Source organism: Curtobacterium sp. MCLR17_039, from assembly GCF_003234745.1.
GTDB lineage: Bacteria > Actinomycetota > Actinomycetes > Actinomycetales > Microbacteriaceae > Curtobacterium > Curtobacterium flaccumfaciens.
The window spans coordinates 1-55,474 of sequence record NZ_QKTF01000006.1; the positions used below are offsets into that span (position 1 = coordinate 1).

General features: G+C 70.2%; 57 protein-coding genes (1 of these 57 cut by a window edge). 24 read left to right on the forward strand and 33 right to left on the reverse strand.

Going from position 1 to position 55,474, the window contains the following annotated elements; translation table 11 throughout:
* Window positions 1–24: 24 nt before the first annotated feature.
* On the reverse strand, window positions 25–378 hold the full coding sequence (locus DEJ00_RS08860; RefSeq protein WP_111057091.1) for a metalloregulator ArsR/SmtB family transcription factor: 354 nt from the start codon (window positions 376–378) through the stop codon (window positions 25–27).
* A 116-nt stretch (window positions 379–494) separates the two neighbouring features.
* Here DEJ00_RS08860 and DEJ00_RS08865 point away from each other — a divergent pair, with 116 nt between their 5' ends.
* From DEJ00_RS08865 to DEJ00_RS08890, 6 genes are all read left to right on the forward strand, one after another.
* Window positions 495–1,883 carry an FAD-dependent oxidoreductase gene (locus DEJ00_RS08865; protein WP_111057092.1) on the forward strand — a complete coding sequence of 463 codons (1,389 nt, stop codon included), beginning with the start codon at window positions 495–497 and terminating at the stop codon, window positions 1,881–1,883.
* A 5-nt stretch (window positions 1,884–1,888) separates the two neighbouring features.
* Window positions 1,889–3,286, forward strand: a complete 1,398-nt coding sequence (locus DEJ00_RS08870) for an arsenic transporter (RefSeq protein WP_111057093.1) — start codon at window positions 1,889–1,891, stop codon at window positions 3,284–3,286.
* 20 nt (window positions 3,287–3,306) lie between these two features.
* Window positions 3,307–3,723, forward strand: a complete 417-nt coding sequence (locus tag DEJ00_RS08875) for an arsenate reductase ArsC (protein WP_111057094.1) — start codon at window positions 3,307–3,309, stop codon at window positions 3,721–3,723.
* Between the two features lie 20 nt (window positions 3,724–3,743).
* Window positions 3,744–5,141 (forward strand): FAD-dependent oxidoreductase, encoded by a 1,398-nt coding sequence (locus tag DEJ00_RS08880; RefSeq protein ID WP_111057241.1) that lies wholly within the window; start codon window positions 3,744–3,746, stop codon window positions 5,139–5,141.
* Between the two features lie 14 nt (window positions 5,142–5,155).
* Window positions 5,156–5,551 carry a low molecular weight phosphatase family protein gene (locus tag DEJ00_RS08885; protein WP_111057095.1) on the forward strand — a complete coding sequence of 132 codons (396 nt, stop codon included), beginning with the start codon at window positions 5,156–5,158 and terminating at the stop codon, window positions 5,549–5,551.
* A gap of 63 nt (window positions 5,552–5,614) precedes the next feature.
* Complete coding sequence (locus tag DEJ00_RS08890; protein WP_123937936.1) at window positions 5,615–6,070, forward strand: hypothetical protein; 456 nt, start codon at window positions 5,615–5,617, stop codon at window positions 6,068–6,070.
* Between the two features lie 126 nt (window positions 6,071–6,196).
* Here DEJ00_RS08890 and DEJ00_RS18255 read toward each other — a convergent pair whose 3' ends face one another.
* From DEJ00_RS18255 to DEJ00_RS08905, 3 genes are all read right to left on the reverse strand, one after another.
* A complete protein-coding gene (locus tag DEJ00_RS18255) occupies window positions 6,197–6,940 on the reverse strand; it encodes a hypothetical protein (RefSeq protein ID WP_146247922.1) in 744 nt (247 codons plus the stop codon).
* Window positions 6,941–7,055: 115 nt separating this feature from the next.
* Window positions 7,056–7,643 carry a hypothetical protein gene (locus tag DEJ00_RS08900; RefSeq protein ID WP_111057098.1) on the reverse strand — a complete coding sequence of 196 codons (588 nt, stop codon included), beginning with the start codon at window positions 7,641–7,643 and terminating at the stop codon, window positions 7,056–7,058.
* Window positions 7,644–7,697: 54 nt separating this feature from the next.
* Window positions 7,698–8,396, reverse strand: coding sequence for a hypothetical protein (locus DEJ00_RS08905; RefSeq protein ID WP_146247923.1), 699 nt, complete (start codon window positions 8,394–8,396; stop codon window positions 7,698–7,700).
* Window positions 8,397–8,462: 66 nt separating this feature from the next.
* Here DEJ00_RS08905 and DEJ00_RS08910 point away from each other — a divergent pair, with 66 nt between their 5' ends.
* The gene (locus tag DEJ00_RS08910) at window positions 8,463–8,867 is read left to right on the forward strand and encodes a hypothetical protein (protein WP_146247924.1); all 405 of its coding nucleotides are present in this window, start codon (window positions 8,463–8,465) and stop codon (window positions 8,865–8,867) included.
* A 466-nt stretch (window positions 8,868–9,333) separates the two neighbouring features.
* Window positions 9,334–9,969, forward strand: coding sequence for a copper resistance protein CopC (locus DEJ00_RS08920; RefSeq protein WP_111057101.1), 636 nt, complete (start codon window positions 9,334–9,336; stop codon window positions 9,967–9,969).
* 16 nt (window positions 9,970–9,985) lie between these two features.
* Here DEJ00_RS08920 and DEJ00_RS08925 read toward each other — a convergent pair whose 3' ends face one another.
* On the reverse strand, window positions 9,986–11,017 hold the full coding sequence (locus DEJ00_RS08925) for an alcohol dehydrogenase catalytic domain-containing protein (protein ID WP_111057102.1): 1,032 nt from the start codon (window positions 11,015–11,017) through the stop codon (window positions 9,986–9,988).
* Window positions 11,018–11,214: 197 nt separating this feature from the next.
* On the opposite strand from DEJ00_RS08925, the gene DEJ00_RS08930 reads away from it, so the two are divergent.
* The gene (locus DEJ00_RS08930) at window positions 11,215–11,655 is read left to right on the forward strand and encodes a GNAT family N-acetyltransferase (protein WP_111057103.1); all 441 of its coding nucleotides are present in this window, start codon (window positions 11,215–11,217) and stop codon (window positions 11,653–11,655) included.
* Window positions 11,656–11,669: 14 nt separating this feature from the next.
* Here the strand turns inward: DEJ00_RS08930 and DEJ00_RS08935 are convergent, their stop codons facing one another.
* Entirely contained in the window at window positions 11,670–12,350 is a 681-nt protein-coding gene (locus DEJ00_RS08935; RefSeq protein ID WP_111057104.1) for an SDR family NAD(P)-dependent oxidoreductase, read from the reverse strand.
* A 102-nt stretch (window positions 12,351–12,452) separates the two neighbouring features.
* Between DEJ00_RS08935 and DEJ00_RS08940 the strand changes: the two genes are divergently transcribed.
* Window positions 12,453–13,286, forward strand: a complete 834-nt coding sequence (locus DEJ00_RS08940; RefSeq protein ID WP_181440136.1) for a helix-turn-helix domain-containing protein — start codon at window positions 12,453–12,455, stop codon at window positions 13,284–13,286.
* On the opposite strand, the gene DEJ00_RS08945 is transcribed toward DEJ00_RS08940, so the two are convergent.
* Complete coding sequence (locus DEJ00_RS08945; protein WP_111057106.1) at window positions 13,273–14,493, reverse strand: beta-ketoacyl synthase; 1,221 nt, start codon at window positions 14,491–14,493, stop codon at window positions 13,273–13,275. The two genes, DEJ00_RS08940 and DEJ00_RS08945, sit on opposite strands and share 14 nt — an antisense overlap.
* A gap of 54 nt (window positions 14,494–14,547) precedes the next feature.
* Between DEJ00_RS08945 and DEJ00_RS08950 the strand changes: the two genes are divergently transcribed.
* Window positions 14,548–15,126 (forward strand): TetR/AcrR family transcriptional regulator C-terminal domain-containing protein, encoded by a 579-nt coding sequence (locus DEJ00_RS08950; protein ID WP_027465623.1) that lies wholly within the window; start codon window positions 14,548–14,550, stop codon window positions 15,124–15,126.
* Between the two features lie 62 nt (window positions 15,127–15,188).
* On the opposite strand, the gene dhaM is transcribed toward DEJ00_RS08950, so the two are convergent.
* The 3 genes from dhaM to dhaK form a co-directional block, all read right to left on the reverse strand.
* Window positions 15,189–15,923, reverse strand: coding sequence for a dihydroxyacetone kinase phosphoryl donor subunit DhaM (gene dhaM, locus DEJ00_RS08955; RefSeq protein ID WP_111057107.1), 735 nt, complete (start codon window positions 15,921–15,923; stop codon window positions 15,189–15,191).
* Window positions 15,920–16,546: a dihydroxyacetone kinase subunit DhaL gene (gene dhaL, locus DEJ00_RS08960; RefSeq protein ID WP_111057108.1), complete on the reverse strand. Its 627-nt coding sequence runs from the start codon at window positions 16,544–16,546 to the stop codon at window positions 15,920–15,922. The genes dhaM and dhaL overlap by 4 nt, the downstream gene beginning before the upstream one ends.
* A 153-nt stretch (window positions 16,547–16,699) precedes the next feature.
* Window positions 16,700–17,701, reverse strand: coding sequence for a dihydroxyacetone kinase subunit DhaK (dhaK, locus tag DEJ00_RS08965; protein ID WP_111057109.1), 1,002 nt, complete (start codon window positions 17,699–17,701; stop codon window positions 16,700–16,702).
* 316 nt (window positions 17,702–18,017) lie between these two features.
* On the opposite strand from dhaK, the gene DEJ00_RS08970 reads away from it, so the two are divergent.
* Both DEJ00_RS08970 and glpK read left to right on the forward strand, forming a co-directional pair.
* On the forward strand, window positions 18,018–18,743 hold the full coding sequence (locus DEJ00_RS08970) for an MIP/aquaporin family protein (RefSeq protein WP_071244695.1): 726 nt from the start codon (window positions 18,018–18,020) through the stop codon (window positions 18,741–18,743).
* Window positions 18,744–18,826: 83 nt separating this feature from the next.
* On the forward strand, window positions 18,827–20,338 hold the full coding sequence (glpK, locus tag DEJ00_RS08975; RefSeq protein ID WP_111057110.1) for a glycerol kinase GlpK: 1,512 nt from the start codon (window positions 18,827–18,829) through the stop codon (window positions 20,336–20,338).
* Between the two features lie 185 nt (window positions 20,339–20,523).
* Here glpK and trpD read toward each other — a convergent pair whose 3' ends face one another.
* Entirely contained in the window at window positions 20,524–21,579 is a 1,056-nt protein-coding gene (trpD, locus tag DEJ00_RS08980; RefSeq protein ID WP_111057111.1) for an anthranilate phosphoribosyltransferase, read from the reverse strand.
* Between the two features lie 70 nt (window positions 21,580–21,649).
* On the opposite strand from trpD, the gene DEJ00_RS08985 reads away from it, so the two are divergent.
* The 5 genes from DEJ00_RS08985 (at window position 21,650) to DEJ00_RS09005 (ending at window position 27,030) form a co-directional block, all read left to right on the forward strand.
* A complete protein-coding gene (locus tag DEJ00_RS08985; protein ID WP_027465617.1) occupies window positions 21,650–22,288 on the forward strand; it encodes a heme-copper oxidase subunit III in 639 nt (212 codons plus the stop codon).
* A 21-nt stretch (window positions 22,289–22,309) separates the two neighbouring features.
* Window positions 22,310–23,119 (forward strand): cytochrome c, encoded by an 810-nt coding sequence (locus DEJ00_RS08990; protein ID WP_027465616.1) that lies wholly within the window; start codon window positions 22,310–22,312, stop codon window positions 23,117–23,119.
* Between the two features lie 33 nt (window positions 23,120–23,152).
* Window positions 23,153–24,217, forward strand: coding sequence for a ubiquinol-cytochrome c reductase iron-sulfur subunit (locus DEJ00_RS08995; RefSeq protein WP_027465615.1), 1,065 nt, complete (start codon window positions 23,153–23,155; stop codon window positions 24,215–24,217).
* Complete coding sequence (locus tag DEJ00_RS09000) at window positions 24,217–25,905, forward strand: ubiquinol-cytochrome c reductase cytochrome b subunit (RefSeq protein WP_111057112.1); 1,689 nt, start codon at window positions 24,217–24,219, stop codon at window positions 25,903–25,905. The genes DEJ00_RS08995 and DEJ00_RS09000 overlap by 1 nt, the downstream gene beginning before the upstream one ends.
* Before the next feature lie 165 nt (window positions 25,906–26,070).
* The gene (locus tag DEJ00_RS09005) at window positions 26,071–27,030 is read left to right on the forward strand and encodes a phosphodiesterase (protein WP_111057113.1); all 960 of its coding nucleotides are present in this window, start codon (window positions 26,071–26,073) and stop codon (window positions 27,028–27,030) included.
* A gap of 544 nt (window positions 27,031–27,574) precedes the next feature.
* On the opposite strand, the gene DEJ00_RS09010 is transcribed toward DEJ00_RS09005, so the two are convergent.
* The 4 genes from DEJ00_RS09010 to DEJ00_RS09025 are packed head-to-tail and all read right to left on the reverse strand — an operon-like array spanning window position 27,575 to window position 31,722.
* Window positions 27,575–29,128: a stealth conserved region 3 domain-containing protein gene (locus DEJ00_RS09010; protein WP_111057114.1), complete on the reverse strand. Its 1,554-nt coding sequence runs from the start codon at window positions 29,126–29,128 to the stop codon at window positions 27,575–27,577.
* A 49-nt stretch (window positions 29,129–29,177) separates the two neighbouring features.
* The gene (locus DEJ00_RS09015) at window positions 29,178–29,609 is read right to left on the reverse strand and encodes a DUF6804 family protein (RefSeq protein WP_111057115.1); all 432 of its coding nucleotides are present in this window, start codon (window positions 29,607–29,609) and stop codon (window positions 29,178–29,180) included.
* Window positions 29,609–30,193, reverse strand: a complete 585-nt coding sequence (locus tag DEJ00_RS09020; RefSeq protein WP_071244688.1) for a GDSL-type esterase/lipase family protein — start codon at window positions 30,191–30,193, stop codon at window positions 29,609–29,611. The genes DEJ00_RS09015 and DEJ00_RS09020 overlap by 1 nt, the downstream gene beginning before the upstream one ends.
* The gene (locus tag DEJ00_RS09025; protein WP_258373610.1) at window positions 30,190–31,722 is read right to left on the reverse strand and encodes an SDR family oxidoreductase; all 1,533 of its coding nucleotides are present in this window, start codon (window positions 31,720–31,722) and stop codon (window positions 30,190–30,192) included. Before DEJ00_RS09025 ends, DEJ00_RS09020 begins: the two co-directional genes overlap by 4 nt.
* A gap of 43 nt (window positions 31,723–31,765) precedes the next feature.
* On the opposite strand from DEJ00_RS09025, the gene deoC reads away from it, so the two are divergent.
* From deoC to DEJ00_RS09045, 3 genes are all read left to right on the forward strand, one after another.
* Complete coding sequence (gene deoC, locus DEJ00_RS09030) at window positions 31,766–32,497, forward strand: deoxyribose-phosphate aldolase (RefSeq protein ID WP_111057117.1); 732 nt, start codon at window positions 31,766–31,768, stop codon at window positions 32,495–32,497.
* Between the two features lie 147 nt (window positions 32,498–32,644).
* Window positions 32,645–33,598 (forward strand): ROK family protein, encoded by a 954-nt coding sequence (locus DEJ00_RS09035; RefSeq protein ID WP_110860105.1) that lies wholly within the window; start codon window positions 32,645–32,647, stop codon window positions 33,596–33,598.
* 195 nt (window positions 33,599–33,793) lie between these two features.
* Window positions 33,794–34,402, forward strand: coding sequence for a type IV toxin-antitoxin system AbiEi family antitoxin (locus DEJ00_RS09045; protein ID WP_111057119.1), 609 nt, complete (start codon window positions 33,794–33,796; stop codon window positions 34,400–34,402).
* Window positions 34,403–34,718: 316 nt separating this feature from the next.
* Here the strand turns inward: DEJ00_RS09045 and DEJ00_RS09050 are convergent, their stop codons facing one another.
* The 17 genes from DEJ00_RS09050 to ybaK form a co-directional block, all read right to left on the reverse strand.
* On the reverse strand, window positions 34,719–37,043 hold the full coding sequence (locus DEJ00_RS09050) for a bifunctional (p)ppGpp synthetase/guanosine-3',5'-bis(diphosphate) 3'-pyrophosphohydrolase (RefSeq protein WP_231495664.1): 2,325 nt from the start codon (window positions 37,041–37,043) through the stop codon (window positions 34,719–34,721).
* A gap of 69 nt (window positions 37,044–37,112) precedes the next feature.
* Window positions 37,113–37,460 (reverse strand): rhodanese-like domain-containing protein, encoded by a 348-nt coding sequence (locus DEJ00_RS09055; RefSeq protein ID WP_027465606.1) that lies wholly within the window; start codon window positions 37,458–37,460, stop codon window positions 37,113–37,115.
* Window positions 37,460–38,464, reverse strand: a complete 1,005-nt coding sequence (gene secF / locus DEJ00_RS09060; RefSeq protein ID WP_111057120.1) for a protein translocase subunit SecF — start codon at window positions 38,462–38,464, stop codon at window positions 37,460–37,462. The genes DEJ00_RS09055 and secF overlap by 1 nt, the downstream gene beginning before the upstream one ends.
* The gene (gene secD / locus DEJ00_RS09065) at window positions 38,464–40,215 is read right to left on the reverse strand and encodes a protein translocase subunit SecD (protein WP_110860016.1); all 1,752 of its coding nucleotides are present in this window, start codon (window positions 40,213–40,215) and stop codon (window positions 38,464–38,466) included. The genes secF and secD overlap by 1 nt, the downstream gene beginning before the upstream one ends.
* A gap of 91 nt (window positions 40,216–40,306) precedes the next feature.
* The gene (yajC, locus tag DEJ00_RS09070) at window positions 40,307–40,708 is read right to left on the reverse strand and encodes a preprotein translocase subunit YajC (protein ID WP_111057121.1); all 402 of its coding nucleotides are present in this window, start codon (window positions 40,706–40,708) and stop codon (window positions 40,307–40,309) included.
* A 90-nt stretch (window positions 40,709–40,798) separates the two neighbouring features.
* The gene (ruvB, locus tag DEJ00_RS09075) at window positions 40,799–41,842 is read right to left on the reverse strand and encodes a Holliday junction branch migration DNA helicase RuvB (protein ID WP_027465603.1); all 1,044 of its coding nucleotides are present in this window, start codon (window positions 41,840–41,842) and stop codon (window positions 40,799–40,801) included.
* The gene (gene ruvA, locus DEJ00_RS09080; RefSeq protein WP_111057122.1) at window positions 41,839–42,459 is read right to left on the reverse strand and encodes a Holliday junction branch migration protein RuvA; all 621 of its coding nucleotides are present in this window, start codon (window positions 42,457–42,459) and stop codon (window positions 41,839–41,841) included. The genes ruvB and ruvA overlap by 4 nt, the downstream gene beginning before the upstream one ends.
* On the reverse strand, window positions 42,456–43,103 hold the full coding sequence (gene ruvC, locus DEJ00_RS09085) for a crossover junction endodeoxyribonuclease RuvC (RefSeq protein WP_035808297.1): 648 nt from the start codon (window positions 43,101–43,103) through the stop codon (window positions 42,456–42,458). The genes ruvA and ruvC overlap by 4 nt, the downstream gene beginning before the upstream one ends.
* 2 nt (window positions 43,104–43,105) lie before the next feature.
* Window positions 43,106–43,873 carry a YebC/PmpR family DNA-binding transcriptional regulator gene (locus tag DEJ00_RS09090; protein WP_017887357.1) on the reverse strand — a complete coding sequence of 256 codons (768 nt, stop codon included), beginning with the start codon at window positions 43,871–43,873 and terminating at the stop codon, window positions 43,106–43,108.
* A 119-nt stretch (window positions 43,874–43,992) separates the two neighbouring features.
* Window positions 43,993–44,604, reverse strand: coding sequence for a pyridoxal 5'-phosphate synthase glutaminase subunit PdxT (gene pdxT / locus DEJ00_RS09095; protein WP_111057123.1), 612 nt, complete (start codon window positions 44,602–44,604; stop codon window positions 43,993–43,995).
* Window positions 44,594–45,514: a pyridoxal 5'-phosphate synthase lyase subunit PdxS gene (pdxS, locus tag DEJ00_RS09100; protein ID WP_027465600.1), complete on the reverse strand. Its 921-nt coding sequence runs from the start codon at window positions 45,512–45,514 to the stop codon at window positions 44,594–44,596. The genes pdxT and pdxS overlap by 11 nt, the downstream gene beginning before the upstream one ends.
* A gap of 13 nt (window positions 45,515–45,527) precedes the next feature.
* Window positions 45,528–46,211, reverse strand: coding sequence for an HIT domain-containing protein (locus DEJ00_RS09105; protein WP_258373612.1), 684 nt, complete (start codon window positions 46,209–46,211; stop codon window positions 45,528–45,530).
* Window positions 46,211–48,232 carry a threonine--tRNA ligase gene (gene thrS, locus DEJ00_RS09110; RefSeq protein ID WP_083404117.1) on the reverse strand — a complete coding sequence of 674 codons (2,022 nt, stop codon included), beginning with the start codon at window positions 48,230–48,232 and terminating at the stop codon, window positions 46,211–46,213. Before thrS ends, DEJ00_RS09105 begins: the two co-directional genes overlap by 1 nt.
* 124 nt (window positions 48,233–48,356) lie before the next feature.
* Window positions 48,357–48,899, reverse strand: coding sequence for an adenine phosphoribosyltransferase (locus tag DEJ00_RS09115; protein WP_017887364.1), 543 nt, complete (start codon window positions 48,897–48,899; stop codon window positions 48,357–48,359).
* 183 nt (window positions 48,900–49,082) lie between these two features.
* Window positions 49,083–49,316 (reverse strand): hypothetical protein, encoded by a 234-nt coding sequence (locus tag DEJ00_RS09120; RefSeq protein WP_146238520.1) that lies wholly within the window; start codon window positions 49,314–49,316, stop codon window positions 49,083–49,085.
* A gap of 616 nt (window positions 49,317–49,932) precedes the next feature.
* Window positions 49,933–52,539: an ATP-dependent Clp protease ATP-binding subunit gene (locus DEJ00_RS09125; protein WP_111057125.1), complete on the reverse strand. Its 2,607-nt coding sequence runs from the start codon at window positions 52,537–52,539 to the stop codon at window positions 49,933–49,935.
* A 96-nt stretch (window positions 52,540–52,635) separates the two neighbouring features.
* Window positions 52,636–53,121 carry a Cys-tRNA(Pro) deacylase gene (gene ybaK, locus DEJ00_RS09130; protein WP_071244681.1) on the reverse strand — a complete coding sequence of 162 codons (486 nt, stop codon included), beginning with the start codon at window positions 53,119–53,121 and terminating at the stop codon, window positions 52,636–52,638.
* A 66-nt stretch (window positions 53,122–53,187) separates the two neighbouring features.
* On the opposite strand from ybaK, the gene DEJ00_RS09135 reads away from it, so the two are divergent.
* Complete coding sequence (locus tag DEJ00_RS09135) at window positions 53,188–53,481, forward strand: hypothetical protein (protein ID WP_146247925.1); 294 nt, start codon at window positions 53,188–53,190, stop codon at window positions 53,479–53,481.
* Between the two features lie 61 nt (window positions 53,482–53,542).
* A complete protein-coding gene (locus DEJ00_RS09140) occupies window positions 53,543–54,280 on the forward strand; it encodes a membrane protein insertase YidC (RefSeq protein ID WP_111057127.1) in 738 nt (245 codons plus the stop codon).
* Here the strand turns inward: DEJ00_RS09140 and DEJ00_RS09145 are convergent.
* The gene (locus DEJ00_RS09145; protein ID WP_027465592.1) at window positions 54,277–54,492 is read right to left on the reverse strand and encodes a hypothetical protein; all 216 of its coding nucleotides are present in this window, start codon (window positions 54,490–54,492) and stop codon (window positions 54,277–54,279) included. The genes DEJ00_RS09140 and DEJ00_RS09145 overlap by 4 nt on opposite strands.
* Before the next feature lie 360 nt (window positions 54,493–54,852).
* Here DEJ00_RS09145 and DEJ00_RS09150 point away from each other — a divergent pair, with 360 nt between their 5' ends.
* Window positions 54,853–55,474, forward strand: partial view of a hypothetical protein gene (locus DEJ00_RS09150; RefSeq protein ID WP_146247926.1) — the 5' portion only. The gene runs 29 nt beyond the window's last position; the window shows 622 of its 651 coding nt (coding positions 1–622); the start codon lies at window positions 54,853–54,855; its stop codon lies beyond the right edge, outside the window.

The window sequence follows — 55,474 nt, forward strand, 5'->3', positions numbered from 1 at the left end:
TTTCGGGGCCCGTGGAAATCGTGACTATCGGGCTGGCGTGGTGATGAGGCTGGCGAGGGTGTCGAGCGCGCCGGGAACGAGGGAGAAGTACGCCCAGGTGCCGCGCTTCTCGCGGTGCAGGATCCCGGCGTCGACGAGGACCTTGAGGTGGTGCGAGACGGTCGGCTGGGACAGGCCGAGCGGTTCCTGCAGGTCACACACGCATGCCTCGGCGCCGTCGTGCGCGGCGACCATCGAGATGAGCCGGAGCCGTGCCGGGTCGGCTATCGCTTTGAGTGACTTCGCCAGCACCTCCGCGGATGCCTGGTCCATCGCCTCGGTCGTGACGGGTGAGCAGCACGCGGTGACGTCCTGAATGGGGAGCAGCTCGATCGTCATGGGCTCATCCTCCCACGGACTTCGACACGCGTCTATATTTGCGCTCATCGATATCGACGTGCTTCGATGTACTCGCCGGGTTCCGGCTCCCGCTCGATCCGTGAAGGACCAGCCTGATGACTCACCTCCTCGCCGTTGGCGGCAGTGACGCCGGCATCGCTGCAGCGCTCCGCGCCCGTGAACTCGACCCGTCGACGGATGTGACGGTGGTGCTCGCGGACGAGTTCCCGAACTTCTCCATCTGTGGCATCCCGTACTGGGTGTCCGGCGACGTCGCCACGGAAGCGTCGCTCGCGCACCGCACCCGCGCGGACCTCGAAGCCGCCGGCATGACCGTCCGCTCCTCCACCTGGGCCTCCGCCGTCGACGTCCACCGCCGCCGCCTCACCGTCACGGGCCCCGCCGGGGAAGAGGAGATCTCCTACGACGAGCTGCTGGTCGGCACCGGCGCCGAGCCGGTGCGCCCGGCTGGGGTCCCGTTCGGTGAACCGGGCATCCACCTACTGCACTCCATGACCGATGCGGAACAGGTCGTCGCTGCCCTCGAGCTACTGCCGGCAGGGAGCCTGGTCGCGGTCGTCGGTGCCGGCTACATCGGCCTGGAGATGACTGAGGGCCTCGTCGCCCGTGGGTTCGACACGACGCTGATTCAGCGCGGCCCGGAAGTGCTCTCCACCCTCGACTCGGAACTCGGTTCCCTCGTCACCGCGGAAGTCCGCCGCCACGGCGCGACCGTGCTGACCGGTTCCACCGTCACCGGGATCACCCTGGCAGGCGGTGGGCAGTGGCGCGTCGCCACCAGCTCCACGTCCGGCGACGCGGAGGGCACGTTCGCGCTCGTGGTCGTCTGTGTCGGTGTCCGCCCGGTCACGGGCCTTGCCGTCGCTGCCGGCGTGCAGCTGGGCCAGGCCGGTGCGATCGGCGTCGACGCGTCCATGCGGACCGGTGTGCCGCATGTGTGGGCTGCGGGTGACTGCGTCGTGACGCACCACCGCCTCCTCGGCACGACGTGGTTGCCGCTCGGGACGACGGCGCACAAGCAGGGCCGTGTCGCTGGGGAGAACATGCTCGGTGGCAGCAAGGTCTTCGCAGGTTCGGTGGGGACGCAGGTGGTGAAGGTGTTCGACCTCGTCGCCGCCCGCACCGGCCTCCGCCAGCACGAGACCGGCCCACTGGACGTGTCCGCGCTGACGCGGGTGACGGTGGCGGATGACCACAAGCGGTACTACCCGGGCGCGGTCCCGCTGACGATCAGCGTCACCGGCGACCAGAGCACCGGTCGCCTCCTCGGGGCGCAGATCGTCGGGCAGCGGACGGCGGAGATCAGCAAGCGCATCGACACGTTCGCCACCGCCCTCCACACCGAGCTCACCGTGGACGACGTCATCGACCTCGACCTCAGCTACACGCCGCCGCTCGGGTCCCCGTGGGACGCCGTGCAGGTCGCCGCGCAGGGCTGGGAGCGCGCCGCCGCAGCGGCGAACCAGGCCGGGGTGATCGCCTGATGGTGATGGCTGTGGTCGCTGCGGCGATCTTCGTCGCGACGCTCGTGGTGGTGATCTGGCAGCCCAAGGGGTTCCCGATCGGCTACACCGCGCTCATCGGCGCCGTCATCGCCCTCGCCACCACCGTCGTCGGCCTCGGAGATGTCCCGACCGTCGTCGGGATCGTGTGGAACGCGACGCTGACGTTCGTCGCGGTGGTGCTGATCTCGTTGATCCTCGACGAGGCCGGGTTCTTCGAGTGGGCAGCGCTTCACGTCGCGCGCTGGGGTCGCGGTAACGGGCGGCTGCTGTTCGTCCTGATCGTCGGCCTTGGTGCCGTCATCGCGGCGGTGTTCGCCAACGACGGGGCCGCGTTGATCCTCACCCCGATCGTCGTCGGGATGCTCCGGGCACTGAATATGCCGCAGAAGGCGGCGCTGGGGTTCATCCTCGCCACTGGGTTCATCGCGGACACCGGCAGCCTGCCGCTGGTGGTGTCGAACCTGGTCAACATCGTCTCCGCTGACTACTTCCACCTCGGGTTCGCCGAGTACGCCGCCGTCATGATCCCCGTCGGCATCGTTTCCGTCCTGGCCTCCCTCGGCATGCTGCTGGCCTACTTCGGTAGGAGCATCCCGAAGCGGTACGACGTCCTCGCCCTCACCAGCCCCGCCGCCGCGGTCACGGACCGGGCGACGTTCCGCGCCGGCTGGGTCGTCCTGGCGCTGCTGCTCGTCGGCTACTTCGCCGCCGACCCACTCGGCGTCCCCCTCGCGGCCGTCGCCGGCGTCGGTGCCGTCGTGATCGTGCTCGTTGCCGCCCGGCAGCCCGCGTTCCTCTTCGCCCGTGCGGAGGCTGCGCCGGTCCTCGTCACCACCGGCGGCACCGCCACCGTCCGTGCCGCCGGTGGCGGAGCAGGTGCGCCGTCGGGGCGGGTGATTCCGGTGTGGAGGACGATCCGGGAGGCGCCGTGGCAGATCGTGCTGTTCTCCATCGGCATGTACCTCGTCGTCTACGGCCTGCAGAACCAGGGCCTCACCGACCACCTCGCGACGCTGTTCGACGTGTTCGGTGACCACGGGGTCCTCGTCACCGCGCTCGGCGTCGGGTTCACCATCGCGATCCTTGCGTCCCTGATGAACAACATGCCCACCGTCCTCATCGCCGCTCTCGCCATCGGCGGTGCCGGAGCGACCGGGCTCACGCACGAGGTGATGGTCTACGCCAACGTCATCGGCTCCGACCTCGGCCCGAAGATCACCCCCATCGGCTCCCTCGCGACGCTGCTGTGGTTGCACGTGCTGGAGAAGAAGGGCATCCACATCGGGTGGGGGCAGTACTTCCGCACCGGCATCGTCCTCACCATCCCCGTCCTCGCCGTCACACTCGCCGCCCTCGCCGGCTGGCTCACCCTCATCCACTGAACCCGGAAAGACACACACCCATGAGTGACAAGACCACGATCCTGTTCGTCTGCGTCCACAACGCCGGACGCTCCCAGATGGCCGCCGGCTACGCCCAGGCACTCGGCGGCGACCGCGTCGAGGTCCTCTCCGCCGGCTCCGAGCCGAAGGACCAGATCAACCCGATCGCGATCCAGGCGATGGCCGAAGACGGCATCGACATCGCCGGCAACCAGCCGAAGATCCTCACCACCGACGCCGTCCGCGACTCCGACGCCGTCATCACCATGGGCTGCGGCGACGCGTGCCCGATCTTCCCCGGCAAGCGCTACGAGGACTGGGAACTCACCGACCCCGCCGGCCGCGGCATCGAGGACGTCCGCCCCATCCGCGACGACATCAAGCACCGCGTCCAGACGCTCCTCAACGAGCTGCTGCCCACCGACGCAACCGCGTGACGACCAAGAAGCAGCAGATCATGACGCTCACCCTCACCGTCCCACCACGGACTGACGCGGACCGCCTCACCGGACTTCCCGTTGCCGTCATCGGCGCAGGCCCCGTCGGCCTCGCTGCCGCCGCGCACCTCCTTGAGCGCGGCCTCGATGTCGTCGTCTACGAAGCTGGGCCGATCGTGGGGACGAGCGTTCGCGCTTGGGGGCACACGCGGCTGTTCTCCCCGTGGCAGTACGTCATCGACCCTGCCGCCCAGCGGCTCCTGGAAGCCACCGGCTGGGAAGCACCTCGAGCGGCGTCGTTGCCCACTGGCCACGACCTCGTCGACACGTACCTGGCACCCCTCGCCGCGACCCCGCAGCTCGCACCGGTGATCCAGTACGGCACCCGGGTAGAGGCGGTGTCACGGCAGGGCATGGACCGCACCCGCTCCACCGGCCGAGCCGACACCCCCTTCCTGCTCCGCCTCCACACCGCCGACGGCGTCACTGACGTGATCGCCCGCGCCGTCATCGACACCTCCGGCACCTACACGACCCCGAACCCCCTTACTGCCGCTGGCCTCGCACCGGCCGCGGATCTCGGCGACCACCTCTTGCACGCCCTGCCCGACGTCCTCGGCGCCGACCGGGCCCGGTTCGCCGGGAAGCGGGTCCTCGTGGTCGGTGCCGGGCACTCCGCCGCGAACACGATCATCAAGCTCGCCGCCCTGGCGAAGGACGTTCCCGGTACGGAGGTGCTGTGGGCTGTCCGGAACGCCGACACCGCCCGGCTCGGCGCCGACGCCGCCGACGGGCTCGCCGCCCGCGGGCAGCTCGGCTCCACCGTCCACGGTCTCGTCGAATCCGGTCGGGTGCAGCAGATCGCCTCGTACGAGATCGACGACGTCCGCCCCGACGGCGACCAGGTCACCGTCACCGGCCGGCGCGCGGGAGAGCCGTTCGCGGTGACGGTCGACGTCATCGTGAACGCCACCGGGTTCCGACCCGACCTCGACATGCTCCGCGAGATCCGCCTCGGCCTCGACGACATCGTCGAAGCACCCCGAGCCCTCGCACCACTGATCGACCCGAATCTGCACTCCTGCGGTTCCGTGCCCCCGCACGGCGTCGCCGAGCTTGCACACCCGGAGCCGAACTTCTTCATCGCCGGCATGAAGTCCTACGGCCGAGCCCCCACGTTCCTGCTCCTCACCGGCTACGAGCAAGTCCGCTCCATCGCCGCCGAACTCGCCGGCGACCACACCGCAGCGCGCCTGGTCGAACTCGTCCTCCCCGAAACCGGCGTCTGCTCCACCGACATCGGCGGCAGCTCCTGCTGCACCACCCCCACCGCCACCGCCACTCCTGCCGCTGAGGACGCTGCCTGCTGCACTACGCCTGCGCCGTCTACTGACAGCACCTCGTGCTGCACTAACTGACCGGACTCGCACCCATGACCACGAAGCCCACTGTCCTATTCATCTGCAAGCACAACGCCGGCCGCTCACAGCTCGGCGCCGCCCTGCTCGAAATCGCAGCCGCCGACCGGTACGCAGCCACCTCCGCCGGCATCAGCCCTGCCGACGAGGTGAACCCCTCGATCGCCGCGACCGTGGGCGAGCTCGGCCTCGACATCACCGGACGCGTGCCCCGGCAAGTGACGCCCGACCTGCTCGAACAGGCGGACATCGTCGTGCTCATGAAGCCCGGCCTCGAGCTCCCCGCAGAACCACGCGGCACGGTCCTCGAGTGGGCCTTCCCCGACCCCACCTCCTGGTCACCAGACGACGTGCGACCAATGCGGGACGCCGTCGCAGAACGCATCGAACGAGAACTCCTGCAGCCGTAGTGACCAGGCCGCCCGGATAGGGAGCGAAGTCAGAAGCGCGACTCAGAGAGAAGCTGCCTACTGTTGTACATCGCCAATGGCCCACGCATCGTGCTGTGGCAGGAGGGGGAAATCATGCCAGAGGATCCAGAACGGCAGGCGTTCGAGGACGCGCGGGCGCAGGTGCGCTCGATGGCAGAGCAGCAGAACCGTCAGCCCAAGGTTTTCATAGAGGTCAAAGATCGGGATCTGATCACGCTGATGGATCGGTTCGCGGGATCGCTTGAGTTCCACTCGATGTTGGTCGCCGGGCAGCTGATGGCCGAGGTGAGCCGTCGCCAGCTGTGGGACGCGGTCCTGGAGCGACGGACCGCGATGCTGTCTCGTATGCACCCCGCAGAGGATGTTTCTGCGCTGCGGGACAAGGCTCGGGCGTCGCTCGATCACTTCCAGAACGAGCACTTCCCCGTTGATCCTGACGTTTTCGGGGAGGACGGGTTAGATGCGGAGCGGGGCTGGAACGGGTACATCCAGTTCTGACGTCGACATTCGTGAGGTCCGGCCTCCCCCTCCAGCGTGCTGTCTCGGGGCTTGGCCAGGTGCTCCTGCCGCCCCATCAGGTCGGGTATATCGCGAGTGAGGCTGAGCAGGTCTTCGGTGCAGGATCTATCTCAAGCGCCGGGTCTCGAGTAGTTCCAGCAACGGCTGCACCCGGCGGCCCTCGGTAAGCCATTCGATGGGCGTCGCCGGTTCACCGTGGATGCGCGTGTACGGGTGTGGTGTCGTCATGAAGCCGAGGATCGACGTCGGGTGCATGTCGTTGTCGAACGCTCCGGCCAACGTCGAGAGGTGATCCAGCACCGGGTGGTTCGGGTCGTCGGTGAATTGCCATGCCGGGAAGCGCAGCTCGTCGTCGCACACGAACGCGAACAGGTTGCCGGACACGAGGTGGGTGAGGACCCGTGCCGTTCCGGTATCCAGCCAGTCGGCCGCTTCCTCAAGGGTGAGGGAGGCACTCATTCCGCGCTGCCAAGAACGGCGTTCGGCTGCGTCGAGCTCGCCGCGCGCGACGGCGGACTTTGCAGCTTCGTACCGCTGCCGAGTACCGAACGCCGACTCGATGAGTGCGTCTTCCTCGTCAGGTGTGAGATCTCGGCCGGTTCGAGGACGCGGCGGGTTGTGGCGTGGCCCGAAATCTCGACCGCCGGCGTGAACACCGATTAGTCGTGGGAAGGCGCGGTCTTGCCGCGGCGGGTCAAGATCGCGGTCCCGGGTGACCAACAAAGCGTCGTCGGCATCCGCGAAGTCCATGGTGGCGTTGCTGCGGACGCTGTCCGGCAGGTCGTCACCCGTCAGGGCGGCGAGAGCAACACGTGCGCGTGCCCGCGCGATCTGTACCCGTGACGTCATCAGGCACTCCCCTCTTGTTTGACTTCTAGGTCCCCCACAGTTGCCGCCTGGAGGGGTGGTGGGTTGAGGTCGATTGCGAGACACGAAGGGCGGAACTGTGTGCATCCGAGGCGTCCTACCGCCAATTCGCGGCTTCGAGATGGTCGAGCACGACCTGGACGTCGCCGCCGATCGTCAACCAGTCGACGGGCGTGAAGGACTCATTGGTCCCCTCGATCTCGAGGTCCGCGTTGTACATGTAGCCGAGGATCGTGGATGGATGTTTCTGATCACCCCACGCCGGCGTGAGTCGTGCAAGGCCGGGAAGGACAGGTATCGCTGGGTCATCGGTGAATTGCCACGCCGGGTACCGCAACTCCCCGGCGCACACGAAGGCTGTCACTTGCCCCGTAGCGAGGAGCGCGTGCAGCTCAGCGTCGTTGATGCGCAACCAGTCCGCGGCTTCCTCGGCGGTCAACGCAGAGACGAGCCCCTCAAGTTCCGTGCGACGTTCCACGTTCTCCAGCTCGCCGCGGGCGACTTCGGCCTTCGAGTCCTCGTACTCTTCCCGGGTCCAGCCGCCGAACCGGATGAGGAACTCCTGCTCCTCGAGTGTCCCTTGTCGGCCACGCGGAACTGTGGGTGGCTCAGCGACTCGGCCATAGTCGCGGCCGTGCGCGATGACACCGGCGAGGGAGTTGAAGCTCGATAGGGGGACGTTCACAGTGGTCGCTTCCGCTGCTTCAGCCGGAGTGTGGATGCCGTTTCCCAGCCAACCTCACCGGTCACCCCGTCCTCCGAGTACGAGATCTTGGAGGCGCGAAGCAGACCCCTCGAGCACAAGCAGCAAGGTCCGCACCACGGGCCAAGGCGATCCGCCCGCGATCAGATGTTCTCTTGGACTGCACCGCGCGCCGCCCCGCTGCAAGTGCGGGTCTTCGGAGCACATCAGGCGAGCAACTAGTGCTGGCGGCGCGTCAGGCGGTACGCACTGCAGCACCGTCGGTAGAACATCGGAGATGAGCTCCAAAGTCTTGGCACCGGCGTCGATGAACTGCCACGAGGGGAACAGCAAGGCTCCAGCCCGCTCGAACCCCCAGAGCTGTCGAGAAGCCACGTCAGCCCGAAGCTCATGGAGAGTACTCCCCCGTCGTCGGGCCACGTCCTCGGCCTGCAACAGCGCCGCGTGTTCGATCGATATGGCTCGGACCAGCACGGTCATGAGATTTCGGTCGCTCAGCTCCGCTTCCCATTGGAACTCGTCACCGACCGCGCCGATCCACTGAAGGATGAGAGCTCGCTTCGCCGTTCCCAGCGGACTCGGCCGGTTGAGTGCCGTTAGCGATTCGGCGATCTGCTCAACCGTTGCGTAGAACTCGAGTCCAAGCGATTCGATGGCCGCCTCCAGCGCGGCGAGCGACATCTGACGCGAGGCGGCAGACCTCACCGGCGAAGGGGCCGCCTCTGATGCTTCCAACGCCACTTCCTCACCTGCCAGCCGCTCGCAACACGTCTCATGCCGCGTGCTGATTATAATCAGCACATGGGAAAAGGCGAGCGAGGCGCGGGTTCTGGTTCACCCCGCCTCACGATCGAAGCCACAACCGGTGCCAGAGTGGAAGTCTCTTGGCTGGACGCGGTCGTGGTCCCCGAGGCCGCGCGTATCGACTACCGAACAGTCGGACGCCGCGGCGACTTCGTCGTGACCGTCGGAGCTGCCGAACTCGCTGCCGTCTGTGACCTCGACTCCGGCGAGTACGTCGTCAGCGGACAGCTTGGAGGGGACGAAACGGCTGCGGCGCTGATGCGCGACCTACTGAGGCGCCGCCTGCAACACCTTCATGAGGCTCCCGTCCAGTCACGGCAACGCTTCGAGGGACGCCTCCGTTCCCTCGCTGAAATGTCAGGCGGAACGTGGTTTGCCTTCGAAACGGTGATCGACCTCTAACGTGCGGGCCGTCGCCACAGCTCGGCGTCCAGGGCAAGCTCGAGCCGAGCGAGCGTGGCGAGATCCGGCCAGGAACGACCGGCCAGAACACCCAGCAACGTCGTGTGGTGCACACCAGCAGCCGTCGCGACTGCGCGCGTGCTCTGAGTTCCCATTGCTTCCCTCAGTCGCACCACGAATGTACGAGCCGCTTCCGCGATCGCGTCGTCGGCGGGAATCTCCGGCCAGGGCGCCGGCGCGAGCTCGAACGGTCGCTGTCGGGGAGTTCTGCTCACGCGTCCCAGCGTAGAGCGCGAACCGTCCTCGTTGAGGATGGTCAACGGCGTCTGCGCCCTCGGTGCCCCGAACAGCCACGTCTCACGCGTCGATTACTACCAAAACGAATATTGACCTCCACCAGCAAGAGGTTGCGACTGGCCCCGCTCGGCTGACGGGACGCTCGACATCGCTTCCCTAGCGTGGACGTGTGCACGATCACCGAGATGCCCAACGCCGCTCCCGAACCGTGACGCCCCGGGTCCTGTTCGCCGTCGCCCTGTCCGCGTTCCTCGTGCTGATCGGCACGACACCCGCATCGGCGCACGCGGCACTGACCTCGAGTGATCCGGCGGACGGCGCCACGGTGGCTGCCGACCTTGAGCGAGTGAACCTCACCTTCAGCGAGGCGCCGCTGGCCGGGCTCGAAGCCGGTCTGCGCGTCGAGGTCCGCGACGACGGCGGCACCGACGAGTCCTCGGGAGCGGTGACCGTCGAGGGCACCACGATGTCGAAGGCGGTGTCGCTCACCTCCGGCCCGCACACCGTCGTCTGGCGGTACGTCTCCCCCGACGGCCATCCGATCGAGGGGCAGCTCGCGTTTACGGTGGAACCGGCCGCATCGCAGTCCGTTCCCGCGCCCACGACGAACCCGACGGCCGCGACCACGGCGTCCGCGGATCCCACGGCAGCGGCAGCCGCATCGAACACCGGTGCAGGCACGCACGCGCACGGGCACGGCGGCCAGACGCTCCTGTTCGGGATCGTCGGGATCCTGGCGGTTCTGGTCATCGGCGCGGTCGTGCTGCGCATCCGCCGAGGCGCGGACGCGCGGACCGAGGGCTGACGGGAACGCCCGAGCCTCAGAACACCGCGACGGTCATGCCCGACGACGTCGCGGGTCGGTCCATCGCGACGAGCGCCTCGGGCAGGTCGTCGAAACCGATGGTGCGGCCGATCGTCTGCTCCGGACGCAGTCGCCCCGCCACGACGGCGTCGAGCATCGCGCCGTACTCCCCGACCGCTGCGCCGTGGCTGCCGAGCAGTTCGAGTTCGTCCGCGATGACCCGGCCCATCGGGATCACCGGAGCGGCTTCGTCGTCGAGGAGCAGCCCGACCTGCACGTGCCGACCGCGCGGACGCAGGGACGCCACGGCGGCGACGGAGGTGGCACGGCTGCCGTAGGCGTCGAGCGAGACGTGCGCCCCGCCACCCGTGCGGGATCGGACCGTCATAACGGCATCGGCGTCCATCAGCACGGTGTCGGCGCCCAGGGCGGCGGCGCGCTCGAGTGCGGCCGTGGAGACGTCGACGGCGACGACGTGCGCGCCGGCGGACACGGCAACCATGACCGCGGAGAGCCCGACTCCGCCGCAGCCGTAGACCACGACCCACTCCCCTGCTGCGACGCGCCCTCGTGCGTGCAGGGCGTGGAACGCGGTGCCGAACCGGCAGCCGAGCGCTGCCGCCACCGAGAAGTCCACGGCGTCGGGCAGTGCGACGAGGTTGAGGTCGGCGTGCGGGACGACCAGGGAGTCCGCGTACGAGCCCTGCAGGTCGAACCCGGGCTGCTGCTGGGCGGTGCACACCTGGGTGGCGCCGTCGAGGCATTCGGCGCAGGTCCCGCAGGCGAACACGAACGGGGCCGTGACCCGGTCGCCGACGGCGAAGCGCTGGACGCCCGCCCCGATCGCCGCGACGACACCGGCGAACTCGTGGCCGGGCACGTGCGGCAGCCGGACGGAGTCGTCGTGCCCCTTCCACGCGTGCCAGTCGCTGCGACAGACACCGGTGGCAGCCACCCGGACGACGACGCCGTGCTCGGGCGCGACCGGTTCCGGCAGGTCGACGATCGAGGGGACGGAACCGAACTGGGAGTACTGGACGGCGCGCATGCGGCCATCCTGACAGACGCCGGACGCCGGACGCCGGACCAGCGCGACCAACCGTCCGACGCGACCCGCGCGTCGGGGTCCCCACGGGCCTCCAGGCCGACGGGCACCCGGCCACCCGACCACCCGACCACCCGAGCGGTCCACCCCGACCCGATCGGCCGTTGCGCCGCAGGCGCGTCCGCCGGTTGACTCGTCACGTGACCGATCTGCGCTTCTCCGCCGACCCCGCCGACCTCGACGTCGACCGCGTGCACCGCTGGCTGAGCGAGGAGTCGTACTGGGCCCGCGGGCGTGACCGGGCGACGCAGGAGGCGATCATCGCCGGCTCCCGGAACTTCGGCGTGTACGACTCGACGACCGGCGCGCAGCTCGGCTACGCGCGGGTGATCACCGACGGCGTGACGTTCGGGTGGCTCGCCGACGTGTTCGTGGACCCCGACGCCCGGGGCCGCGGCGTCGGGGTCGCACTCGTGCGCGGCGTGACCGAGGCGGTCGAGCCGCTCGGCCTGAAGCGCTTCGCCCTGTTCACCGCGGATGCCCACGGGCTGTACGAGCGGTTCGGGTTCCGCCCGCTGCCCGACCCGGACGGCTGGATGATGCGCCCCGGGCCGGGGTTCGGTGCCGACGTGCACGACTGACGGAGCGCTGCCCCTCAGTACTCGATGCGTCCCTCGCGGTTGTGGAACTCCCCCGTCGGCCCGTCGGTGCCGATCGTCGCGAGCATGACCGTGGCGTCGGTGCCCTCGGTGATGGTCTGGTGTCCGCCGAACCCGTTGAACTCCGTCGCGGTGTAGCCCGGGTCGCTCGCGTTCACCCGGAACCCCGGCAGGTTCTTCGCGTACTGCACGGTCAACGCGATCACGGCCGCCTTCGACGCCGCGTACGGCACCGCCGGCACCCCGTACTCGTCGTGCCCCGGCGTCGTCAGCCAGCGCGGGAAGCCCACCCCCGACGAGACGTTCACGATGACGGGTGCTGCCGAGCGTCGCAGCAGGGGCAGCGCGGCCTGGGTCACCCGGACGATGCCGGTGACGTTGGTGTCGAGCACGGTCGCCATCGCGCTCGCGTCGAGGTCGTCGACCCCGAACGAGGTGCCGAGGATCCCGGCGTTGTTCACGAGGACGTCGAGCTCGGGGATCGTCGCGATCGCCGCGTCGATGCTGGCCTGGTCGGTGACGTCCAGCCGCACGACGTGGGCGCCGAGTGCGCGGGCGTCGTCGCCGCTGGCCGGGTCGCGCATGCCGGCGTGGACGGTGTGGCCGGCCTCGATCAGTCGGCGTGCGGTCTCGAGTCCGAGGCTGCGGTTGGCCCCGGTGATCAGTGTCGTTGTCATGTGCCCAGCCTGCCCCCGCCGGCCCGGCTCCCCCAGGCACGGTGCGACGGTGGGACCCGCAGTACCAGGACGGACAGGAGGCGCGGGGCGATGATGGTGGACATGAGCGAGTTCGCGAACGTGTTGCGTTCCTGGCGCGACCGGGTGCGTCCCGAGGCGGTCGGCCTGCCGGCCGGCCCCGGCAGACGGACCCCGGGCCTCCGCCGCGAGGAGCTCGCCGCGCTGGCGGGCGTGAGCGTCGACTACGTCGTCCGCCTGGAGCAGGGCCGGGCGACGAACCCGTCGCCGCAGCTGCTCGCGGCCCTCGCGACGGCGCTCCGGCTGTCGTCCGAGGAGCGGGACCACCTGTGCCGGGTGGCCGGCGTCGCCCCGCCGTCGCGTCAGGTGGTGCCGCGGCACATCACGCCCGGCGTGCAGCGGCTGGTCGACCGGCTCGGCGACGTGCCGCTCGCGGTGTTCACGGCGACTCACGACATCGTGCTCTGGAACGAACTGTGGGCCGCGGTGAACGGCGACCCCTCGCGCTACGTCGGGCTCGATCGCAACCTGGTCTGGCGGCACTTCACGCAGGAGCGCGACGGGGTGGACTGGGACGACGAGCACCAGGAGGAGTTCTCGAGCGACCTCGCCGCCGACCTGCGGCAGGCCTACGGACGCTACCCGGCGGACCGTGACCTGGCGGACCTGGTCGAACGGCTGCTGCGGGAGTCCCCCGAGTTCGCCCGCCGCTGGGAGACCGGCCGGATCGCCGAGCACCGTGCGAGCCGCAAGGTCGTGCACACGCCCGTCGGGCCGGTGGAGATCGACTGTGACGTGCTGAGCGTCCCCGGCGGTGACCTGCGGATCGTCGTCTACACGGTCGTGCCGGGCTCCGCGGACGCCGCGAAGCTCGACCTGCTCCGGGTCACCGGCCTGCAGGAGCTCACGCCGCGGTGAACACGAGCGACGCGTTCTGACCGCCGAACCCGAACGAGTTGTTCAACGCGGCACGGAGCGGCGCGGTCCGGGCGGTGCCGGAGACGACGTCGAGGTCCACCGCGGGGTCGAGCCGGTCGAGGTTCAGGGTCGGTGGCACGGTCCCGGTCTCCAGCGCCCGCAGGGTCAGGATCGCCTCGACCGCGCCGGCAGCGCCGAACATGTGCCCGATGGCACTCTTCGGAGCGGTGACCAGCGCCCCGGTCCCCACCGCACGGCTGATGGCGGCTGCCTCGCCGACGTCGCCGACCGGCGTTCCCGTCGCGTGCGCGTTCACGTGGTCGACGTCCGCACCGGTGAGGCCCGCCATCCGGATCGCGGCGCGCATCGCCCGTTCCTGCTCGCTGCCGTCCGCCAGCGGTGCGGTGATGTGGTGCGCGTCCGAGGTGATCCCCCACCCGGCGAGCGTGCCGTGCGACCGCTGCCCTCGGGCGGCGGCGTGGTCGGCACGCTCGAGTACGACGATGCCGGCGCCCTCACCGAGGACGAAGCCGAGGCGGTCGGCGTCGAACGGACGGGACAGGGTCGTCGGGTCGTCGCCGTCGGGCTTCGCGAGGGCCTGCGACTGGGCGAACGACGCCATCGTCACCGGGGTGACCGCGGCCTCGGTCCCGCCGGTGATGACGACGTCGGCCTCACCGGTGGCGATGAGCCGCGCGGCGGTGGCGATGGCCTCGGCGCCCGAGGCGCAGGCCGACACCGTCGTGTAGGCGCCTCCCCGCGCCCCGTACGCGATGCTGATCTGCGCGGCGGCACCGTTCGCCATGAGCATCGGCACCGTGCGCGGTGAGACCCGTCGAGCACCGGACGCACCGAGCACGTCGTGGGCGTCGAGGAGCGTCTCCACTCCCCCGATCCCGGTGCCGATCACCACGGCGAGGCGGTCGCCGTCCACCGCGGGGGCACCGGCGTCGGCCCAGGCCTCGTCCGCGGCGACGAGTGCCAGCTGCTGACTGCGGTCGAGACGGTTCGCACGGACCCGCCCGAGCGCACCCTCGGCGTCGAGTGCGGCATCGGCCCCGACCCGGATCGGCACCTGTTCCCAGAGCGCTCCGTCGCGGTGCAGGGTCCGGACGCCGGAGCGACCGGCGACCAGGGCGTCCCAGAGCGGCGTGACGCCGTGGCCGAAGGGTGAGACCGCGCCGTAGCCGGTGATGACGATGTCCACGGGAACTCCTCTTGTACGTTGAACAAGTTGAGTTGTACCACGTACAATTCCGACATGGCAACCACGGTGGACGGCTCCGGCACGGCTCGCGGCGCGGCGACACGGGCGAAGATCCTCGCCGCGACGGCCGGACTGCTCAGCGCGGGCGCTCGGAGCGTCACCGTCAGCGAGGTCGCCCGGGCCGCGGGTGTCTACCCGAACCAGATCACGCACCACTACGGCTCGAAGGACCGCCTGGTGCTCGACGCCGCGTTCGCGCTGTTCCTCCGCGACACCACGCGACTGCAGGCGGCCGGCCGGCGCGCCCGCTCGCCGGAGTCGTTCCGACAGGTCCTCGCCCGCACCGCCCTCGCGATGCCGTCGACCCCGCTCGTGGTCCGCGCGCTCGGGGCAGCCGGGGACGACCCGGCGCAGCGTGAGCGCGTGCGGCTGCTGCTCGCCGTGCTGTTCCGGCAGTCCGAGCGCTACCTGGAGCGCGTCGTCGGCGACCAGGGCTGGACGAGCCCCAGCGGTGTCGCCCGGGACGCCCGCACGTTCTGGAGCGCCGTGTTCGGTGCCACCCTGCTCGCGGACGCCGGGGTCACCGGAGGCCCCTCGGACCTCGACCTGGCGGGTACGATCTCGATCCGTTGACCGGAGCGGGCACCGCCGCCGGGGGCTCCCCCGGCGGCGGTGTCACTCGCCCGGCGGCGGGGTCACTCGCCGAAGCCGGACCGGACCAGTTCCACCAGGGCGTCGACTGCGGCCTGCGCGTCCTGCCCGGTCGCGTCGATCGACACCGTCGCACCCTTCGGCAGCGCCAGGGCCATGATCGCCAGCAGGCTCTTCGCGTCCACGCCGTTGACGTGCACGCTCGCGTCGTACTTCGCCGCCGTCTTCACGAACTCCGCGGCGGGCCGGGCGTGCAGCCCGGTCTCGTTGACCAGCTCGACCGACGCGCTGACGCGGTCGGACCCGGCCGCGTCGTCGACGGGGGCAGCCCCGTCGGCCGGCCCCGTGCCTCCAGGCTGGTCACCGGACGGACGGGAGGCGCTGCTCGCGTCCGCCTCGGAACCCGCGGCCGATGCCGCGGCAGCCAGGACCGCGTCGGCGTCACCGCCCGTCTGGGCGGCGACCGCTGCTGCCACCGTGCCCTCGACCAACGGGGCCTGCGACACGTGGACGCGGGCTCGGACGTCGTCGTCCAGGAAGTCGAGTGCGGTGTCGGTCGTCAGGTAGGCGGAGCCGAGGTCGCACAGGACCACGACGGCATCCGCCTGGGCGAGTTCCTCGATGCCGGCGGTGATCGCCTCGAACGACGTGCCGATGCCGCCGTCGTCCGTGCCGCCCGCGGCGACGAGCGGCACGTCCGCAGCCATCTGCCGTGCCAGCTCGACGGTGCCCGTCGCGATCGCCGCGCTGTGCGAGACGACCAGGATGCCGACGGTCACGCTGCGTCCACCGCTGCGCGCAGGATGTACGCGGTCGACTGCGCACCGGGGTCGCGGTAGCCGATCGCGCGGTCGCCGAGGTAGCTCGCGCGGCCCTTGTGGGCGACGAGCGGCTCGGTGTCCGCCGCACCCTGCGCGGCGGCGTCGGCTGCTGCGGTGAGCACGGCCTTCGGGTCCTCCCCGGCACCGGCAGCCGCTGCTGCGGCGTCGACCGCGGGGCTCCACGCGTCGACCATCGTCTTGTCGCCGACCGCCGCCTTGCCGCGGGACACGACCCCGTCGCGAGCGGCGGTGAGGACGGCGACGAGGGTGTCCGCGTCGAGTTCGGCCACATCGCCGGCAGCCTGCGCCGCCTTCAGGTAGGCGGTGCCGAAGAGCGGGCCGGCAGCTCCGCCCACGGTCGAGATGAGCTTCGTCGCAACGGTCTTGAGGACGGCACCCGGGGTGTCGAAGGACCCGGAGTCGACGGCCTCGAGCACGGCCCGGAACCCGCGGTCGAGGTTCTCGCCGTGGTCGCCGTCCCCGATCTCACGGTCGAGCGTGACGAGCTCGGCGCGGTGTTCGTCGATCGTCGCGGCGGTGCGACGGACCCAGTCGATGGCCCATGCGGTGTCGAGCGCCAATGCGGTTCCCTTCGTGTGTCCGGCCCGGTGGGCCCGGTGTCGTGGTCCGGTGGTCGAGCGGTCGTGGTCGGTCGCGGTCGCGGTTGCAGCCGCGGTTGCGGTCGCGGTTGCAGCCGCGGTTGCGGTCGCGGTTGCAGCCGCGGTTGCGGTCGCTCAGCGTCCCCAGCGCAGGGCCGGGGTCTCCACCGGGGCGTCCCAGAGGGCAGTGAGTTCGTCGTCGAGCACCGTGACGGTGAGCGAGAACCCCTGCATCTCGAGGGACGTGACGTAGTCGCCGACCAAACTACGCGTGACCTGGTAGCCGCGGTCGGAGAGGACCTCGGCGGCGCGTCGGTACGCGATGTAGAGCTCGGAAAGCGGGGTGCCGCCCATGCCGTTCACCAGGAGCAGCAGCGACGAACCGGCCGGGGCGTCGAGGTCGGTCAGGATCGGCTCGAGCACGCGGTCGACCAGCTCGTCCGCCGGTGCCATCGCGATCCGCTCACGGCCCGGCTCGCCGTGGATGCCGATGCCGAGCTCGACCTCGTCGTCGGCCAGCACGAACGACGGCTCCCCGGCGTGCGGGACGGTGCCCGACGCCAGCGCGAGCCCCATCGACCGCGTGACGTCGTTGACGTGCCGGGCCACGGCGGCGACCGCTTCCAGGTCGTCCCCGCGCTCGGCGGCGGCGCCGGCGCACTTCTCCACCACGACGGTCCCGGCGACACCGCGACGGCCGGCGGTGAACAGGGAGTCCTGCACCGCGACGTCGTCGTCCACCACGACGGACTCGACGCGGACGTCGTCCATCGCCGCGAGCTCGGCCGCCGTCTCGAAGTTGAGCACGTCGCCGGTGTAGTTCTTCACGATGTGCAGCACGCCCGCACCGCCGTCGACGGCCTTCGTCGCGGCGACGATCGGGTCGGGCGTCGGGCTCGTGAACACCGGGCCGGGCACCGCGGCGTCGAGCATGCCGTACCCGACGAAGCCGGCGTGCAGCGGCTCGTGGCCGCTGCCACCGCCGCTGACGATCCCGACCTTGCCGGCGACGGGTGCGTCAGCGCGGTGCAGGTGGATCGGGTCCTCGACCAGGACGACGTGTCCGGCGTGTGCCCGGGCGAAGCCCCGGACGGTCTCCTCGACCACGGCCTGCGGGTCGTTGATGAGCTTCTTCATGCGGTGCCTCCACGGGTACGGGGTCGAACCGTGGCGGTCACACCGCGCGTCGTCGACCGGAGTGCGCCCAATCTACATCGACGGCACGGGCAGCCGTCCGCTCCCGATGCACGTTCGTGCAGTGCGCCGAGGACGCGTCACCGCCTCGGGATCGTGCGGGGGACACTCGTCCTGCACGTTCGTGCACGATGCCGCACTTCGCTCACGAATTCATCGCCGGGCCGTGAACCGCATCACTATGGTTGGCCTCAATCACTCAACGGGGAGTGCGGCGCAGCACGGCCGGACCCCCACCCTCACGCACTGGAGGTCACCGATGGACGGCATCGGCGTCAATTTCCTGTCCGAGCTCGTCGGTACGGCGATGCTCATCATCCTGGGTGGCGGCGTCGTCGCCGCTGTCTCGCTCGCGAAGTCCAAGGGCTTCGGAGCCGGGTTCCTGATGGTCACCATCGGCTGGGGCTTCGCGGTCTTCGCCGGTGTCACCGTCTCGTACAGCTCGGGCGGTCAGCTCAACCCCGCGGTCAGCCTCGGGCTCGCCCTGCTCGGCAAGATCACCGTCGGCGAGATGTTCCTCTACTGGCTCGCCCAGCTGATCGGCGCGATCATCGGCGCGGTCATCGTCTGGCTCGCCTACAAGCAGCACTTCGACGAGGAGCCCGACGCGGCCGCCAAGCTCGGCGTCTTCTCGACCGGCCCCGCGATCCGGTCGTACGGCTGGAACCTCGTCACGGAGATCATCGGCACCTTCGTGCTGGTCTTCGTCGTCATCGCGTTCTCGAACGGTCAGACGCCGGCATCGCTCGGCGCGATCCCCGTCGCCTTCCTCGTGATCGCGATCGGTGTCAGCCTCGGTGGCCCCACCGGCTACGCCATCAACCCCGCCCGTGACCTCGGCCCCCGCATCGCGCACGCCATCCTGCCCATCAAGGGCAAGGGCTCGAGCGACTGGGCCTACGCCTGGGTGCCGGTCGTCGGACCGCTGATCGGTGGCGCCCTCGCCGCCGGCCTGTCCGTCGCCCTGCTGCCCATCGTCAGCTGACCCACCCCCACCCCGAAGGCGTGGACGGCCGTTCCGCAGGACCGAACACGCACCCGCACCGAACACACCCGTAAGGAGCACCAATGGCCGACTACATCGTCGCCATCGACCAGGGCACGACCTCGACCCGAGCAATCGTGTTCGACCACTCCGGTTCGATCATCTCGACCGGGCAGAAGGAACACGAGCAGATCTTCCCGCGCGCCGGGTGGGTCGAGCACGACCCCGCCGAGATCTGGGACAACACCCGCGAGGTGATCGGTCAGGCACTGTCGCGTGCCGACATCACGCGCCACGACGTCGCAGCCGTCGGCATCACCAACCAGCGCGAGACCGCCGTCGTCTGGGACAAGACCACCGGCAAGCCGGTCTACAACGCCATCGTCTGGCAGGACACCCGCACGCAGGCACTCGTCGACAAGCTCGCCGACGGTAACACCGACAAGTACAAGGCCATCGTCGGCCTGCCGCTCGCGACGTACTTCGCCGGGACCAAGATCATGTGGATCCTCGAGAACGTCGAGGGTGCTCGTGAGAAGGCCGAGGCGGGCGACCTGCTCTTCGGCACCACCGACACCTGGGTCCTCTGGAACCTGACCGGTGGCGTCGACGGCGGCGTCCACAAGACCGACGTCACGAACGCGTCCCGCACGCTGTTCATGGACCTCGAGACGCTGCAGTGGCGCGACGACATCCTCGCCGACTTCGGCGTGCCGAAGTCGATGCTCCCCGAGATCGTCAGCTCCTCCGAGGTCTACGGCCACGTCGAGTCTTCGAGCCTGCTGCGCGAGGTCCCGATCGCCGGCATCCTCGGTGACCAACAGGCCGCGACCTTCGGTCAGGCCGCGTTCGACCAGGGCGAGTCGAAGAACACCTACGGCACCGGCAACTTCCTGATCTTCAACACCGGTACCGAGATCGTCCGCTCCGAGAACGGCCTGCTCACCACCGTCGGCTACAAGCTCGGCGACCAGGAGACGCACTACGCCCTCGAGGGTTCGATCGCCGTCACGGGCTCGCTCATCCAGTGGCTCCGCGACAACCTCGGTCTGATCGGCAGCGCCCCGGAGGTCGAGGCCCTGGCCAAGACCGTCGAGGACAACGGTGGCGTGTACTTCGTGCCGGCGTTCTCCGGGCTCTTCGCGCCGTACTGGCGTCCGGACGCCCGCGGTGCGATCGTCGGCCTCACCCGCTTCGTCAACAAGGGGCACATCGCGCGTGCCGCCCTCGAGGCGACGGCGCTGCAGACCCGCGAGGTCCTCGACGCGGTCAACGCCGACTCCGGCGTGGACCTGACCGAGCTCAAGGTCGACGGTGGCATGACCGCGAACAGCGAGCTCATGCAGTTCCAGGCCGACATGCTCAACGTGCCGGTCGTCCGGCCGGTCGTCGCGGAGACGACGGCGCTCGGTGCGGCCTACGCCGCTGGTCTCGCGGTCGGCTTCTGGGCCAACCTCGACGAGCTCCGTGCCAACTGGCAGGAGGACAAGCGCTGGGAGCCCCAGCTCGACGCCGCCGAGCGCGAGCGCACGCTCCGCCTGTGGAAGAAGGCCGTCACGAAGACCTTCGACTGGGTCGACGAGGACGTGCAGTAACGAAGCACGCGCCCGCTGACCGCGTGCACTGAACGCACCGACGGGAGGCCCGGTGCCGGTTCCAGGAACCGGCACCGGGCCTCCCGTGCGTTGCGTCTCCTGCGCGTCGGGCGCGGCCAGTCGTCGGGTCGTCGGGTGGTCGGCTGGTTGCCGGCACGGTGCGGCCCGGGCGGAAGCGGTGTGGACTACACAGCGGGAGCTGCGCCGACCCAATCAGCCAGTTTGCGCGCACCGGCGCTGGAGTCGATCGCCTCGGCAGCGACGACGAGCTGCTCGCGGAACCGCTGCAGGATCGGCCGGTCGGATTCGTTCGGGTCCTGCGCCAGGCGGAACGAGACGAGGCCGGCCGCGGCGTTCAGCAGGACGATGTCGCGGACGGGTCCGGTCTCCCCCGCGAGCACCCGGTGGACGACGCCGGCGTTGTGCTCGGGGTCGCCGCCGAGCAGGTCGTCCGTGCGTGCCCGGGCGATGCCGAGGTCCCGCGGGTCGAGGTCGTGCTCGGTCACGCGGCCGCCGGTGACCTCCCAGATGTGACTGTGCCCGGTGGTGGTCAGCTCGTCGAGTCCGTCGTCGCCGCGGAACACGAGCGCCGTCGCGCCGCGCGTCTGGAACACACCCGTGATGATCGGCACGAGGTCGAGCTGGGCGACACCCACGGCGTTGGCCTCGCACCGCGCGGGGTTGACGAGCGGGCCGAGGAAGTTGAACACCGTCGGCACGCCGATCTCGCGCCGGACCGGGCCTGCGTGGGCGAAACCGGGGTGGAACGCGTTGGCGAAGGCGAAGGTCAGCCCGACACGCCGGAAGGTGTCCGCGACACGCGCGGCGTCCATCGTGAGATCGAGTCCGAGGGCGGCGAGCACGTCGCTCGACCCGGACTTCGACGAGCTGGCCTTGTTGCCGTGCTTGACGACGGGGACCCCGGCGGCCGCGATCACGATGGCCGCCATGGTCGAGATGTTCACGGTGCCGACCACGTCGCCGCCGGTCCCGACGATGTCGAGCGCCATCGGGTCGACGTCGAGCGGAACCGCGGCGTCCAGGATCGCGTCGCGGAACCCGACGACCTCGTCGACGGTCTCGCCTTTCGCGCGGAGCGTCACGGCGAAGGCTGCGATCTGTGCCTGGGTGGCGCGCCCGTGCACGATCTCCTCCATGGCCCATGTGGATTGCCTGATCGTCAGGTCCTCGCGCGCCATGAGCGCGCTGATCACCGCTGGCCAAGAAAGTGCGTCAGGCATGGCTCGATCGTAGTGAATTCGAGAGACCCGCCAGTCTCCTGCGAAAACACTGTCGGGGGTTTCGGCCATAATGGAGGACGTGACTAGCACCTCTCTCTCCAGATCAGCCAGCGGTCCGGCCCTCAACAGGCCGAACGCCGTGGCCGTGGGGACGATCGTGTGGCTGGGCAGCGAGGTCATGTTCTTCGCCGGCCTGTTCGCGATCTACTTCACGCTCCGCAGCACGTCCCCTGAGCTCTGGGCGACCGAGACCGCGAAGCTCGAGGTGCCCTTCGCCTCCGTGAACACGATCATCCTGGTGCTGTCCAGCTTCGCCTGCCAGTTCGCCGTGTTCGCTGCGGAGCGCTTCCAGGTGCACCGGACGAGCTGGAACCCGCGCCACTGGGGCATGACGGAGTGGTTCTTCGTCACCTACGCGATGGGTGCGATCTTCGTCTGCGGCCAGATCTTCGAGTACGCCAACCTCTGGCACGAGGGCGTGACGCTCTCCTCCAGCGCCTACGGCTCGGCGTTCTACATGACCACCGGCTTCCACGGGCTCCACGTGACCGGTGGCCTCATCGCCTTCCTGCTGACGCTCGGCCGCGGTTTCGCCGCCAAGAACTTCGGCCACAAGGAAGCGACCACCGCCATCGTCGTGTCGTACTACTGGCACTTCGTCGACGTCGTGTGGATCTTCCTCTTCGCCGTCATCTACCTTCTCAAGTAGGAACTGGACACCCCCCAGCACATGTTCAACAGAACCAAGTCCAAGAAGGGCCGCCGTTCACCGATGGCGACCGTGTCGCTCATCGTCGTGGGTCTCATGACCACCGGTGGCGCGTACGCACTGTTCAGCTCCACGGCGAACGCCGACGACAGCACGAACACCGTCGCCGCCTCGAGCCAGTCGCAGGTGAACGAGGGCGAGAAGCTCTTCGCCTCGAACTGCGCCACCTGCCACGGTCTCTCCGCGCAGGGCACGAGCGAGGGCCCGTCCCTCATCGGTGTCGGTGCCGCGTCGGTCGACTTCCAGGTCGGCACCGGCCGCATGCCGATGGCTGCCCAGGGCCCCCAGGCCGAAGAGAAGCCCGCGCAGTTCACGGACGAGCAGGTCGACGCACTCGCGCAGTACGTCGCCTCCCTCGGCCCCGGCCCGTCGGTCCCGTCCACCGAGCTCACCAACGGTGAGGACGGCGACGCTGCCGAAGGCGCCGAGCTGTTCCGCATCAACTGCGCCATGTGCCACAACGTGGCCGGCGCCGGTGGTGCACTGACCGAGGGCAAGTACGCCCCGAGCCTCGAGACGGTCTCCGGCAAGCACATCTACGAGGCCATGCTCACCGGCCCGCAGAACATGCCGGTCTTCAACGACCTGAACCTGACGCCGGAGCAGAAGGCCGACATCATCACGTACCTCAAGTACGTGCAGGACAACAAGTCCCCCGGTGGCTTCGCACTCGGCTCCCTGGGGCCGGTCGCCGAGGGTCTGTTCATCTGGATCTTCGGACTCGGCGCGGTCGTCGCGATGACCGTATGGCTGACCGCGAAGTCCAACTGATCGTCCGTGTCGAACGACACTGAAGGGAACACCATGGCAGAGCACGACGACGAGACGCTGAACTCGTCCTCGGCTGTCGAGAAGCACGGCACGACCACCTCCCCCGGGATCGCGGTCCTCCCCGTCGACCCGTTCGAGAACCCGGGCGAGCCGCCGCACCGCCCGCGTCGCACCGATGTCGACCCGAAGAAGCAGCGTCTGGCCGAGCGCCAGGTCGCCGCCTACTTCTACCTGTCGATCGTCGGCAGCGTCCTGTCGATCGCGGCGTACGTCGCCTTCCCGATCGACCCGAGCGACTTCGGGACGGTCCGCACCGCGAACCTCTTCCTGGGCCTGTCGATCGCCCTCGCGCTCCTCGCCCTCGGCCTCGGTGCCGTCTACTGGTCGAAGTCGCTCGTCGTCGACCGCGAGATCACCGAGCTCCGCCACGGCACCCGCGGCACCGACGCGACCCGCGCCAAGGCGGTCGAGGCGTTCCAGCTCGCCGACAAGGAGTCCGGCTTCAGCCGTCGCAAGCTGATCCGCAACTCGATGATCGGTGCCCTGGCCGCGTTCCCGCTCCCCGGCATCGTCCTGGTCCGTGACCTCGCTCCGGCCGAGGACCCGAACGAGCTGCTCCGCCACACCTTCTGGAAGCAGGGCCTGCGCCTGACGAAGGACCCGACGGGTCTGCCGATCAAGGCCTCCGACGTCACCATCGGTTCGGTGTTCCACGTCATCCCCGAGGGCATGCTCGAGTCCGAGCACATGCTGGAGGAGAAGGCGAAGGCCTCCGTCCTCCTGATGCGTCTGGACCCGAAGGACCTCAACCCGTCCAAGGGCCACGAGAACTGGGGCTACGACGGCATCGTCGCGTACTCCAAGATCTGCACCCACGTCGGTTGCCCCGTCGCGCTCTACGAACAGCAGACGCACCACCTGCTGTGCCCGTGCCACCAGTCCACCTTCGATGTCTCGAACAACTGCGAGGTCATCTTCGGTCCGGCAGCACGCCCCCTCCCCCAACTTCCGATCGCGATCGACGACGACGGCTACCTGGTTGCCCAGAGCGACTTCCACGAGCCGGTCGGACCGTCCTTCTGGGAGCGTGAACGCTGATGACCACCACCACCACCACCGCACCGAACACGTCGACGAACAAGCCGGCGCCGGAGCGCGGATCCCGCATCATCGGCGGGGTCGCCAACTACATCGACGAGCGCACCAGCATCTCGGGCCTCGTCAAGGAAGTCGGCCGGAAGATCTTCCCGGACCACTGGAGCTTCATGCTCGGCGAGGTGGCGCTGTACAGCTTCGTCGTCGTGCTGCTCTCCGGGACCTTCCTGACGTTCTTCTTCCAGGCGTCCATGACCGAGGTCGTCTACAACGGCTCGTACGTCCCGCTCAAGGGCGTGGCGATGTCGACGGCCCTGCAGTCCACGCTCGACATCTCGTTCGACATCCGCGGCGGGCTCTTCGTCCGTCAGGTCCACCACTGGGCGGCGCTGCTGTTCGTGGCGTCGATCATGCTGCACATGGCCCGCGTGTTCTTCACCGGTGCCTTCCGCAAGCCGCGTGAGCTCAACTGGGTCTTCGGCTTCCTGCTCTGGGTCCTCGCCATGGCCGAGGGCTTCACCGGCTACTCGCTCCCCGACGACCTGCTCTCCGGAAACGGTCTGCGGATCATCGTCGGCATGATCGAGGGTGTCCCGGTCATCGGTGTCTGGATCGCCTACCTGCTGTTCGGTGGCGAGTTCCCGGGGACCGACATCGTCGGCCGCCTGTACACGCTGCACATCCTGCTGCTGCCGGCGATCCTCGTCGCGGTGCTCGGTGTCCACCTCGTGCTCGTCGTGATCAACAAGCACACGCAGTTCGCCGGTCCGGGCAAGACCAACGAGAACGTCGTCGGTGTCCCGATCCTCCCGGCGTTCGCCGCGAAGGCCGGTGGGTTCTTCTTCATCGTCGCCGGCATCCTGGCCCTCATCGCGTCGCTGTTCACGATCAACCCGATCTGGAACTACGGCCCGTACGACCCCTCCCCGGTGTCCGCCGGTACCCAGCCCGACTGGTACATCGGCTTCGCCGACGGCGCGCTCCGACTGGTCCCGCCGCACTGGGAGGTCGTGTGGTTCGGCTACACGGTGTCGTTCAACATCCTGGCGCCGATCGCGGTCCTGGTGCTCCTCATCCTGGCGATCCTGCTCTACCCCTTCATCGAGGCGTGGGTCACGGGCGACAAGCGTGAGCACCACATCCTCGACCGCCCGCGCAACGCCCCGACGCGCACGGCGTTCGGTGCCGCTGGCATCACGCTCTACGCCAGCCTCTGGGCAGCAGCCTCGTCGGACATCATCGCGACGCACTTCCTGGTGTCGATCGAACACGTGATCCACGTGATCCAGGCAACGACGGTCCTCGGCCCGTTCATCGCCTTCTGGATCACGAAGCGTGTCTGCCTCGCCCTCCAGAAGAAGGACCGTGAGATCGTCCTGCACGGCTACGAGTCGGGCCGCATCGTCCGACTCCCCCACGGCGAGTACATCGAGGTGCACGAGCAGCTCGACGAGTACGAGCGGTGGAAGCTCCTGCAGTTCAACGAGTACAAGCCGCTGATGATCCGCCCGAACGCCAAGGGCAAGATCACGGGTCTGCAGAAGGTCCGCGCCGGCGTCTCCCGCTTCTTCTTCGAGGACCGCATCGAGCCGGTTTCGAAGGCAGAGCTCGAGGCAGCGCACGCCGCGCACCACGGCCCGAACCTCGAGGGTGGCCACCAGGCTCCCCAGGTCGGCCCCGGCGATCACTGATCGGTAGCACGAAGCAACCCCCGTCACGATGTGGCGGGGGTTTCTTCGTGTGAGGGGCAACACGCCGCCCCCAGTTCACGGCTGGTTCACTCCCGCGTGCTGGACTCGTCCAGGACGGTGTGGCAACGTGTTGCACCACGCATCCGCCAACGGAATGAGACCCCGATGGACAGCCGGACGGCCGAACACCCCAGGCCGAACCACTTCCTCCTCCACCTCAGCGACACGCACCTCGTCTCCGGGGACCGCGACCTGTACGGCGATGTCGACTCCGCCGCTCGGCTCTCGCAGATCGTCGCTGACATCGAAGCCTCGGGCACCCGTCCCGAAGCGATCGTCGTCACCGGCGACGTGGCCGACAAGGGCGAGCCGGGCGCGTACGCCCGTGTCCGCGAGATCCTCGAGCCGGCCGCCCAGCGCATCGGTGCGCAGGTCATCTGGGCCATGGGCAACCACGACGAGCGCGGCGCCTTCCGCCAGGAGCTCTTCGGCCTGCAGCCCACCGATCGCCCGGTCGACTTCGTTTACGACGTCAACGGTCTCCGCGTGATCACCCTCGACACCAGCGTGCCAGGGCACCACCACGGCGAGGTCTCCCCCGAGCAGCTCGACTGGCTCGCCGAGGTTCTCTCCGAGGCGGCTCCGCACGGCACCATCCTGGCGATGCACCACCCGCCCGTGCCGAGCGTCCAGGACCTCACCGTCCTCGTCGAGCTGCGCGACCAGCAGGCCCTGGCCGAGGTCGTCGAGGGCAGCGACGTCCTCGCCATCATCGCCGGTCACCTGCACTACTCGACCAGTGCCGTGTTCGCCGGTATCCCGGTGTCCGTCGCCAGCGCCACCTGCTACACCCAGGACCTCACCGAGTACCAGGGCGGCACCCGCGGCCGTGACGGTGCGCAGTCGTTCAACCTCGTGCACGTCTACGGCCACAACGTCGTCCACTCGGTGGTGCCGATCGGGCACTACGCCACCGTCGGGCAGCCCGTCTCCGCGCTCGAGACCGAGGCGAAGCTCGCCGCACACGGCGTGACGATCCCCGCGGCCGTGGAGCCGGCACCGGTCACCTCGAGCATCCCGGTGTTCACGCTCGACTCGGTGCCCGTCTCCCCCGTCCACCGGTAGCGCCGAGCACTTCGTGAGCAGAAGAGGTCGGGTCCGTCATGCGGACCCGACCTCTTCTGCTCACCAAGGGCGGGCGCGTGCGGTCACGATTCCCCGTCACCCCGAGGTGAGTGGTCACGTTCCGTCGGCTGGCGGCTCGGCAATCAACAGTTCGTGACCGCTCGGCGGGCAGCCAACGGGGTGTCGTGACCGCGCGGCGTCGTGTACGTCGCGACGGTACGCCCGACGGCCGGCCCGACTGCCGGGAGGCCCGTGGCGGGCCCGACCCGCGCCTCCAGGCCCGCGGGGTGGTCGCGACACACCGCCGGTGCTGCGTCGCGTGGTCGTGTTCCGTCGTTTGCGGGCGGCGCAGGCGACGGGCTGTGACCGCTCGGCGTGTCGGTGGCGGGGAGTCGTGACCGGTGGAGAGTCTGAACCGGGGGCTGGGTTCCGGGCTCGCAGGCTCGCCCGGAGCGCCCCAGCAGGCCGCTGTCGCGTCCTAAGCGTCCCGTGGGACCGGGCTCGCAGGCTCGCCCGGAGCGCCCCAGCAGGCCGCTGGCGCGTCCTAAGCGCTGGGACGCTCCCACGGCGCGGGGAACGGGAAGTAGCGCTCGAGGAAGTCCGTCACGCGCTGCGTGCGCTCCTCGTCGCTGACCTCTGGGAAGCTGCCGTCGTTGAGGCAGAAGAAGTCCACGTTCCGCTTCTTCAGCAGCTCGTCCAGGGCCTTGAGCCCGGAGACCATGGTCGTGTCGATGTACCCGACGGCCGCGTTCTCCTGGATGATCGCCCGACCGGTGAGCAGCGAGTAGTAGTGGTACAGCGAGTTCGTCACCGAGATGTTGTCGGCGGCGCGGAAGCGTGACGCCGCAGTGGCCGCGAACTCGTCGGCGAACTCGTGCTCCATCTCGGTCATGATCGAGGCGCGCAGGGGCGTCGGGGCATGCTCGAGGTGCCGGGTCGTCACCGCACCGAAGCGCTGCTGCAGCAGGCGACGGTTCACACGGGCGGAGTTCTCGAAACCGCTGCGCGCCGGGTTGTTGGAGCCGAGGCCGATCCGGGTCGACGCGAGGATGAACTTCGTGACCGATCCGGGGCTGTAGAACGCCGAGGGGTCGACGAGGCGCCCGAAGAACATGTCGTCGTTCGAGTAGATGAAGTGCTCGCTGATGCCCGGGATGTGGTGCAGCTGCGACTCGACGGCCTGCGAGTTGTGGGTCGGCAGGACGGACGGGTCGGCGAAGAACTCCTCGCTGCGGACGATCCGGACCTTCGGGTGCTCGGCGAGCCAGTGCGGCGCCGGAGAGTCCGTCGCGATGTAGATCTTGCGGATCCACGGCGCGAAGGTGTGCACCGAGCGGAGCGCGTACTTCAGCTCGTCGATCTGGCGGAACCGGGCCGGGGCGTCGTCGCCCTCGCCCAGGACGGCGTTCGACTGTGCGGCCTGGCGGGCGCGCTGGTACTCGATGGCGTTGCCGTCGACCCACGAGAAGACGATGTCGATCGGGAAGCGGATGTCCGAGACGTGGTCGTCGAACATGTGCTCGACGGTTCGCCAGGTGCGGCCGTAGCGTTCGATGTCGACGAGGACGAACTCGTCGATCGGCAGGCTGCGACGCATCAGGGCGTTCTCGACGGGAGCGAGGACCTCGATGTCGGTGACGCGCCAGAACTCGAGCTGGACGCTCGTCTCGGCGCCGTAGCGCAGGCGTCCGAGCGGCTCGAGCCGCGGGCGGAACACGCGGAGCACCGGTTCGTCGACGGAGCCGAGTCCGTCGTCCTGCACGAGCACCGCCGGCTTGCCCGGGGGCTTCGCGTAGAAGGGCTCGTTGACGGCCGCGGACATCACGGCGCTCTCCGCGCGCTGGCGGTCACGCTCGTCGAGGGCGATCACCGGGCGCTGGTCGTTGCCGCGGATGAGCAGGTGGTCGACGTCAGCCGCGGTGAGCGCGTCGTCGAGGAACAGCAGGTCCTCGATCATCGACTGCTGGGGCGTGAGGTGTCCGTTGATCAGGGTCAGTCTCCCCTTGCGGACGACGACGTCGGATCGGTCGAGACCGCCGGAGGACGGTCGAGGGTTCAGCAGAGGACTCTCGGTCACCGGCTCGGTCTCGTCGTTCATCCATGCCCTTCGGGTCGTGCGGTCGGGTCCTGTACCCGACCTGCCGATCCTACCGTCCGTCCGACTCGCGGGGCACCTTGACGACGATGCCCACCACGATGAAGAGCGCGGCGGCGACCAGCTGCAGTGCCGCCCACACCTCTCCGGGGATCGGCACCGTGACGAGCGGGTTCCAGCAGACGGCGACGGCGGCCATGAGGAGGGCTGCCCACCAGACCTTCCCGCGCACGCTGAAGACGAGCACGATCAGCGCGAGCACCGTGACGCCCCAGCGGGCGAAGACGAAGCCCGACGAGTCGACGATGGCGACGCAGGCCAGCAGCACGATCGCCGCGATCATCGACGGTGCCAGTGCGGGGCGGGTGAAGGGCGGCGTGGCACGGGCACCGCTGGCCGGTGCGGCCGGTGCGGGTCGAGGGGACCCTGCGGGCACGCCGTGCTGGGACGACCCCACCGGGGGCCGCCCCTTGCGAGCGGCCATCAGTCCGAGGAACCGTCGAGGTCGATCGCCTGGATCGACCGCGACATCGGCGGCAGGTCGCGGACGCGCTCGAGCGCCGGCACCAGTTCACCGACCAGCGCGCGGTAGCCCTCTTCGGTCAGGTGCAGGCCGTCCTCGGTGAAGCGCGCGTCCAGGTGGTCGCCGTCGGCCAGGGCGGGCCAGGCGTCGAGGTACTGCGCGTGGCAGGTGGCGACGAACTGCCGGAGGTGCCGGTTGGCCTGTTCGATCTTCGTGGCGTACTCGGCCTGCCGCGGCAGGATCGACACGAGCAGCAGCCGTACGCCCGGCAGCTCGCGGCGGAGCGTGACGAGGATGGTCTCGACGTTGCGGACCACGTGCTCGGCGCTGGCGCGGTGGTTGCCGAAGTCGTTCGTGCCGATGAGCAGCACGATCACCTCGGGCTGCTCGGCGACGACGGCGTCGAGGCGCGTCAGCACGCCGTCGGTCGTGTCGCCGCCGATGCCCTGGTTCAGCGTGTGCTCGTCGGGGAGCCACGTGTCCCAGTCACCCTGTTCGGTGATGCTGTCCCCCAGGAAGAGGACGGGGCTGCGGTCGTCGGTCATGCTGCCTCCTCGTGCGCCGGCTCGGGGGTCTCGGTCTGCTGCGTCCGGTTGCGCTGCGTGGACCCGGTGTGGTCGGACTCCCGCTCGGCGGCGGCGGTGATGCGCTCGACCATACCGGGGAAGATGATGCCGTGGAACGGCAGGATGCCGTACCAGTACAGCCGGCCGGCGAGTCCCTGCGGGAAGTAGATCGCCCGCTGGTGGTAGTCGCTGCCGCCGTCGGGGTTCGGTGTGACGGTCATCTCGAGCCACGCACGACCGGGCGACTTGAACTCGGCGCGGAGCCGCAGGTACCGGCCGCGCTCCAGCCGTTCGACGCGCCACCAGTCGAGCGCGTCGCCCTGCTCCAGGCGCTGCTGGTCACGACGCCCGCGGTTCAGGCCGACGCCGCCGGCGATCTTGTCCATCCAGCCGCGGGCGACCCAGGCGAGCGGGAACGAGTACCAGCCGTTGTCGCCGCCGATCGACTCGACGACGCGCCAGACGTCCTCGGCGGAGGCACTGGAGTGCCGCTTCCGGTCGTCGACGTAGACGGTGTGCCCGGCCCAGTCGGGGTCGTTCGGCATCGGGTCGGCCGAGGCGCTCGAGAGCGTCGCGCTCCGCCAGCTCGTCTGGACCTGGCCGGTGCGCATCTTGTTCAGCGCGAGGCGGACGGCCCGACGGTACGAGGTGAGCCCGCCCTCGGGCTGCGGCACGACGTCGTCGATGTCGTGCTCGCGCTGCACGCACTCGAACTGCAGCGACTCGATGATCGGCGTCGCGAGCTTGCGCGGGATCGGGGTGACGGCGTTGAACCAGTGTGCGGCGAGGCGCGGGGTGAGCACCGGCAGGACCGTGATCGGGCGCTGGGGCAGCTTCGCCTCGACCGCGTAGCCGTTCAGCATCTGGCCGTACCGCAGGACGTCGGGGCCGCCGATGTCGAAGGTGCGGTTGACGTCGGCGGGGACGTCGAGCGCGGCCACCAGGTAGTACAGGACGTCGCGGACCGCGATCGGCTGGATGTGGTTGCGGACCCAGCGCGGCGCGGGCATCCACGGCAGGACGTCGGTCAGGTGCCGGATCATCTCGAACGAGGTGCTGCCCGAGCCGATCACGACGCCGGCCTGGTACGCCACCGTCGGCACGCCCGAGCCGAGGAGGATCTCCCCCACCTCCTTGCGGCTGCGGAGGTGCTTCGACAGCTCGCCGTCCGGGTGCAGCCCGCCCAGGTAGACGAACCGGCTGACGCCGGCCGCCTTCGCCTCGCGCGCCATGGTCTCGGCGGCCTCGCGCTCGGCCGACTCGAAGTCGCCGTCGGCCCCCATCGCGTGGGCCAGGTAGTAGACCGCCTCGACCCCGTCGACGGCGGCGCGCACCGCCTCGGCGTCCTGGAGATCGCCCTCTGCGACGTCGACCTCACTGCTCCACGGGACGTCCTGGAGCTTCCGGGGGTTGCGCACGAACACCCGGACGGAGTGGCCGGCTTCGAGGAGACGAGGGACGAGACGACCACCGATGTACCCGGTGGCGCCGGTGACGAGGACCTGCATGCCCTGCACGCTACGCGGCACGCCTGACGGGTAGGCTTGCCGGGTGGACAACGCAGCCTTCCCCGTCACCGTCGATGCCGTCCGCGGCCTCATCGACCACGCGATCCTGAAGCCCGAACTCACCCGCGCGGACGTCGACGCCCAGCTCGACGAAGCCGCCGCCCACCGCGTCTTCAGCGTCTGCGTCCGTCCGAGCGACGTCGCCCACGCCGTCGAGCGCCTCACGGGCACCGGCGTCGGCGTCGGCACCGTGATCGGCTTCCCGCACGGCACCACGTCGACCGCGGCGAAGGTCGCCGAGTCGCTGCAGGCCCTGGCCGACGGCGCGTTCGAGCTCGACATGGTGCAGAACATCGGCGCCGCGAAGTCGGGCGACTGGCAGCGCGTCGAGCAGGACGTCCGCGCGGTCGTCCACGCCGCCGGCGACACCGTCGTCAAGGTGATCCTCGAGACCGCGTTCCTGACCGACGACGAGATCGTCGCGGCCTCGCGTGCGGCACAGACCGCCGGCGCGGCCTTCGTGAAGACCTCGACCGGGTTCGCCGGCGGCGGCGCGACGGCCGAGCACATCGCCCTCATGCGCCGCACGGTCGGTGCCGACACCGGCGTGAAGGCCTCCGGCGGCGTCCGCGGGCTCGACACCCTGCTCGAGATGGTCGAGGCTGGCGCGAACCGCATCGGCACGAGCGCCTCGGCCCGCATCCTCGACGAGGTCGCGCACCGCGCGGAGACGGGTGCCGCCTCGGCGCTCGGCGACGACACGACGTCCTACTGAACCCACGGGCTGAGCCGACCTGGCTGAGCCCACCGGGCTGAGCCCACGCGCCCAGCACGACCCACCACGACCAGGCCGGTGCCCACCGGACGCGACGACGCGTCGGCGACCCGCACCGTGCCTCCAGACCGCCGCATCGGAGCGCGCATGTCCAGCACCGCACCCCAGTCCCCCGCCCTCGCCCTGGCCGTCGACCTCGGCGGCACGAAGGTCGAGGCCGCGCTCGTCACCGACCAGGGCGTCGTGCTGCCGGCGACCCGGTTCCGCAGCCCCACCGGGCCCCAGCGCACCTCGGACGAGCTGCAGGCCGCCGTCGACGAGGTCGTCACGGCCGCGCTCGGCGCGCTGCCGGCCGACGCGACGCTCGTGGGTGTCGGCGTCGGTTCCGCCGGGCCCGTCGACGAGGAGCACGGCCTCGTCTCCCCGCTCAACATGCCGGTCTGGCGTGGCCACCCGCTGCGCGACCGGATCGCTGCGCTCGTGCCGGACGACGTCCCGGTGACGCTCCGCATGGACGGCCTGGCGATCACCCTCGCCGAGCACTGGGTCGGCGCGGCCCAGGGGTACGAGCACGTCATGGGCATGATCGTCTCCACCGGCGTCGGCGGCGGGCTCATCCTGCACGGTCGCACCGTCAGCGGACCGACGGGCAACGCCGGCCACATCGGGCACGTCGAGTGTGGCGGCTACGACGACCCCTGCGCCTGCGGGGGCACCGGGTGCCTCGAGGCGATCGCCAGCGGCCCGAAGACCGTGGCCTGGGCACGTCGTCAGGGTTTCGCGGGCACGACCGGCGAGGAGCTCTCGGCCGCCTACGCCGCCGGCGACGAGATCGCCGTCGCCGCGGTCCAGCGGAGCGGCCGCGCCCTCGGGCAGGCCATCGCCGCCGCCACGAGCCTGGTCGACCTCGAGATCGTCGCCATCGGCGGCGGGTTCTCGCACGTCACGCCGGACTTGTTCGAGTACGCCCGGCAGGCCGTGGCGGAGCGTGTCGAGTTCGGGTTCGTCACGAAGGTGCAGATCGTGCCGACCGGGTTGTCCCAGGACGGTCCGCTCATCGGTGCCGCTGCGCTCGTGCACCGCGCCGACGTCCTGCGCTGAGCGCGCGCGTCCCCTCCGTCCGGGCCCGATCCGGCGCGTGGGCGCGGCTGGTCGCGTCGTCGACGCGGCCCACGCCGTGGACGTGACCGGCGACGGCCTGGAGGCGCGGTGCGGGCCCGTCACGAGCCTCCCGGCCGGTCGGTGGCTTGTCCACAGGCCTGTCGGTCGCGCCCGCAGGTCGGGCAGGATGTGCGGGTGCCCCGCCCGCGACTGCTGACCAGTGACGACTGGCCGGAACCCGAGCTGCGTGCGGCGGTCCTGGCCGGCGAGCTGGTCGCCGTCGGTCCCTGCTGGGCCTCCCCCGCCGAACCGCAGACGCCGTGGTTGCGCGCCGCCGCTGCAGCCTGGGTCCTGCGGGACCCGCGCCTGATCGCCTGCATGCTGACCGCCGCGTGGATCTGGGGTGCGGTGTCCCGGCCGCCGGCGCCGCTCGAGGCATGCATCCCGCCGCAGGTGCGCGTGCACGTCGGGCCGGACGTCCGCCTACGAGAGGTCCGGATCAATGTCGCCGACACCGTCGAGCTCTCGCGGCTGCGGGTCACGCTGCCGGCGCGGACCGCGGTCGACCTGCTCCGGACGCCGGGGCCGACGGCCGGTGCGTTCGGGGTGGCCGAGGCGACGGCCGTGCACGGGCTGCTCGCGATCGGGGCGGTCACGGCTGCCGAGCTGCAGGCGCGGCTGAGGTCGCTCGGGACGATTCCCATGGTGCGGCAGGCCGAGCGGCGGTTGTGGGGGCTGCCGGGGTTGCCGGAGCTGCCTGAATTGCCGGATGCGGCTGGGGGCGCTGCGGGCGCTGTCCGCTAGGGCGTCGCCGGCGCGTTCGCCGAGCGGTCAGGACACCCCGCTCACGTCCGCCGAGTGGTCGCGGACTGTCGGTTGGCCGGGCCGCAGCCGACGGTTTGTGACCGGTCGACGGTGCCGGTGCGACGAGTCGTGACCGGCGGATGGGGCTGAGGCACGGGAGGCGCGGGGCGGGGCTGCCGTGGGCCTCCGGTCGGGCGCGTGGGGGCGGTCAGGACACCCCGCTCGCGTCCGCCGAGTGGTCGCGGACTGTCGGTTGGCAGGGCCGCGGCCGACGGTTCGTGACCGGTCGACGGACGAGCCGCGCGGGGCCCTGCCGCTAGCCCGCGCTGACGCGGTAGACGTCGTAGACGGCGTCGATGCGTCGCACCGCGTTCAGCACGCGGTCGAGGTGGATGGTGTCGCCCATCTCGAACACGAACCGGCTGAGCGCGAGACGGTCGGACGAGGTCGACACCGTCGCGGACAGGATGTTCACGTGGTGGTCGGTCAGCACCCGGGTGACATCGCTGAGCAGGCCTGACCGATCGAGCGCCTCGATCTGGATCTGCACCAGGAACACCGACTTCGACGACGGGGCCCACTCGACCTCGATCATCCGGTCGGGTTCGTTCATGAGGGACTTCACGTTGGTGCACGACGACTGGTGCACGGAGACGCCCTGGCCACGGGTGATGAAGCCCACGATCTGGTCGCCCGGCACCGGCGTGCAGCACTTCGCGAGCTTCACGAGGATGTCGGGCGCACCGCGGACCAGCACGCCGCTGTCGCTCGTGCGCAGCTGACGACTGGTGACCTGGCGCGGGAACGCGAGTTCGGGCTCGTCCGTCTCGGTTTCGGTCTGGACGTTCCCGAGGACCTTCTCGATGACCGACTGCGTCGACACGTGGCCTTCGCCGATGGCGGCGTACAGGGCGGAGACGTCCTCGTACCGCATCGACGAGGCGACCTCGGCGATGCTGTCCTGGCTCATGATGCGCTGGAGCGGCAGGTTCTGCTTGCGCATCGCCCGGGCGATGGCGTCACGCCCCTGCTCGATCGCCTCTTCGCGGCGCTCCTTGGTGAACCACTGCTTGATCTTGTTGCGCGCGCGGGGACTGCGGACGAACTGCAGCCAGTCCTGCGAGGGGCCGGAGTCGGGGTTCTTCGACGTGAAGATCTCGACGACGTCGCCGCTGGACAGCTGGCTCTCGAGCGGGACGAGGCGGCCGTTGACCTTCGCACCCATCGTGCGGTGGCCGATCTCGGTGTGCACCGCGTAGGCGAAGTCGACAGGGGTGGCTCCGGCGGGGAGACCGATGACCTTGCCCTGCGGCGTGAAGACGTAGGTCTCCTTGGCGCCGATCTCGTAGCGCAGGGAGTCGAGGAACTCGCCCGGGTCGCTGGTCTCGGCCTGCCAGTCGGTGATGTGGGCGAGCCACGCCATGTCCTGGTCGTCCGTGGTCGACGAGGTACCGGCGTCACGGCCGGCAGCGCGCTGCTTGTACTTCCAGTGGGCGGCGACACCGAACTCGGCGCGCTGGTGCATCTCGTGCGTGCGGATCTGGATCTCGACCGCACGACCCTGCGGTCCGAGCACCGTGGTGTGCAGCGACTGGTACAGGTTGAACTTGGGGGTCGCGATGTAGTCCTTGAACCGACCGGGCAGCGGGGTCCAGCGGGCGTGCACCGAGCCGAGCATGGCGTAGCAGTCGCGGACGGTCGGCACGAGCACGCGGATGCCGACGAGGTCGTAGATCTCGTCGAACTCGCGACCCCGCACGATCATCTTCTGGTAGATAGAGTAGTACTGCTTCGGCCGGCCCATGACGTCGCCACGGACCTTGGCGGCCTTCAGGTCCTTCTTCAGGGTCCCGATGACGTTCTGGACGAACTGCTCGCGCTTCGGCTGGCGTTCCTTGACCAGGCTGTCGATCTCGACGTAGAGCTTCGGGTGCAGGACCGCGAACGACAGGTCCTCGAGCTCGAGCTTGATCATCTGGATGCCGAGCCGGTGCGCGAGCGGCGCGTAGATCTCGAGCGTCTCCTTCGCCTTGCGCGTGGCGGAGGCGGACTCGACGAAGCCCCACGTGCGGGCGTTGTGCAGGCGGTCGGCGAGCTTGATGACGAGGACGCGGATGTCCTTCGACATGGCGATGACCATCTTGCGGACGGTCTCGGCCTGCGCGCTGTCGCCGTACTTGACCTTGTCGAGCTTGGTGACGCCGTCGACGAGCATCGCGATCTCGTCGCCGAAGTCGGCCCGCAGCTGGTCGAGCTGGTAATCGGTGTCCTCGACCGTGTCGTGCAGGAGCGCAGCCGCGATGGTGATCGTCCCGATGCCGAGGTCGGCCAGGATCTGCGCGACCGCGACGGGGTGCGTGATGTACGGCTCACCGGACTTGCGCTTCTGACCGTCGTGCGCGCGCTCGGCGACCGAGTACGCACGCTCGATGAGCGTCACGTCGGCCTTGGGGTGGTGCGAGCGGACCGTGCGGATCAGCGTGTCCACCGCGCCGGCCGGTTGGGCGCGCGAGAACAGGCGCGGCAGCAGTGAGCGGAGGGAACCGAGGTTGCCGGTGGTGTTCGGACCGATCGGGCTCGAGGGCCGCGGAGCGGAACCCGGGCGGCTCGGCGCGGACGGCTCTTCGCGGGTGTCCGTCATGATGCGCCTCCCAGGACTCGGTCCGAGAGCTCGATCCGAGCTCGATCCGACAAGACTACGCGTCCCCGGTCAGTGCCCGTGACGCGGTTCGCCCTGGGCGTCGCGCTCCACCGGCGCCCCCGCCTGCTCCCACGCGAGCATGCCGCCGGAGAGGTTGACGGCCGGCACGCCCGACTGCTCGAGCGCCGCGACGATGCGCGAGGACCGGCCGCCGGAGTGGCAGACGATGATGGCCGGCTGGTCGCCGCCGTCGATCTCCTGCCAGCGGTCCACGAACTCCGACATCGGCACGAGCGTGGCCTGGGGAGCGTGGACCTCGTCCCACTCCCCCTGCTCACGGACGTCGAACAGGCGGGCTCCGGCGTCGAGGCGGCGCTGCGCCTCGGCGACGTCGATCTCCTGGATCTCGATGGGCATCAGACGCTCGCCTCTGCCGCGTCGACCTCACGCCGGCGCTTCTCGGCCGCCGCGGTCTTCTTGGCGTCGGACTCCTTGATCTTCGGCTCGTTCTCGCGCAGCTGCGCGTACATCGGCGACGCGATGAAGATCGTCGAGTAGGTGCCGACGATGATGCCGATGAACAGTGCGAGCGAGATGTCGCGCAGGGTGCCGGCGCCGAGCACGTACGACCCGATGAAGAGGATCGCCGCGACCGGCAGCAGTGCCACGACCGAGGTGTTGATCGACCGGACGAGGGTCTGGTTCACCGCGAGGTTGACCGACTGCTTGAACGTCCGGATGGATTCCTGCGCGGTGTTCTCACGCACCTTGTCGAAGACCACCACGGTGTCGTAGAGCGAGTACCCGAGGATCGTCAGGAACCCGATGACCGCCGCGGGCGTGACCTCGAGCCCGACGATGCCGTACACGCCGGCCGTGATGAGCAGGTCGTGCAGCAGCGCCGCCATCGCGGACAGCGACATCTTCCAGGTGCGGAAGTACAGTGTCATGAAGACCGCGGCGAGGGCGAGGAAGATCACGAGACCACGGATGGCCTGCGCGAGCACGTCGGCACCCCACGTCGCACCGATGAAGGTCGCGGCGACCTGGCTCTCCGGGACGTCGTAGGCCTTCGCCAGTGCGTCCTGCACCTCGGTCGTCTGCCGGTCGGTGAGCTGCCCGGTCTGCACGCGGATGCCGTGCGTGCCGAGCTGCGAGACGCGCGGGATCGACTCCGGGACGACGTCCTCGACGGTCTCGGTGGCGAGGTTCTGGTCGAGGGTCTTGACGTCGGAGATCGTGAACTCCGAGCCGCCGGTGAACTCGATGCCGAGCTGGTACCCGCCACGGAGCCACGGGGTGACGAGCGAGATCACGATCATCACGAGGGCGATCAGGTACCAGGTCTTCCGGCGCCCGATGATGTCGTACGACCGCTTCCCCGTGTAGAGGTCGCTGCCGAACTGGCTGAAGCTGGCCATCAGTCGTCCTTCCCGTCCGGCGTCGAGCCGTTGTCGCCGGAGGCCTGCTGGGCCTTCCGCTCCGCGATCGTCTGTCGGCGCTGTGCCTCACCGGCACTGCGCTGGCGCTTGCCGTCCACGACGGGTGCGCGGAACTGGGCGCGCCCCCGGTAGACGGCACCGAGTGCTGCCGGGTCGAGACCACTGAACCGGTGCCCCTCGCCGAAGAACCGGCTGCGGGCGATGAGCTGCATCATCGGGTGGGTGAAGAGCGCGACCACCACGATGTCGATCAGGGTCGTGAGGAGCAGCGTGAACGCGAAGCCCTTCACATCGGCGACCGCGAGCACGTAGAGCGTGACGGCGGCGAGGAAGTTCACCGCGTCCGACGCCAGGATCGTGCGGAGAGCACGCTTCCAGCCGGACTCGACCGCGCTCTCGAGGGCACGGCCGTCGCGGAGTTCGTCACGGATGCGCTCGAAGTAGACGATGAACGAGTCCGCCGTGATGCCGATCGCGACGATCAGACCCGCCACACCCGCCAAGGACAGGCGGTAGTCGACGCGCCACGACATGATCGCGATCACCAGGTAGGTGAGCACCGCGGCGATCCCGAGCGACAGCACGGTGACGAACGCCAGGGCCCGGTACTGGATGACCGAGTAGATGATCACCAGGATCAGCCCGATCAGACCGGCGACGAGGCCACCGATGAGCTGCGCGGTGCCGAGCGTCGCCGAGATGTTCTCGTTCGACTGCACCTGGAAGTTGATCGGCAGCGCACCGTACTTGAGCTGGTCCGCCAGCGTCTTCGACGACTCGGCCGTGAACGAGCCGGTGATCTGCGCCTTGCCGTTCGTGATCGCGGAGTTCGTCGTCGGTGCGGTGATGACCGAACCGTCGAGCACGATCGCGAACTGGTTCTGCGGCTGCTGGAGCGAGACGAGACGGTTCGTGACGGTGCGGAAGTCCTTCGAGCCCTCGCCGTTGAACGTCAGGTTGACGGCCCACTGGCCGGTCGACGTGCCCTGCGAGTCGGTGGCGAGACCCGAGGTGGCGTTGCTGATGTCGGCACCGGAGACCTCGACCGGTCCGAGGATGTACTTCCCCGCGCCGTCCTGGTCACAGGTGACCAGGGGCTCGTCGTCGGGCGCCGTGGTGACGTCGTCCGGAGCAGCGCAGTTGTAGTTGGTGTACAGGTCCTGCAGCTTCGGCGTGACCCAGTTCAGGTCGCTCGCGTTGGTCGGCTTCGCGCTCGGCGTCGCGGCGAGCGAGGCCGGCGGCGAGTACGGCGTGGCCGATGCGGTGCCCTTGCCGTCGTCACCGACGGCGGAGTTCGTCGCGGCCTCGGTGAAGAGCACCGGACGGAAGGTCAGCTTCGCGGCTGCCTCGATGCGGTCGATCGTGGCCTTGTCGGGACGACCCGGGATCGAGACGACGATGTTGTTCGCGCCCTGGGTGTTGATCTCGGACTCGGAGACACCGGTGGCGTCGATGCGCTGGCGGATGATGTTCACCGCCTGCTGCAGCTGCTGCGAGGTGACGGAGTCGCCCTCGGTGTTCTGCGCCGCGAGGGTCAGCTGCGTGCCGCCCTGCAGGTCCAGAGCCAGCTCCGGCACCCAGCTCGCGCCCTGGTACCACTTGTCGGTGTCGTCCTTCGAAGAGCCGGCGAGGATCGACGCGGCGGTGTTCACGCCGGCGAGGATCGCCATCAGGATCACCAACCAGGTGAGCGAGCGCAGCGCCTTCTTGACGGGTGTCGATCGTGCCACCGGTCGTCTCGTCTTTCTGTTCAGGACCGTCGGCACACCGTGCGACGGCAGAGGGAAGCCGCCGGGTCAGACGACCCGGCGGCCGAGGGCGTCAGTCGTCGGACTTGCGCTTCGTGGCGTCGGACTCGTCGACACGGTCGGTGTCGACCCGCTCGCCGTAGACCGGCTCACCGTTGAGCTCGGCCACCGGCTTCGGCTCGTCCTCGGTGGTCGTGGTGGTCTCGACGTCGGACGCGTTGTCGTCGACGACGCGCGACAGGGTCTGACGGTGCACGGTGACGATGGTCCCCGGCGCGATCTCGACGTCAGCGGTGACCTTCTCCTCGTTCACGGAGAGGAGCGTGCCGTAGAGGCCGAAGGACAGCATGACCTTGGCGCCCGGGACCATCTTGTCCACGAGCTCGGCCTGCTGCTTCTTGCGCTTGCGGCTGTTGTAGAACATGAAGGCCGCGAACGCCACGACGATGACGATGAGGATGACTTCTTGACCCATGATGCGTTGCCTTCTCTGGTTGCTCGGTTTCGGGCCGTAGCAGTCTAGGGCACGCCGGTGTCCGTGGCATGTCACCCGACTGATCGGCGGTCAGGCGGTGGGTTCCGGGTCGTCGAAGAGCCCCGGCTGCCCGCCGTCGCCCTGCCCCGGGGTGAGGCCGAGGTGTCGCCAGGCCCGCGGTGTCGCGATGCGCCCGCGGGGGGTGCGGGTCACGAGTCCGACGCGGACGAGGAACGGTTCGACGACCGACTCGATGGTCTCGGATTCCTCGCCGACCGAGACCGCGAGGGTGTTCAGGCCGACCGGGCCCCCGTCGAACCGGGTCAGCATGGTCTCGACGACGGCTCGGTCGAGCCGGTCGAGGCCGAGTTCGTCGACGTCGTACAGGTCGAGCGCACCCTGGACCGCGGCCATGCCGTCGGTGGTGCGGTGCACGAGGGCGTAGTCGCGCACCCGGCGGAGCAGGCGGTTCGCGATGCGTGGGGTGCCACGGGAGCGTCCGGCGATCTCGCGCAGGGCGGTCCGGTCGATGTCGAGTTCGAGCAGGTGGGCCGCACGGATCAGGACCTGCTCGAGCTCGTCCTTCTCGTAGAACTCGAGGTGGGCGGTGAACCCGAAGCGGTCGCGCAGCGGGTTCGGCAGCAGGCCGGCCCTGGTGGTGGCCCCGACGAGCGTGAACGGCGCGAGGTCGAGCGGGATGCTCGTGGCACCCGCGCCCTTGCCCACCATCACGTCGATGCGGAAGTCCTCCATCGCCAGGTAGAGCATCTCTTCTGCCGAGCGGGCCATGCGGTGGATCTCGTCGATGAACAGCACTTCGCCCGGGACCAGGGACGACAGCACGGCGGCGAGGTCACCGGCGTGCTGGATGGCCGGGCCGCTCGACATGCGCAGCGGTCGCCCGGTCTCGTGCGCGACGATCATCGCGAGCGTGGTCTTGCCGAGGCCGGGAGGACCCGCCATCAGGATGTGGTCGGGCGTGCGCTCCTGCATGCCGGCGGCCTTGAGGAGCAGGTCGAGCTGCCCGCGGACCTTGCGCTGCCCGACGAACTCGTCGAGCGAGCGCGGACGGAGCGCACCTTCGAACGCGAGTTCTTCCTGCGACTCGGCGCCGGCGGAGGTGATGCCGCTCACCGGCCGGCTGCCGCGGGTCGGAGCGCACCGAGGGCGGCGCGGAGCAGGGCCTGGGTGCCCATCGCGGCGGCGCCGGGCTCGTTGGCGACGGCGTCGTCGACCGCGGTCTGCGCCGCGTCTTCGCGCCAGCCGAGACCGATGAGCGCCGAGACGACGTCGACCGCGGCGGGGTGGACTGCGGTCCCCCGTGCGGCGGCGACCACGGCAGCCTGCTCGAAGGCCACGAGCTTGCCGGAGAGCGCGACGATGATGAGCTTGGCGGTCTTCGGGCCGATGCCGGAGACCTTGCGGAACGCGCCGTCGTCCTCGTTCGCGACGGCGTTCGCGATCTGTGCCGGGTCCATGTGGGCCAGGACGCCCATCGCGGACTTCGGGCCGACGCCGGAGACCCCGCGGAGCAGGTCGAACACCTGCAGCGCGTCGGTCGACTCGAAGCCGAAGAGCAGGTGCTCGTCCTCGCGCACGATCATGGCGGTCCGCACGAACACCTCGGACCCGTGGCGCATCGTCAGCGCGTGCGCGGGGTTCACGGTGACGGCGTACCCGACTCCCCCGACCTCGATCACCACGGCCGAGCCGGCGATGTCGATGCAGGTGCCCCGGAGACTCGCGATCATGCTCCGAGCCTAGGGCCGCCCACCGACGACGCCGACCTGCCACGCTGCGGGCGGGCCGCGGCGGCGGCCGCGCGGGCCAGCGGCGAGTCGACGGTGCCGCCCTGCGCGTCCCGCCAGGCGCGCTGTGCGGGGGTGAGGTTCGTGGCACGGGAGCCGGCGGCATCGGGTGATCCGAGCCTCCAGGCATGGCACACGGCCAACGCGAGCGCGTCGGCGGCGTCGGCCGGCTTCGGGGCCTCGTCGAGCCCGAGCACGCGCGCGATCATGGTCTGCACCTGACGTTTGTCGGCGTTGCCGTAGCCGGTGACGGCGGCCTTGACCTCGGACGGGGTGTGCAGTCCGACGGGCAGGCCGCGGGCGGCCGCGGCGTGCAGCGCCAGGCCGGCCGCCTGCGCGGTCCCCATCACGGTGCGGACGTTCGCCTGCGCGAACACCCGCTCGACGGCGACCGCATCGGGGTGGTGTTCGTCGATCTCGGCGGCGATGCCGTCGGCGATGCGGAGCAGCCGCTGTTCGAGCGGCATGTCCGGCGGGGTGCGCACGACCGTCACGTGGACGAGTCGTGCGCGCCGGTTCGGTGCGACCTCGACGACGCCGACGCCGCACCGGGTGAGCCCGGGGTCCACCCCGAGCACACGGAGCACGGCTACTCGCCCTCGTCCTCGTCGAGCTCGGCCTGGACGTCCGCGGGGATGTCGAAGTTCGAGTAGACGTTCTGCACGTCGTCGGAGTCCTCGAGCGCGTCGATCAGGCGGAACACCTTGCGGGCGGTCTCGGCGTCGACCGGGACCTTGAGGCCGGGGACGAACTCGGCGTCGGCGGAGTCGTAGTCGATGCCGGCGTCCTGCAGTGCGGTGCGGGCGGCGACCAGGTCGCTCGCCTCGGTGATGATCTCGAAGCCACCGCCCTGGTCGATGACGTCCTCGACACCGGCGTCCAGCACCGCGGTCATCACGGTGTCCTCGTCGAGGCCGTCGGTCTTCGTGACCGAGATGACGCCCTTGCGCGAGAAGTTGTAGGCGACGCTGCCCGGGTCGGCCATGGTGCCGCCGTTGCGCGACATCGCGGTCCGGACCTCGGCCGCGGCACGGTTCTTGTTGTCCGTGAGGCACTCGATGAGCATCGCGACGCCGTTGGGGCCGTAGCCCTCGTACATGATCGTCGTGTACTCGATGGTCTCGCCCGTGAGACCCGCACCGCGCTTGACGGCGCGGTCGATGTTGTCGTTGGGGACCGAGGTCTTCTTCGCCTTCTGCACGGCGTCGACCAGGGTCGGGTTGCCGGACATGTCGGCACCGCCCATCTTCGCGGCGACCTCGATGTTCTTGATCAGCTTGGCGAACGACTTGGCACGGCGCTGGTCGATGACCGCCTTCTTGTGCTTGGTCGTTGCCCACTTGGAATGCCCGGACACGGTTCTCCTTGCGTCTTGCGGAAAGTCCCGCTCAGTTTAGCGGCCCTGTGGGCCGAACACCGGCCTGGAGGCGCGGCGCGGCTTCCGTCCCGTCGGTGCGGCGGGTGGGCGGTCACGCCTCAGGCGCTGTGCACCAGGTCGAGGAACCGGCGGTGGAAGCGGTCCTCGCCGGCGACCTCGGGGTGGAACGCGCTGGCGATGACGTTGCCCTGCTGCACCGCCACGACCTGCCCGTCCGGCAGCGCACCGAGGACGTGGACGTCGTCGCCGCGCTGCTCCACGACGGGGGCCCGGATGAACACCGCGTGCACCGGGGCCTCTCCGAGGTCGGGCATCGGGATGTCGATCTCGAACGAGTCGTTCTGCGCACCGAACGCGTTGCGGCGCACGGTGGTGTCGAGCACGTCGAGGGTCTGCTGCCCGTTGATGCCGTCGGTGATGCGCGACGAGAGCATGATCATGCCCGCGCAGGTGCCGTAGGTGGGCAGGCCACCGCGGATCGCGTCGGCGAGGGGCTCGGCGACGCCGAACGCGCGGGACAGCTTGTCCATCACGCTGGACTCACCCCCGGGGATCACGACACCGTCGAGGGTCTCGATCTCCTCCGGGCGACGCAGCGGCACCACGTCGGCGCCGAGCTCGGTCAGCGAGGCGATGTGCTCGCGGAAGTCACCCTGCAGCGCCAGGACCCCGATGCGGGGACGAGCGCCGCCCGTCGGACTACCAGCCACGCTCGGCGAGGCGGTGCGGTGCGGGGACGTCGGCCACGTTGATGCCGACCATCGCCTCGCCCAGACCACGGGAGACCTCGGCGATGACCCGGGGGTCGTCGTGGAAGGTCGTCGCCTTGACGATCGCGGCGGCGCGGGCCGCCGGGTCGCCGGACTTGAAGATGCCGGACCCGACGAAGACACCGTCGGCGCCGAGCTGCATCATCATCGCGGCGTCGGCCGGGGTGGCGACACCACCGGCGGTGAACAGGACGACGGGGAGCTTGCCGGTGCGGGCGACTTCCTGCACGACGTCGATCGGGGCCTGGAGCTCCTTGGCGGCGACGTAGAGCTCGTCGTCACGCAGGTTGCGGAGCGCCGCGATCTCCTTCGTGATGGTGCGGATGTGCTTGGTGGCCTCGGACACGTCGCCCGTGCCGGCCTCGCCCTTGGAACGGATCATGGCCGCACCCTCGGTGATGCGACGGAGCGCCTCGCCCAGGTTGGTGGCACCGCAGACGAAGGGGGTGGTGAACTTCCACTTGTCGATGTGGTTCACGTAGTCGGCCGGCGACAGCACCTCGGACTCGTCGATGTAGTCGACACCGAGCTCCTGCAGCACCTGCGCCTCGACGAAGTGGCCGATGCGGGCCTTCGCCATGACGGGGATCGACACCGCGGCGATGATCTCCTCGATCATCGAGGGGTCGGACATGCGGGCGACGCCGCCCTGCGCACGGATGTCGGCGGGGACGCGCTCGAGGGCCATGACGGCGGTCGCACCGGCTTCTTCCGCGATGCGGGCCTGCTCGGCGTCGACGACGTCCATGATCACGCCGCCCTTGAGCATCTCGGCGAGTCCGCGCTTGACGCGGTCGGAGCCGGTGATCGAGGTGCCAGGGGTGCCGGAGGTGCTGGTGCTGTCGCTCATGATGCCGACCAGTCTAGTGCGCCCGGGGCCACCCGTCGGCGACGAGTCGACGGGTCTCGCCGAGCAACTGCGACATGGACTTGGTCCGGGCGATGATCGGGAAGAAGTTCGCGTCCGACTGCCACCGCGGGACGATGTGCTGGTGCAGGTGTGCGGCCACGCCGGCACCGGCGACCTCGCCCTGGTTCATGCCGATGTTGAAGCCGTCGCAGTGCGACACCTCGCGCAGGACCCGCATGGCGGTCTGGGTCAGCTCGCCGATCTCGCGCAGCTCGTCCGGCGTGGCCTCGTCGTAGAGCGGGACGTGACGGTACGGGCAGACGAGCAGGTGCCCGTTGTTGTACGGGAACAGGTTGAGCAGCACGTAGGCGTGCTCGCCGCGGGCCACGATCAGGGCGTCCTCGTCGGACATCCGCGGGGCTTCGCAGAACGGGCAGTCGTCGTCGTGCCCGCGACCCCGGCCTTCGCGGCCGGCGTCGATGTAGGCCATCCGGTGCGGGTTCCAGAGCCGCTGGAACGCGTCCGGGACGGCTGCGCCGGTGGCCGCGTCGCGGATCACCAGCGGATCGGTGTCCGCGCCCTCGGTGCCCGCACCCTCGGTGCCCGCACCCTCGGTGCCCGCGGCCGCGGTGGGACCGGCCACGTCGTCGACGTGACCGGTCCCCGCGGCCTGCTCCGGGCCTCCCGACGGTGTCATCAGACCTGCGCGCGCTCGCGGATCGCGGTGAGGATGCGGTCCACGGCCTCGTCGACGGGCACCGCGTTGTCCTGGCGGCCGTCGCGGAAGCGGAAGCTGACGGCACCGGCGTCGCGGTCGTCGCCACCGGCGATGAGCTGGAACGGCACCTTCGCCTTGGTGTGCGTGCGGATCTTCTTCTGCATGCGGTCGTCCGAGTGGTCGACCTCGGCGCGGACACCGTGGGCACGGAGCTTCGCGATGACCTCGTCGAGGTAGTCGCCGTACTCGGCCGCGACCGGGATGCCGACGACCTGGACGGGCGACAGCCAGGCCGGGAACGCGCCCGCGTAGTGCTCGGTGAGGACCCCGAAGAAGCGCTCGATCGAGCCGAACAGCGCGCGGTGGATCATCACCGGACGCTGGCGCGAGCCGTCGGCCGCGGTGTAGTCGATGCCGAAGCGCTCGGGCAGGTTGAAGTCGAGCTGCACGGTCGACATCTGCCAGGTGCGGCCGATCGCGTCGCGGGCCTGCACCGAGATCTTCGGGCCGTAGAACGCCGCACCGGCGGGGTCCGGCACCAGCTCGAGGCCGGACTCCTCGGCGACCTGGCGCAGGGTCTCCGTCGCCACGTCCCAGACCTCGTCGTCGCCGACGTACTTCTCCGGGTCCTTCGTCGACAGCTCGAGGTAGAAGTCGTCGAGCCCGTAGTCGCGCAGGAGCGAGAGCACGAACGCGAGGGTCGTGGTCAGCTCCTCCTTCATCTTCTCCTGCGTGGTGAAGATGTGCGCGTCGTCCTGGGTCAGGCCGCGCACGCGGGTGAGGCCGTGGATGACGCCGGACTTCTCGTTGCGGTACACCGTGCCGAACTCGAACATCCGGAGCGGCAGGTCGCGGTAGGAGCGGGGCTGCGACCGGTACGCCAGGATGTGCATCGGGCAGTTCATCGGCTTGAGGTAGTAGTCGGCGCCCTGCCGGGTGACGTTGCCGTCCTCGTCCTTCGCCTCGTCCATGTGCATGGCCGGGAACATGCCGTCCTTGTACCAGCCGAGGTGCCCGGAGGTCTCGAACAGGTCACCCTTGGTGATGTGCGGCGTGTAGACGAACGAGTAGCCGTTCTCCTCGTGCCGACGGCGCGAGTAGTCCTCCATCTCGCGGCGGATGATGCCGCCCTTCGGGTGGAAGATCGCCAGGCCGGAACCGATCTCGTCGGGGAACGAGAACAGGTCGAGTTCGGCGCCGAGCTTGCGGTGGTCGCGCTTGGCCGCTTCCTCGAGGCGCACGAGGTACGCCTTGAGCTGGTCCTTGTCGGGCCAGGCGGTGCCGTAGATGCGCTGCAGCTGCGGGTTCTTCTCGGAGCCGCGCCAGTACGCGGCGGCGACGCGCATGAGCTTGGCGGCGTTGCCGATCCAGCGGGTGTGCGGGACGTGCGGGCCGCGGCAGAGGTCCTGCCAGAGCACCTCGCCCGACTTCGGGTCGACGTTCTCGTACACGGTGAGCTCGCCGGCACCGACCTCGACGCTCTCGCCGGAGTCGCCGTCGGACGCCGCACCCTTGAGGCCGATGAGCTCCTGCTTGTAGGGCTCCCCCGCCATCAGCTCGCGTGCCTGCTCGTCCGTGACGACCACGCGACGGAAGCGCTGGGCCTGCTTGACGATGCGGTCCATGCCCTTCTCGATCGCCTTGAGGTCTTCGGGGGTGAAGGGCTCGGCGACGTCGAAGTCGTAGTAGAAGCCGTCGGTGACGGGCGGCCCGATGCCGAGCTTGGCGTCCGGGTTGATCTGCTGCACGGCCTGCGCCAGCACGTGGGCGGCCGAGTGCCGGAGGATGTCGAGCCCGTCCTGCTCCTGCAGGGTGACGGCCTCGGCGGTCTCGCCGGCCTGCACGTCCGCCGCGAGGTCCTTCAGCACACCGTCGACGCGGATCGCGACGACGCCGCGCTCACCGTCGAAGAGCTCGGTGCCGGTCGTGGTCGTCGTCGCGGTCCGGGGCTCGGGTGCCTGGGGAAGCTCGGCGGGCGCGGGTGCGACTGACTCGGTCACGATGATGGGACTCCTCGATCGAAATGGTGCGTCAAGACTAGTGCGAGACCTGCTCGCGTGCGGACGCCGGGGGTGCGCCTGTGGAGAGAACGGATGGGCGCCCCGACCGGGCGGTTGCCCGCGCTCAGGCCGGGACGGCGCCGAGCGTCGCGACGGGCAGCCGCGGCTCGAGACGCTCGCGCCCGTTCAGGCCGTCGAGCTCGAGCAGGGCGGCGAAGCCGATGGCCTGGTACCCGGCGCGTTCGAGCAGCGTGATGGTGGCGGCGCCGGTCCCCCCGGTGGCCAGGACGTCGTCGACGACGAGCACCCGGGTGCCGGCGGGCAGCTGACCCGGCCGCAGTTCGAGTTCTGCCTCGCCGTACTCGAGCGCGTACTGCTCGCTGAGGACCTCGCCGGGGAGCTTGCCCGCCTTGCGCACGGTGAGCACGCCGACCTGGTGCTGGGCGGCGATGCCCCCGGCCAGCGCGAAGCCCCGGGCCTCGATGCCGGCGACCGCGTCGAACCCGGCTCCGACCGCGAACGGTGCCGCGAGTGCTTCGCACACGCGGCCGAACGCGACGGCGTCGGAGAACACCGGCGTCACGTCACGGAAGAGCACCCCCGGCTTCGGGAAGTCCGGCACGAGGGCGGTGAGGCGTTCGACGAGTGCAGCTGCGGTTTCGGTCACCCGCCAACGGTACGGGAGGCCCGGGGTGCGTCCGGACGCCCCGCACGGTGCGAGGGGTGCCCGGCATCGTGCGAGGTTCCGGACGTGGTGCCACCCCGAGGGGCGGTCACGGAGCACGGAACCTCGCACCATGCGTGCGAGCGTGTGACGCCGACGACAGCGCCGCCGACGCAGCACCGCGGGTCAGCGCCACATCCGCATGGCGGCACCCTGGGTGATCCAGTCGGCCTCGCGCTGCTGGCGTTCGCGCTCGAGGCGGGCCAGCGTGGCGAGGTCGACCTCGGGCCGCTCCTTGCGGGTGCGTCGGCTCCAGATGATGAGCGACATCCCGACTCGGAGTGCGATGCGGTCGGCGAGTGAGACCCGGCGGCGCACCGCGCGGGTATCGGGTGGACGGGTGGTGGTCTTCGTGGACACGGTGTTCCCCTTCAGGGCACGGCAGAGCTGCCCGGGTGTCGGGCAGGACGAATCCGCCCGGGTTGCGGGCAGCAGGCATTGAATGCGTGAGAATGCACTCCGGGATGGTCCGGAAATGTTCGGACAACGATCGCGGAATGCTCGTCGACACCGAGAGCGTCGCACTGTCCACCGACATTCTTCCGGCGTCATCCGCGCAGATCGGACGGCACGCATCGACGAGTCGACGAGCCGTTCAGCAGACGAACGAACCGGTGCTGCGCGAGCCCGATCGGCTCAGCGCACGGTGCCCGGAGGCACAGGTGTCAGGAGAGTGGGACGCCCCGGGTCAGCGGACGCGGGACGGGGTACCGACGCGTCCACGGATTCCACGGAACGGAGTGGTCGTTGTGATCATCATGGGTCGGCCCCCTTTCGGTCTCGAGCTGGCGGAGTCGTCCGGGTCGAATGTTCGACCGTTCACGACGAGTGAACACTATCGGCACCGCAATTCGGAGCGCAACCCTTTTTTCGAAAAAATGTCCGGAATTGCATTCCCGAACACCGCGGCGGCCCGTGCACGCCGAAGGCCCGGTACCGAATCGGTACCGGGCCCTCGTGTGTGCGTGCGACCGGACTAGACCGCCGCGTGCTCCGCGACGCTCGCCGTCAGGGCATCGCCCTCGACGTCGATCCGCACGGTGTCACCCGCGGCGACCCCGCCCTCGACCACCAGGGTCGCGATGCGGTCGTCGACCTCGCGCTGGATGAGCCGACGGAGCGGGCGGGCGCCGTACTCCGGCTCGTACCCGTGCTCGGCGAGCCAGTCGACCGCCGCGTCGGACACCGACAGGAGCATGTCCTGTGCGACCAGCCGGAGCGCCGTGTCCTGCAGCAGCAGCGACACGATCGACGCGATCTGGGATCGGTCGAGCTTGCGGAACAGCACGATCTCGTCGATGCGGTTGATGAACTCGGGCCGCATCGCCTCGCGCAGCTTGCCCATGACGCGGGCCCGCAGGTCGTCTTCCTCGTAGCCGTCCGTCGCACCGACCGGGGAGAACCCGAGCGCCCCCGAGCGGGAGGCCAGGAACTCCGAGCCGATGTTCGACGTCATGATGACGACGGTGTTCCGGAAGTCGACCGTCCGCCCCTGCCCGTCGGTGAGCCGGCCGTCGTCGAGGACCTGCAGCAGCAGGTTGAAGACGTCCGGGTGGGCCTTCTCGACCTCGTCGAGCAGGATCACGGAGTACGGGTTGCGGCGGACACGCTCGGTGAGCTGGCCGGCCTCGTCGTAGCCGACGTACCCGGGAGGGGCACCGACCAGGCGGGACACGGTGTGGCGTTCGCCGAACTCGCTCATGTCGAAGCGGAGCATGGCGGACTCGTCACCGAACAGCGACGACGCCAGGGCCTTCGCGAGTTCGGTCTTGCCGACGCCCGTCGGGCCGAGGAACAGGAAGCTGCCCACCGGACGACGCGGGTCGCCCATGCCGGTCCGGCTGCGTCGTACCGCCTTCGCGATCGCCCGCACGGCGTCGTCCTGGCCGACGACTCGGTCGTGCAGCTCGGACTCGAGCGCGGCGAGCCGCGTCTTGTCGGCGGAGCCGAGGCGGGTCACCGGGATCCCGGTGGCGCGGGACACCACCGCGGCGATGTCGGCCTCCGTGATCGACGTGTCCGCGGACTCGGGACGGGAGGCGCGGGTGGCGTCCGCCGACGAGGCGGCGGTGATCCGGGCCTCCAGTCCGACGATCTCGTCGCGCAGGTCGGACGCTTCCTCGTAGTGCTCCTCGGCGACCGCGCGGTCCTTGCGGGCCGTCAGGTCGGTGACCTGGGCACGCAGCGCCTCGACGTCGACGTCGCCCGACAGGGCGAGGCGACGGCGTGCACCGGCCTGGTCGATGAGGTCGATGGCTTTGTCCGGCAGGTGTCGGTCGGTCACGTAGCGGTGCGAGAGCTCGACGGCGGCGCGGAGTGCCTCGGGCGTGTAGACGACGCCGTGGTGCTCCTCGTAGCGCGGGGCGAGGCCGGTCAGGATCGCGACGGCGTCCTCGACGTTCGGCTCCCCCACCGTGACGGGCTGGAACCGGCGCTCGAGCGCGGCGTCCTTCTCGATCCGGCGGTACTCGTTGAGCGTCGTCGCGCCGACCAGGTGCAGGTCGCCGCGCGCGAGTCGGGGCTTGAGGATGTTGCCGGCGTCCATCGAGCCGCCCTCGCCGCCGCCACCGGCGCCGACGACGGTGTGGAGCTCGTCGACGAAGACGATGAGCTCGTCGGCGTGCGCCGCGATCTCGTCCATCGCCTTGGTGAGGCGCTCCTCGAAGTCGCCGCGGTAGCGGGTGCCGGAGAGCATTCCGGGCAGGTCGAGCGCGACGACCCGCTTGCCCTGCAACAGGGTGGGGACGTCACCGTCGACGATGCGCTGGGCGAGGCCCTCGACGATCGCGGTCTTGCCGACGCCGGGCTCACCGATCAGCACCGGGTTGTTCTTGGTGCGGCGGAGCAGGATCTCGACGGTCTGCTCGATCTCGTCGGCGCGGCCGATCACCGGGTCGACGTGCCCGTCACGGGCGCGCTCGGTCAGGTCGGTGCCGAACTGGTCGAGCGTCGGGGTGTCGCTGTCGGTGGCCTGGTCGGTGCCGACGGCGTCGGGTGTTCCGGGCATGGGGCGCCCCTCTCGTGCTGCTGCCGCGGCCTGCTGGGCGTAGTCCTGCATGACCTGCGGGGTGATCCCGGCGCTGGCGAGCAGCTGGCCGGTCACGGTCTCCTGGTCCATCACGAGCGCGAAGAAGACGTGCTCGGGGTCGGTGTAGGTGCTGCCGAAGCCCCGCGCTGCCTGCGTCGCCTCGACGAGGATGCGCTGGGCGGTGGCGGTCAGCGCCGGGCGGCCGGTCTGCTCGGCCAGCGGCTCGTGCGCCATCGGCAGGCGCTGCTCGATCTCCTCGGCGAGTCGCCGGGGGTCGACCCCGGCGGAACGCACGACGGCGTCGAACGGTTCGGTGCGGACGAGCACGTGCAGGATGTGCAGTGCGTCGATCTCGCGCTGCCCCTGCGCGACCGCGTACTCGGCGGTGTGCTGGAGCAGCTCGTGGGTCCGGCGGCTGAGCAGCCGGGTGATGTCGACCGGTCGACCGAACGCGCGGACGCGCTGCTGGTCACCGGTGCGCTGTGCCGCGAGCAGGCGGGCGAGGAACTCGTCGAACGAGTCATTGCTACCGGTCGGGCCGAACGTCTCTGGCAAAGGGACCTCCTGGGGAACTTGAGTGCCTTCGACTCAATGCAACGCAGGAGGGCCCGGGTCATTCCCGGGTCCGGAAAAAACTTGCGGCGACTCGACTCAGGTCCGCGCGATGGGTGCGGCGACCGCCTCGGTGATCCGCGCGAGGTCCGTCGGTGCCACCTCGACGTCGAATCCGCGACGACCGCCGGACACGAAGATGCTCGCGTACGACAGCGCCGACTCGTCGAGCACGGTGCGGAGCCGGGTCTTCTGGCCGACCGGGCTGATCCCGCCGACCACGTAGCCCGTGCGCTTCTCGGCGAGGGCGGGATCGGCCAGCGTCGCCTTCTTGCCCCCGACGGCCGCGGCGATCGCCTTGAGGTCGAGCCGGTTCGCCACCGGCACGATCGCGACGGCGAGGGTGCCGTCGACGGAGACGACCAGGGTCTTGAAGACCTGCTCCTCGCGCAGCCCGAGGGCGGCGGCCGCCTCTTCTCCGAAGTTGGTGGCGCTCTCGTGGTGCTCGTACACGTGCGGCGTGTACGGGACCCCGGCCGCCTCGAGCGCGACGGTCGCTGGGGTGCTCGGCGAACCTGCGGTCATGCCGTGATCCTCCCCCGCCGCACCTTCCGGTCCTCGACGGCACGCGGGCGTTACGCTGAACGGACCATGACCGCCGTCCTGCTGCTGCTCCGCGCCACCGCCGCGCTGGTGCTCGGCGACCCGGCCGCCGGGGTGCTGCCCCTGCTGGCCGTGGCGGCACTCGGGCTGACCGCGGTCGCCGTGACCGTCGTCGTCGCCCGACTGCTCGTCGCGGTGCTCGCGGCCGTCCTCGGGGTCGGATCGGCATCCCTGTCGGATCGGTCGGCGGTGCCCGACCTGGTCACCCGGATCGGGTGGAGCCACCCCGACGCCGACGGCCACGTCCGCTCACGGGCGCCGGGGGTCGCGACCCCGGCCTGACCACCGACCGGTGGCCGGGCCGCTCGCGCACCCCGCTGACCCACCACTGATCGGAACCGTCATGGACCTGTCCACCCTGCCCCTCGTCGGCCCGCTGCTGCACGGCGGCGCGGACCTCGTCACCGCCCTCACCGCGGCGCTCTCCCCCGTCGCCGGCTCGTTCGCCGCGGCGATCGCCGTCGTGCTCCTCACCCTGGCCGTCCGCCTGGTGCTCGTCCCGCTGTCCGTGCTGCAGGTGCGGGCCGAACGGGACCGCCGGCGCCTCGCACCCCGGCTCGCGGCGCTCCGGAAGCGCCACGGCCGTGACACCCAGCGGCTGCAGCGAGCGGTGCAGCAGCTGTACACCGACGAGAAGGTCTCGCCGCTGGCCGGCTGCCTGCCCGTCCTGGCGCAGGCACCCGTGGTGTCGCTCGTCTACGCGCTGTTCACGCACGCCTCGATCGACGGCGCCGCGAACGCCCTGCTGGAGGCGACGCTCGTCGGGGTCCCGCTCGGCCACTCGCTCGTCGTCACGCTCACGTCGCCGCTGTGGGTGCACGCCTGGGTGGTGCTGGTCCTGCTGGCGGTGCTGGCGGTCGTCGTCGAGCTCAGCCGCCGGTCGAACGCCCACTGGAACCCGGTGCCGGCGCCGGAACCGGGGGTTCCCGGGGCCGCCGCGACCGCCGCCGTGGGGCGGTACGTGCCGTTCATCACGGTCGTGTTCGCGGCGATCGCACCACTCGCCGCCGCGCTCTACGTCGTGACGAGTGCGGCCTGGACGTACGGCGAACGCGCCGTGCTGCGACGGGTGGTCCGCTAGCCGCCCTGGCCCTCCTGCTGCGGTCCCTGGTCGACCGGGTCGTACTCGGTGCCGCGGCCCTGCTCCTCGTCGGCGGTCGGCACATGACGTTCCGTGCCAGCGCCGCCGGGGCTGGTCGCGACGTAGTCGGCCTCGCCGGACTGGGTGTCGTGGCTCAGCGGCTCGAGGGTCTCGGCGTCGGCGTCGTGCTGCGGCATGGGGTCGGTGCTCATGCACCACGCCTACTCCCTCGTTCTGGGTGCGCGCGCACGGCTGCGCGGTGCCACGATGGACCTGTCCACGCGACCGGCAGAGCGGGAGTGCGCATGGCCCACGACGACGTGGCAGCGGAACGGGCACGGCTCGAGGCCGTCGCCTGGGGAGCAGGATCGAGCCCGGCGGACGCGGCGCGCGCCCGGATCGCGCTGCAGGACCTGGAACGCGGACGGCGACCCCGCGCGCGTGCGGTCGCGACGGCGCGGGATCCCCTGCCGGGAGGCCCGGATCCTGTCCGCACGTCCGTCCCGTCCGCGACGCGATCGGGTCCAGGGCCCGTGCCGGTACCCGCGTCCTCGCCCGCTGACGCGGCGGTCGTGTCCTTGCCCGCCGGCGTGGCGGCGGTGCCTGCCGGAGCCGACGTGTCGGAGGCGACCGACGGCGGTGGGGGCGACCACGTCGACGACGCGAGGGGTGGCGGCGGGGGCGAGCCGGGCCTCCAGGCCGAGCCGACCGGACGGACCCGGTGGCGGCGGTGGTTGTGGACGGAGCGGCCACGCGCCTGGATCGCGGGCGGCGCGGCTGCGGCGGTGGGCGTCGCGTTCGCCGCCGGGACGCTCGTCGGGACGGCGCGACCGGACGTCGCCGCAGCGCCGAGCGTCACGCCGACGGCGGGGACGATCACGCTCGAGCAGCTGCTCGACGTCCCGCAGACGTACGCCGACCAGTTGCCGGGGCCGGTCGCGGCGCCGGTGAGTCTCCACACGACGCGACTGGTCTTCACGAACCGCGCGCTCGACGGCGGGACCGCCGAGACGCCCTGGAACGTCTGGGCCGGCATCGGGACGGACCGGTCGACGATCTGCCTGGTGGCGACGGCGGACCGCATCGAGTCGTCGACGGCGTGCTTCCCGCGGCAGGCGGCGCTGCACGGATCGGTGTCGATGTCCGCGCAGTCCAGGAGCGGCACGTTGACGATCGAGCTGCGCGGCGGCGGGG

Excerpts from the sequence above, each read along its gene's own strand:
- DEJ00_RS08860 (WP_111057091.1), bottom strand. The coding sequence starts at position 378 with ATGACGATCGAGCTGCTCCCCATTCAGGACGTCACCGCGTGCTGCTCA.
- DEJ00_RS08865 (WP_111057092.1), top strand. The coding sequence starts at position 495 with ATGACTCACCTCCTCGCCGTTGGCGGCAGTGACGCCGGCATCGCTGCA.
- DEJ00_RS08870 (WP_111057093.1), top strand. The coding sequence starts at position 1,889 with ATGGCTGTGGTCGCTGCGGCGATCTTCGTCGCGACGCTCGTGGTGGTG.
- DEJ00_RS08875 (WP_111057094.1), top strand. The coding sequence starts at position 3,307 with ATGAGTGACAAGACCACGATCCTGTTCGTCTGCGTCCACAACGCCGGA.
- DEJ00_RS08880 (WP_111057241.1), top strand. The coding sequence starts at position 3,744 with ATGACGCTCACCCTCACCGTCCCACCACGGACTGACGCGGACCGCCTC.
- DEJ00_RS08885 (WP_111057095.1), top strand. The coding sequence starts at position 5,156 with ATGACCACGAAGCCCACTGTCCTATTCATCTGCAAGCACAACGCCGGC.
- DEJ00_RS18255 (WP_146247922.1), bottom strand. The coding sequence starts at position 6,940 with ATGACGTCACGGGTACAGATCGCGCGGGCACGCGCACGTGTTGCTCTC.
- DEJ00_RS08910 (WP_146247924.1), top strand. The coding sequence starts at position 8,463 with ATGGGAAAAGGCGAGCGAGGCGCGGGTTCTGGTTCACCCCGCCTCACG.
- DEJ00_RS08925 (WP_111057102.1), bottom strand. The coding sequence starts at position 11,017 with ATGCGCGCCGTCCAGTACTCCCAGTTCGGTTCCGTCCCCTCGATCGTC.
- DEJ00_RS08935 (WP_111057104.1), bottom strand. The coding sequence starts at position 12,350 with ATGACAACGACACTGATCACCGGGGCCAACCGCAGCCTCGGACTCGAG.
- DEJ00_RS08940 (WP_181440136.1), top strand. The coding sequence starts at position 12,453 with ATGAGCGAGTTCGCGAACGTGTTGCGTTCCTGGCGCGACCGGGTGCGT.
- DEJ00_RS08950 (WP_027465623.1), top strand. The coding sequence starts at position 14,548 with ATGGCAACCACGGTGGACGGCTCCGGCACGGCTCGCGGCGCGGCGACA.
- dhaK (WP_111057109.1), bottom strand. The coding sequence starts at position 17,701 with ATGAAGAAGCTCATCAACGACCCGCAGGCCGTGGTCGAGGAGACCGTC.
- DEJ00_RS08970 (WP_071244695.1), top strand. The coding sequence starts at position 18,018 with ATGGACGGCATCGGCGTCAATTTCCTGTCCGAGCTCGTCGGTACGGCG.
- glpK (WP_111057110.1), top strand. The coding sequence starts at position 18,827 with ATGGCCGACTACATCGTCGCCATCGACCAGGGCACGACCTCGACCCGA.
- trpD (WP_111057111.1), bottom strand. The coding sequence starts at position 21,579 with ATGCCTGACGCACTTTCTTGGCCAGCGGTGATCAGCGCGCTCATGGCG.
- DEJ00_RS08985 (WP_027465617.1), top strand. The coding sequence starts at position 21,650 with ATGGAGGACGTGACTAGCACCTCTCTCTCCAGATCAGCCAGCGGTCCG.
- DEJ00_RS08990 (WP_027465616.1), top strand. The coding sequence starts at position 22,310 with ATGTTCAACAGAACCAAGTCCAAGAAGGGCCGCCGTTCACCGATGGCG.
- DEJ00_RS08995 (WP_027465615.1), top strand. The coding sequence starts at position 23,153 with ATGGCAGAGCACGACGACGAGACGCTGAACTCGTCCTCGGCTGTCGAG.
- DEJ00_RS09000 (WP_111057112.1), top strand. The coding sequence starts at position 24,217 with ATGACCACCACCACCACCACCGCACCGAACACGTCGACGAACAAGCCG.
- DEJ00_RS09005 (WP_111057113.1), top strand. The coding sequence starts at position 26,071 with ATGGACAGCCGGACGGCCGAACACCCCAGGCCGAACCACTTCCTCCTC.
- DEJ00_RS09010 (WP_111057114.1), bottom strand. The coding sequence starts at position 29,128 with ATGAACGACGAGACCGAGCCGGTGACCGAGAGTCCTCTGCTGAACCCT.
- DEJ00_RS09015 (WP_111057115.1), bottom strand. The coding sequence starts at position 29,609 with ATGGCCGCTCGCAAGGGGCGGCCCCCGGTGGGGTCGTCCCAGCACGGC.
- DEJ00_RS09020 (WP_071244688.1), bottom strand. The coding sequence starts at position 30,193 with ATGACCGACGACCGCAGCCCCGTCCTCTTCCTGGGGGACAGCATCACC.
- DEJ00_RS09025 (WP_258373610.1), bottom strand. The coding sequence starts at position 31,722 with ATGCAGGTCCTCGTCACCGGCGCCACCGGGTACATCGGTGGTCGTCTC.
- DEJ00_RS09035 (WP_110860105.1), top strand. The coding sequence starts at position 32,645 with ATGTCCAGCACCGCACCCCAGTCCCCCGCCCTCGCCCTGGCCGTCGAC.
- DEJ00_RS09050 (WP_231495664.1), bottom strand. The coding sequence starts at position 37,043 with ATGACGGACACCCGCGAAGAGCCGTCCGCGCCGAGCCGCCCGGGTTCC.
- DEJ00_RS09055 (WP_027465606.1), bottom strand. The coding sequence starts at position 37,460 with ATGCCCATCGAGATCCAGGAGATCGACGTCGCCGAGGCGCAGCGCCGC.
- secF (WP_111057120.1), bottom strand. The coding sequence starts at position 38,464 with ATGGCCAGCTTCAGCCAGTTCGGCAGCGACCTCTACACGGGGAAGCGG.
- yajC (WP_111057121.1), bottom strand. The coding sequence starts at position 40,708 with ATGGGTCAAGAAGTCATCCTCATCGTCATCGTCGTGGCGTTCGCGGCC.
- ruvA (WP_111057122.1), bottom strand. The coding sequence starts at position 42,459 with ATGATCGCGAGTCTCCGGGGCACCTGCATCGACATCGCCGGCTCGGCC.
- pdxS (WP_027465600.1), bottom strand. The coding sequence starts at position 45,514 with ATGAGCGACAGCACCAGCACCTCCGGCACCCCTGGCACCTCGATCACC.
- DEJ00_RS09105 (WP_258373612.1), bottom strand. The coding sequence starts at position 46,211 with ATGACACCGTCGGGAGGCCCGGAGCAGGCCGCGGGGACCGGTCACGTC.
- ybaK (WP_071244681.1), bottom strand. The coding sequence starts at position 53,121 with ATGACCGCAGGTTCGCCGAGCACCCCAGCGACCGTCGCGCTCGAGGCG.
- DEJ00_RS09135 (WP_146247925.1), top strand. The coding sequence starts at position 53,188 with ATGACCGCCGTCCTGCTGCTGCTCCGCGCCACCGCCGCGCTGGTGCTC.
- DEJ00_RS09140 (WP_111057127.1), top strand. The coding sequence starts at position 53,543 with ATGGACCTGTCCACCCTGCCCCTCGTCGGCCCGCTGCTGCACGGCGGC.
- DEJ00_RS09145 (WP_027465592.1), bottom strand. The coding sequence starts at position 54,492 with ATGAGCACCGACCCCATGCCGCAGCACGACGCCGACGCCGAGACCCTC.